Genomic DNA, 56,415 nt, shown 5'->3' with positions numbered 1-56,415 from the left:
GCGGATGCCTTGACGTGCGGTGCAATTCTGCTTGCATGAGCGGGACTTATGAACCCGGACGGCGCGGACCCTCGGCGGTCCTCAGGGCCTCCGATCTCCCGACGACGACGGCAAGAACAGAGGTAGCGGTAATGGTTTTCGATGGTTCGGCAGGAGCCGGATGGTGGATCAGGGGCGTGGTGGCAGGCGCGGCCATGCTTCTCGGCTCGGTCGCAGCCCAGGCGCAGACGCCGGTGCGGTTCACGTTGGATTGGCGCTGGGAGGGGCCGGCGGCTCCCTTCGCGGTCGCGCTCGAAAAGGGGTACTTCAAGGAAGAGGGCCTCGACGTGACCATCGACCCGGCGGCCGGCTCCCGTGAGCCGATCTCCCGGGTGGCCTCGGGCACCTACGATGCCGGCTTCGGCGACATCAATTCCCTGGTGCGGTTCCGGGACGAGAACCCGGATTCCGGCATCAAGGCCGTGATGATGATGTACGACCGGCCGCCCTTCGCAATCATCGGACGCAAGAGCCGCGGCATCACGAAGGACATTTCGAGCCTTCAGGGCCGGACCTTCGGCGCGCCTGCGGCAGACGGCGCCTATGCCCAGTGGCCGATCTTCAAGTCGGTCAACAACATCGACGATTCCAGCATGAAGTTCGAGAATGTGGGCTTCCCGGTGCGCGAGCCGATGCTGGCTCAGGGCGAGGTCGACGCGGTCTTCGGGTTCGCCATGTCGTCCTACATCAACCTGAAGTCCCGCGGCGTGCCGGCGGACGACATCGTCGTCCTGCCCATGAGCGAGTACGGGGTCGATCTCTACGGCAACGCGGTCATCGTCTCCGAGAAGTTCGCCAAGGAGAAGCCCGAGGCGGTCAAGGGCCTGCTGCGCGCGATCATGAAGGGGGTCCAGGATACGATCAAGGACCCGGCCGCCGCGGTCGAGGCCGTCCTCAAGCGCAACGACGTCGCCAAGAAGGACGTGGAGCTGGAGCGCCTCAAGATGGTGCTGGATCAGAACATGATCACGCCCTGGGTGAAGGAGAACGGCTTCGGCGGGATCGACAAGGAGCGGTTCGCCAAGTCCCTCGATCAGATCGGGCTGACCTTCAACTACAAGCAAAAGCCGAAGGCGGAGGACATCTTCACCGACGAGTTCCTTCCTCCCGCCGATCAGAGGAAAGTGAACTGAGCCCGGGCCGGGTCGCGCGAACGATCCGGCCCTTTCTTTCTCCGGCTGACAGATCCTCATGAAGACCTTCGTCGACATTCACGACGTGACCCACGTCTATGCGCGGGCCGAGGACGGCGTTCCGGCCGTCGAGAACCTCAACATCCGGATCCAGGAAGGGGAGTTCGCCGCCATCGTCGGTCCGTCGGGCTGCGGCAAGTCCACCCTCATGAAGCTCGCCACGGGCCTTCAGTTTCCCAGGAAGGGAACCGTGATCGTGGACGGCAAGCAGGTCGGCGCTCCCGTGAAGCTCGCCGGCATGGCCTTCCAGAACCCCACCATGCTGCCCTGGCGCACCACCCTCGACAACATCCTCCTGCCGCTCGAGATCGTGCAGCCGCACCGCTCGCGGCTGCGCAAACACAAGGCGGAGTATGTCGCCAAGGCCGAGGCCCTGCTGGCCCAGGTGGGATTGAAGGGCCAGGGGCACAAATATCCCTGGCAGCTCTCGGGCGGCATGCAGCAGCGCGCCTCCCTGTGCCGCGCGCTGATCCACGAGCCCAAGCTCCTCATGCTCGACGAGCCCTTCGGGGCGCTCGATACCTTCACCCGCGAGGAATTGTGGTGCGTGATCCGCGATCTGCACGCGGCGCAGGGGGTGACGGTCATCCTCGTGACCCACGATCTGCGCGAGGCGGCCTTCCTTGCCGACCGGATCTTCTGCATGAGCGCCCGGCCCGGCCGCATCGTCGCCGAGCGCGAGGTGGAATTTCCCCGGCCCCGCGATCTCGAGATCACCTACACGCCCGAATTTTCGGCCCTCGTTCACGAGCTGCGCGGCCGCATCGCGCAGGCGCGGATGGCGGCCTGAGGTTGCCCATGTCGACCAAACGTCAGCTCGCCCTTGCCCCCTGGATCTTCACCGTCGGCTTCTTCGCCCTGTGGGAGATCGTCTGCCGCGTCCTCGACGTCTCGAGCTTCATCCTGCCGGCGCCCTCGACGATCCTGGAGGCGATCTGGGACTACCGGAACCAGCTCGCCTATCACGCCATGCACACGCTGTGGATGACGATCGCCGGCTTCGGCCTCGCCGTCGTCTTCGGCCTCCTGCTCGGCATGGCGCTCGGCGCCTCGCGGCTCATCAACGCCGGAACCTATCCGCTCCTCGTGGGCTTCAACTCCATCCCCAAGGTCGCGGTGGTGCCCATCCTCGTCTTCTGGTTCGGCGTCGGCTGGGTGCCCCCGGTCATGACGGCCTTCCTGATCTCGTTCTTCCCCATCGTGGTCAACGTGGCGACGGGCATCTCGACGGTGGAGCCCGAGATGGAGGACGTGCTGCGGGCGCTCGGCGCCTCCAAGCGCGACATCATCATGAAGGTGGGCCTGCCCCGGGCGATGCCGTATTTCTTCGGCTCGCTGAAGGTGGCGATCACGCTCGCCTATGTCGGCTCCGTCATCGGCGAGCAGAACGCCTCGAATGTGGGCATCGGCAATCTTCTCACCCGGGCTTCGGCCGCCTTCGAGGTTCCCCTCGTCTGGGCCGCCCTGGTGGTCCTCGCGGTGCTCGGCGTCATCATGTACGTGATCACCGCGCTCATCGAGCAGTCGATGACCGGCTGGGCGCAGCGCTCGCAGATGGCTAACGCCTGAGCGACAGCGGGTTGTCGGACAGGGCCGCGGCGTCGGGCTGGTCGATGCCGGGATTGCCGAGGAAGGCGTTCCAGAGCTTGTCGACCACCTCCCGTTCGAGATCGTCCACGATGAAGACCAGGCGGCTGCGCCGGTCCTCGCTCGGCCAGCGCGGCAGCACCGCCGGCACATGGATCACGTGCTGAACCCCGTGGATCACCACCGGATGCTCCGGGTCCTCGGCGAGGGCCACGAGACCCTTCACCCGCAGGAGCTTGGCTCCCTGAGACGAGCGCAGGAGGTCCAGGAACATGTCGAGGGTGCCCTGGCGGATCGGCCGGTCGCTGGTGAGGCAGAAGGCGCGGATGCGCTCGTCGTGCCGGTTCACGTCGTGGTGGTGATGATGGTGGTCGTGGTGACCATGGCCGTGGTGGTGGTGCCCGTGCTGATGGGCATGGCTTTCCCGCTCGGCCTCCTCGACCGCCTCGGCCTTCAGCCATTCCCGCACGTCGGCGATCCTGCCTTCGAAATCGAAGAGCCCGCCCGCGACGATCGCCTCGGCGGGCGCATCGGCTTCGAGGATCGTGGCGCCCGGATTGAGCTGGCGCACCCGCTCGCGCAGGCGGGCGAGTCCGTCCCGGTCCTCGACGAGGTCCGTCTTCGTCAGGACGATCCGCTCCGCGACCGCCGCCTGTTTCAGGGCCTCCCGATGGGCATCGAGGGTCGCGGCTCCGTTCACGGCGTCGATCACCGTCACCACGCCCTCGACCGCGTAGCGCATGGACAGGTAGGGATGGTAGAGCACCGCATGGAGGATCGGAGCCGGATCGGCGAGGCCGGTGGTCTCGATGATCACGCGCCGGAAGGGTGCGATCCTGCCGTTGTCGCGCTTGCGCAGCAGGTCCTCCAGGGTGGCGATCAGGTCGCCCCGGACGGTGCAGCAGAGGCAGCCCGCCGACAGCAGCACCATGCCCTCGTCCACCGTTTCGACGAGGAGATGGTCGAGCCCGATCTCTCCGAACTCGTTGATGATGACCACCGTGTCCTGGAGGGCCGGATCCTGAAGGAGCCGGTTCAGGAGGGTGGTTTTGCCCGCGCCCAGGAAGCCCGTCAGGATCGTCAGCGGAAGGGGAGCGGGAGGGGTGCGTGGGTCGGTCATGGGGTCAATCCGCGATGGCAACGATGGGCGCGCCCCTGTGGCGGCGCTGCTCCAGCAGGACATTGGCGATGATGGCGGACAGCACCAGGGTGCCGCCCGCCATCTGGAGGACGTCCAGGGTCTCGCCCAGGATGACCGCCGAGGACACGGCCGCCACGACCGGCTCGGTGCAATAGATGATGCCGGCGGCCACCGCCGTGATGCGCCCGAGCGCCAGGAACTGCAGCATGAAGCCGATCAGATAGCCGCCGATGGTCATGCCGACCGCGTAGGGCGCCACCGTCAGGGTGGAGGGCGGGTCGAGCTGGCCGGCCGCGAGGGCGATGAGGGCTGCCGTGGGCAGGACCAGGACGTGGATCCAGAACACCTTCGCCACGACGCCGGTGCGGCGGCAGCGGGCGGCGGCGAAGAACTGGGTGGCCGTGGCGAGACTGGCCGCGAAGGCGAGGGCGAGGCCGCGCCAGTCCAGGTCGCCGAAGGCGGGGCCGACCACCATGACGACGCCGATCGTCGCCACGGCCACCACCGCCAGCAGGGCCGGCGTGAGCTTGGTGCCCTCGACGAAGGGGCTCGCCAGAACGATGAAGATCGGAAAGGTGTAGAACACCACCGCGGCCACCGTGACCGGGATGTAGGCTACCGAGGAAAGATAGCAGACGCCCACGAGGGCCGTGGAAACCCCGAGGAGGGCCAGGGTGCCCCGCTCCTCCCGGGCCGTGGCCAGGGAACGCCGCAGGACGACGGCGGCGATCCCGACGAGCAGCAGCATCAGGAACACGCGGTAGACCACGATGGCCGATCCGCTCGCGCCCGCGAACGAGGCCATCCGGGCATAGACGATGTTGAGGCCGTAGAAGGTCGCCGAGCCGAGGGCGAAAAGCATACCGTGGGCGGGAGAGGCTGGATGGGTCATCGCGGCAACCGGGTTGGGGCCGCACCGTTCGCGCGGTTTGCAGCCGATTGCAAGGGCCCTCCGCCCAAGAAGAAACCGGGCGATCCCTTTCTATGGGAGTTCGCCCGGTTCCGCGTGTCGGTTCTGAGGATCAGTTCTTGGACGATTTGGACTTCGTCGAAGCATCCGCCTTCTGGGGTGCCTTGGCTCCCGCCTTGGTGGCGCTCTTGCCCTCGCCGGTCACCGGCTTCAGGCTGACGCTGGCCCGCGGCTCGTCCTTGCCCTTGGCCTGCGCCTTTTCCTCGCCGGCGTCGTCGCTTTCCGCGGCAGGCTTGGCGGCGGCCTTGGTGGACTTCTTGGCCGGGGCAGCCTTCTTCTTGGTCTTGGCCTTCTGAGCCTCCTCGGCGGCCTTCTCCTTGGCCGCTTCGGCAGCGAGCTCGCTCTCCGAGGGAGGCGTCAGGCCGACCCAAACCCGCTCCGGCTGGACGGCGGAACGCGGGCCGAGGGTCGTGCGCATGGGCTTCGTCGTTCCCGCATAGGCCATCACGTCCGACGAGAAGAGGTTCGGCGTGTTCGTGTTCTCCTCCGCCACGGTCGTCGGGCTGTCCTCTTCCTTCGGCAGGGGGCCGCGCCGGTCGCAGATGACGGGGCGCAGGTCCGGCGGCGTCTGGAGGGACGAGGCGGGCAGGGCCGTCAGCGTCGGATTGGTGAAGTTGACCGAGCTGTTGAAGCCGCGGTCGAACAGGTCGGCGGCCTTCATGGTGCGCTCGTTGGCGGAGGGCGCGCCGAACACCACCGTGATCAGGTGGCGGCCGTTGCGGGTGGCGGTGGCGACCACATTGAAGCCGGAGGAGCAGATGAAGCCGGTCTTCATGCCGTCCGCGCCGGGATAGCGGCCGATGAGGCCGTTGGTGTTGCGCATGATCCGGCGGCCGAACTGGATGGCGCCGATATGGAACAGGTCCTGGTGATCCGGGAATTCGAGCAGGAGCGCGCGGGCGAGGATCGCCATGTCGCGCGCCGTGGTCTGGTTGCGCTCGTCGGGCAGCCCGTGAGGATTGGCGAAATGGCTGCTGCTCATGCCGAGGCGCTGCGCCGTCGCGTTCATCAGCTCGGAGAAGCCGTCGATGGAGCCGCCGAGGTTTTCGGCGATGGTCGCGGCGACATCGTTCGCCGACTTGACCATGATGATCTTGAGCGCATTGTCGAGGCGGATCTGGGTGCCCGGCTTGAAGCCCATCTTGGACGGCGGCTGCGACGCCGCGCTTTCCGAGACCGTCAGAAGCTTGTCCATGCTGGCCTGGCCGCTGCGGATCTGATCGAGCGCCACATAGGTGGTCATCAGCTTGGTGACCGAGGCCGGATACCAGGGATCGGTCGCCCGCTCCGCGTGGAGGACGCGGCCGGACTCAACTTCCACGACGAGAGCCGGAGTACTGGCCCAGGCTGCCCCGCTCACGAGAGCGGCGAAGGCCAGGACGGTCATACGGATGGCTCGGCTTGCGTTCATACGGAACGGCTCCATGAAGTCGATTGTGGCAGAGGGGAGTCCGACGGACCCGCTTGCGCCAGCTAGGCTATTTTTAGTCCTGCGCCCCAGTTATGACCAGGGTCAGAACGGCTTATTGTTCATGAATATCCACCCTTTCTAAGGGATTCCATGGCAAGAGAGTGGCAAGAGCCGCGCGCTTTGAAGATCAATCCATGAATTTATCCCTTCTTTGGATTCCCGTGACCTTGGCCGCTGCCGCGGCCCAGACGGGCCGCAACGCGACGCAGCGCCGCCTGACGGAGCGGATCGGGACCGTGGGCGCGACCCAGGTGCGGTTTCTCTATGGGTTTCCTTTCGCGCTCCTGGCGCTCGCCGGAGCGAGGTTCGCGACGGGCGAATCCGTGCCCGCGCCGGACGCGACCTTCCTGCTCTACGTTCTCGGCGGGGCCGCCACGCAGATCCTGGCAACGGCGTTGATGCTGTCCGCTATGCGCGAGCGCGCCTTCTCGGTGGTGACGGCCTACACGAAGACCGAGCCCGTCCAGGTCGCCCTGTTCGGCCTCGTGCTGCTCGGCGATCCGTTGACGCCCACCATGGCCCTGGCGATCCTCATCGCCACGTCCGGCGTTCTCCTGATGTCGGTGAAGCCGGGCACGGGCCTGGCCTCGGCAGGCCTGCGGCCCGTCATCGCCGGCATCGCGGCGGGAGCCTTCTTCGCCCTTGCCGCCATCGGCTTCCGCGGTGCGATCCTGTCCCTTCCGGAGGGGTCCTTCCTGATGCGGGCGACGACGACCCTGGTCTGGGGGCTCGGGCTGCAGACGGCCATGCTGCTGCTCTGGCTCGGCCTGTTCGACCGCAAGGCGCTTCTTGCGAGCTTCGAGGCCTGGCGCCCGTCCCTCGGCGCGGGCTTCCTGGGGGCGCTTGCCTCCCAGTTCTGGTTCATCGGCTTTGCCCTGACCACGGCCGCCAATGTGCGTACCTTGGCTCTCGTCGAGGTGCTGATGGCGCAGGCCGTGTCCCACCGCTTCATGGCCCAGACCACCACCCGCCGGGAGCTGGCCGGAATGGGGCTCATCCTCGGCGGCGTCGCCATGCTCCTGCTGTCGCAGCGCTGACGTTAAGCGGCTCCGTTCGGGGACCTTCGGAAGGCCCCAGCGGATCGGACCGGCACGATGCCGGTCATCGCTCGCCCGCCTTGATCCATTTGTCGACCGCCGGCGGTCGATAGGACCGGATGGCTTCGATCAGGGCGTCCGGCTCCCGCTCGACGATCAGCATGGCGCGGTGGATCGGCTTGACGAAGCCCCTGTCCACCACGTCGTCGAGGAAGCCTGCCAGCTTGTCGTAGAAGCCGCTCACGTTGAGAAGGGAGCAGGGCTTGCGGTGATAGCCGAGCTGAGCCCAGGTCCAGACCTCGAACAGCTCCTCGAAGGTGCCGAGCCCGCCGGGCAGGGCGACGAAACCGTCGGAGAGTTCCGCCATCAGCGCCTTGCGCTCGTGCATGGAGCCGACGATCCTGAGATCCTTCAGGCCCTTATGGGCGATCTCCTTGTCGACGAGAGCCTGGGGCATCACGCCGATCACGTTCCCGCCCCCGGCCAGGACCGCATCCGCCACCGCCCCCATCAGACCGACCGATGCGCCGCCATAGACCAGGTCGATCTTCTGCTCCGCGAAGGCCGCGCCCAGGGCCTTCGCCGCATCGAGATAGGACGAATCATGGCCCGCGCTGGAGCCGCAGAACACGCAAAGACGCATGGGAGACCTCATTTGAAGGCGCCCTTTGGACCATGAAGGGCCAAGCTCGGGCAAGCCGTTCCGGAGGGCTTCCGGCGAACTTTTCACAGGGCCCGGAAGCCCTCCCTTGCTGCCTTTCCCAAACGGCCCCATCTTCCCTTTCAGATAAAGAGATTCGCGAGGAAACCTCCATGACCGCCTGCATCGTCGGTTGGGCCCACACCCCCTTCGGCAAGCTCGACAACGAGAGCGTCGAGAGCCTTATCGTCCGCGTCGCCAACGAGGCGCTGGACCATGCGGGCCTGGGAGCCGAGGATGTGGACGAGGTGGTCCTCGGCCATTTCAACGGCGGCTTCTCGGCTCAGGACTTCACGGCCTCCCTGGTGTTCCAGGCGAGCGACAGGTTCCGCTTCAAGCCGGCGACGCGGGTCGAGAATGCCTGCGCCACGGGCTCCGCGGCGGTGCATCAGGCCATCAAGACCATCGAGGCCCGGCGCGCCCGCACCGTGCTCGTGGTCGGCGTGGAGCAGATGACGCGCACCCCGGGGCCGGAGATCGGCAACATCCTGCTCAAGGCCTCCTACCTGCCCGAGGACGGAGAGACCAAGGGCGGCTTCGCCGGCGTCTTCGGCCAGATCGCCGGACGCTACTTCCAGCGTTACGGCGACCAGTCCGACGCGCTCGCCATGATCGCCGCGAAGAACCACAAGAACGGCGTCGACAACCCCTATGCGCAGATGCGCAAGGATCTCGGCTTCGACTTCTGCCGGGCCGAGAGCGACAAGAACCCCTTCGTGGCGGGCCCGCTCAAGCGCACGGACTGCTCCCTCGTCTCGGACGGCGCGGCGGCGCTCGTTCTGGCCGACACGGAGACGGCCCTGCGCATGCCCCGGGCGGTCGCCTTCCGGGCCACGGCCCATGCGCAGGACTTCCTGCCCATGTCGAAGCGCGACATCATCCAGTTCGAGGGCTGTGCCGAAGCCTGGCGCCGGGCGCTCGACCAGGCCGGAATCCAGCTCACGGACCTCTCCTTCGTGGAGACCCACGACTGCTTCACCATCGCCGAACTGATCGAATACGAGGCGATGGGGCTGACGGCTCCCGGACAGGGCGCAGTCGCGGTCAAGGAGGGCTGGACGAACCGGGACGGCAAGCTGCCGGTGAACCCTTCCGGCGGCCTCAAGGCCAAGGGTCATCCGATCGGCGCGACCGGCGTCTCCATGCATGCGCTCTCGGCCATGCAGCTCTGCGAGGAGGCCGGCGGGATCCAGGTGAGGAACCCGGTTCTCGGCGGCATCTTCAACATGGGCGGCGCGGCGGTGGCGAACTACGTCAGCGTGCTCGAGCGGATCAAGTAATCCCGCATCCGTCGCCCTATTCCCCCGGCGCTCTCGCCTGGATGGCGAGGGCGTGCAGGCCCCTGTCGAACGCCCCGCTCAGCACCTCGTTGACGAGGCGGTGGCGCTCGACCCGGCTCTTGCCGATGAAGGCCTCCGACACGATATGAATACGGAAGTGAGTTTCGCCCCCCTCGCGCCACCCGGCGTGTCCGTGATGCTGCTCTGACTCGTCCGTGACGGTCAGCTCCGCGGGATGAAGGCGGTTCTGCAATTCCTGCGTGATCCAAGCGGCAAGGGTCATGTTTTGTAGTAAACCTTTTTGAACGGGTCTGCGGCGAAAAGCGCTGAGGCCTTGGCTAGGGGCCTCAGGCCACTCATAATCGCTGTATCATGGATCTCAATTCGCCTCTTTTCGACCGCATCCGCATCAAGCCGTCCTGCGACGAGCCGCGCGAGACCAAGGGACCCGTCTGCGAACATCCGGCCTGCAAGGCGGAGGGGCAGTATCGGGCCCCGAAGGGGCGCGACCACGAGGGGCAGTACTGGCGTTTCTGCCTTCAGCACGTGCGCGAGTACAACGCATCCTACAACTACTTCGCCGGCATGTCCGACACCGCCGTGGCGGCCTACCAGAAGGACGCCATCATTGGCCATCGGCCGACCTGGGCCATGGGCGTGAACGCGTCCGGCAAGAGCGAGGGCGCGGAAGCCAAGGGCGAGGCCCGGGAATGGGCCTATTTCGATCCGCTGGGGATCCTGCGGGGCGAGGACTTCCGCCAGGGGCGCCAGCGCCGGGCGCCGGCCGAGCCCAAGAAGCCCCGCTACACGGGCGCCGTGCGCCGCGCGCTCGACGTGCTCGGCCTCGACGAGACCGCCGAGGGACCGGCCATCAAGGCCCAGTACAAGGCGCTCGTGAAGCAGTTCCATCCGGATGCCAATGGCGGCGACCGCTCCTTCGAGGAGCGTCTGCGCGACATCATCAAGGCGCACGACGTCCTCAAGTCCGCGGGCCTGTGCTGAGAAAGCGCCGAATCCCGTATTACGCAACCCTGTTGAGCACTTGAGAAATTGCGCCATCGCGCCACGGGCGATATGAAGTCCTTGGCAAAGTTAGAAACGAAACGTTCCAAATCCGACCGAGAGGCCCCAATGACGGCAGCAACCGAGACAGTGACCCAAACTCCGGACATGAAAGTGTCCGTGCGACAGGTCTTCGGAATCGACTCGGATCTGGAGGTTCCCGCCTTTTCCCAAGCCGAGGAGCATGTGCCGGATCTCGATCCGGACTACCTCTTCGACCGGGAGACGACGCTCGCCATTCTCGCCGGCTTCGCCCGCAACCGCCGCGTGATGATCACCGGCTATCACGGCACCGGCAAGTCGACCCATATCGAGCAGGTGGCCGCGCGGCTGAACTGGCCGTGCGTGCGCGTCAACCTGGACAGCCACGTGTCGCGTATCGACCTCGTCGGCAAGGACGCCATCGTGCTCAAGGAGGGCAAGCAGGTCACCGCCTTCCAGGACGGCATCCTGCCCTGGGCCCTGCAGAACAACGTGGCGCTCGTGTTCGACGAATACGACGCGGGCCGTCCCGACGTGATGTTCGTGATCCAGCGCATCCTGGAGCAGTCGGGCAAGCTCACGCTCCTCGACCAGAAGCGGGTCATCCGGCCCCATCCGGCCTTCCGGCTCTTCTCGACGGCCAACACGGTGGGCCTGGGCGACACGTCCGGCCTCTATCACGGCACGCAGCAGATCAACCAGGGCCAGATGGACCGCTGGTCCATCGTGACGACCCTGAACTACCTGCCGCACGACAAGGAGGTGGACATCGTCCTCTCCAAGGCCAAGCACTACCAGGACAGCCCGGAGGGCCGCGACATCGTCAACAAGATGGTGCGCGTGGCCGATCTCACCCGCAGCGCCTTCATGAACGGCGACCTCTCGACCGTCATGAGCCCGCGCACGGTGATCACCTGGGCCGAGAACGCCGAGATCTTCGGCGATACGGGATTCGCGTTCCGGGTGACCTTCCTTAACAAGTGCGACGAGCTCGAACGGCCCCTCGTGGCCGAGTTCTATCAGCGCTCCTTCGGCAAGGACCTGCCGGAAAGCGCCGTGAACGTGGCGCTGTCGTAAAGTGTCATCCCGGACGCGCCCGCGGGGCGCGACCCGGGATCGTATGGGAGCTTCGCTGGTTTAGGCGATCCCGGCTCGTCGCTACGCTCCGGCCGGGATGACGGGTAAAGGAATGAGATGTCCATCTCGAACCGCAAGCCAGGTGAGAAGAAGGAAGCGCCGGCGGAGCCGCTGAAGCGCTCCATCGCCGGCGCCATGAAGGCGATTGCCCGCAAGCCGGATCTCGAGGTGACCTTCGCGTCCGACCGTCCGGCTCTCATGGGCGACAAGGCCCGCCTGCCGGAACCGCCGCGGCGGCTGACCACCCAGGACGTGGCGGTCCTGCGCGGCAATGCGGATGCCATGGCCCTGCGCCTCGCCTGCCACGATGCGGTCCTTCACCGCCGGCTCGCCCCGGAGGGCCAGGCCGCCCGTGCGGTCTTCGACGCGGTCGAGCAGGCCCGGGTCGAGTCCATCGGCTCGCGCCGCATGAAGGGCGTCGCCTCCAACATCACGGCGATGCTCGAGGACCGCTACCATCGCGGCGGAAAGTACGAGGACATCACCGACCGCGCCGATGCCCCGCTGGAGGATGCGGTCGCGCTCATGGTGCGCGAGCGCCTGACCGGCGAAAGGCCCCCGCCGGCGGCGGCGAAGATCGTCGAGCTCTGGCGCGATTTCGTCGAGGATCGCGCCGGCCGCGACCTGGACGGGCTGCTCAAGAACATCGAAAGCCAGCGCGATTTCGCCCGCTCCATCCGCGAGCTCCTCTCCTCCCTGGACATGGCCGACGATTCGGCCCTCAACCCGGAGGACGACGAGAGCGAGGAGGAGAACGAGTCCGATCAGGACCAGCAGCAGGGCGAGGGTGAATCGGAGCAGGAAGCCCAGGGCGACCGCGCCGAGGTCGAGGTGAGCGAGGACGCCACCGACGAAATGGAGGACGGCGCCACCGAGGATTCGGACGGCCCCACCGGGGAGATGCCGGAGGAGGCCGAGGAGGCCGATTCCGAGAATGCCGCCGAAGCCTGGCGGCCCCCGTCCCGCCACAACGAAGCCCGCGGACCGGATTACAAACCCTTCACCACCCGGTTCGACGAGGTCATCCATGCGGAGGATCTCTGCGATTCCGACGAGCTGACGCGCCTGCGCGCCTATCTCGACAAGCAGCTCGCCCATCTCCAGGGCGTGGTCGGCCGGCTGGCGAACCGCCTGCAGCGCCGCCTCATGGCCCAGCAGAACCGCGCCTGGGAGTTCGATCTGGAGGAGGGGTCCCTCGATCCGGCACGTCTGCCGCGCGTGGTCATGGACCCGTTCCAGCCCTTGAGCTTCAAGCAGGAGCAGGACACCAACTTCCGCGACACGGTGGTGACGCTGCTTCTCGACAATTCCGGCTCCATGCGCGGCCGTCCGATCACGGTGGCGGCCACCTGCGCCGACATCCTGGCCCGGACGCTGGAGCGCTGCGGCGTCAAGGTGGAGATCCTCGGCTTCACCACCCGGGCCTGGAAGGGCGGTCAGGCGCGCGAGTCCTGGCTGCAGGGCGGCAAGCCCGCCAATCCCGGCCGCCTCAACGACCTGCGCCACATCATCTACAAGTCGGCCGACGCGCCCTGGCGGCGCGCGCGCAAGAACCTCGGCCTGATGATGCGCGAGGGTCTGCTCAAGGAGAACATCGACGGCGAGGCGCTCGACTGGGCGCACAAGCGCCTGCTCGGCCGGCCCGAGCAGCGGCGCATCCTGATGGTGATCTCCGACGGCGCGCCGGTCGACGATTCGACCCTCTCGGTCAATCCGGGCAACTACCTCGAGCGGCACCTGCGCTTCATCATCGAGGAAATCGAGACCCGTTCTCCGGTGGAGCTCATCGCCATCGGCATCGGACACGACGTGACGCGCTATTACCGCCGCGCCGTGACCATCGTCGATGCGGAGGAGCTCGGCGGCGTCATGACCGAGAAGCTCGCGGAGCTCTTCGAGGAGAACCCGCCGCAGGCGACGCGCGCTCCCCGGCGCAGAGCCTTCGCTTGAGGCTGAGCCGGCGCTCGCTCCTGATCGGCGGCGGCGCCCTCACCGCGACCACGATCGCCGCCGGCTTCGGCGCCGCGCTGGTGCCGCGGCCGGCGCCGCTCACAGAGGCCACCGCGATTACGGTCACGGCGACGCCGATCGACCGTCTTTCCGTCTCCAGCCTTGACCGGTCCCGCTTCGGCGCTCTGGAATTCCGGTCGGGCCTGGATCTCCAATCCCCCAATCCCGCCTTCGGCGGGTTCTCGGCTCTCTGGCGCTCGCCCGACGGGCGCCGCCTCGTGGCCGTGGCCGACCATGCCCATTGGCTGCGGGCACAGGTCGAAACCTCGGAAGGGCGGCTCTCCGGCCTGTCCGACGCCGTGCTCGCCCCCCTGCGGCTCGAAGGAGGCAAGCCCCTGGCGGAGTCGCGCTTCTACGACACGGAAAGCCTCGCCGTTTCCGGCAGGACGGCCCTCATTGGCGTGGAGCGCTCCCACGACGTCATCCGCTTCGACTGGGATGGAAAGGGCGGCCTGGAGCGGGGGCGGCCCGTTCCCGTGCCCGAGGAGCTCAAGGACCTTCCCGGAAACCGGGGGCTCGAGGCCATCGGCATCGCCCCGCCGCGCTCGCCCCTTTCCGGCGCCATCGTGGCCGTTGCGGAGCGGGCGGCGAGGGGGGACGAGGCCCCCACGAGGGGCTTCATCCTCACGGGACCTCGGCAGGGGGCGTTCGAGGTGGTTCGCTCCAACGGCTACGAGATCGCCGATCTCGCCTTCCTGCCCGATGGCGACATGCTGCTCCTCGACCGGCGCTTTTCCCTCCTCGGGGCCTTCTCCATCCGGCTGCGCCGGGTCGCCCGGGACGCGATCAGGCCTGGAGCCCTGGTGGACGGTCCCGTCATCTTCGAGAGCGACGCCTCGCTGCAGATCGACAACATGGAAGGTCTCTCGGTGCACCGCGAGGGCGGAGAGACGATCCTGACCCTGATCTCCGACGACAATTTCAGCCCGTTTCAGCGGACGATCCTGCTCGAATTCGCTCTCGTGGGCTGAGGGACGGAGGACGCCGGGCCCACAAAGAAAGAGGCGCTCCCTGGAGCGCCTCTCGAGAATGCAGGTCTTCGTCTTCGGGCCGTCATGCCGCCCGACGGGGCCGGTGCTGCATGAGCGCCAGGATCGCGCCGTAGGGTGCGATGGACAGGGCCGCGAGCCCGAGCTTCACCCCGTAATCGGCCACGGCCAGGCTGACCCAGGGCAGGGCGATGCATTGATCGGCGATGCCGAAGGTGCCCAGGGCGTCGCTGATCGTCAGGCCGAGGCCCGGCACGACGCCGCAATAGAAGGCGAAGGAGAAGAAGATCGCCGTGTCGAGGGCGGACGAGATCACGGACGACACGAAGGGCGGAAGCCACCAGGCCTTGTCCCGCAGGCCCGCGAAGATGCGGATGTCGAGGAGCTGGGCCGCCAGGAAGGCCATGCCCGAGGCCATGGCGATGCGCGGGGTGGCGAGGACGACCGACAGGATCACGGCCAGCACGAAGCCGGCATAGACGACCCGGCGCGCGCCCTGCTGTCCGAAGCGCCGGTTGGACAGGTCGGTGACCAGGAAGGAGAAGGGATAGGTGAAGGCGCCCCAGGTCAGGTAGTCGCCCAGCCCCATATGGGTGAACGGATACTGGACCAGGATATTGGACGAGAGCACGACAACGGTCATGGCCGCGAGCGCGATCATGAAGTCGCGGCGGTTGATCTTCGTCTTCACGGTCATCTCCAGAGCCTCCGGTTCGGCCAGAAACGGCCAAGCCTCGCAGCCAACGCAAAACGGGCGGCTGTGAGGCCGCCCGCAGCGCAGAGCTTTTGCGGTTCGAGATTAACTCGCAGCAGCGAGCTTCTTCTCGATCTCGCGCTTGATCGTGAGGGCGTTCGACGACAGCTCGTCCGCCTTGGCCTTGGCCAGGAAGGCGTCGAGGCCGCCGCGGTGCTCGACCGAGCGCAGCGCATTGGCGGACACGCGCAGGCGCACGGAGCGCTGCAGGGTGTCGGACTGGAGCGTGACGTTGCAGAGGTTCGGCAGGAACTTCCGCTTCGTCTTGCGGTTCGAGTGGCTCACCAGGTGGCCACTCAGCACGGCCTTGCCGGTCAGTTCGCAACGGCGCGACATGGGTTCAATCCTATTGTATCGAGGGGTCGCGGCCTCAAATCTCGCGGGTTTGCTTCAGCGCAGATCCCGCGTGGCCGGACACCAAAAGTCCTTGGAAGGTGCGAGCCTATAGGCCGAAACAGGGCCCCGCGTCAAGAATAGCAGGGTGCCGCATCTCGATTTTTTGCAACATCGTGGTCACGATATGGACTGATTCCCATATGATGTGACATGACACTCCTCCAGGAAAGCCCCATGCGCCTCATCGCCTCCGCATTCATGACCCTGGCCCTTGTCGGCATCGGCACCCCCGGCGAGGCGCAGACCCTCAAGGTGGAGTACGACGTCTCCCTCATCGGCCTGCCGCTCGGGAAGGCCGACCTGTCCTCGTCCTTCGACGGCTCGAAATACAAGATGCAGGCGGCCGTGAAGCTCTCCGGCCTGGCCCGGATGCTCACGGGCGGCAAGGGCGTGGCCACGGCCTCCGGCACCATCGCGGGCTCGCAGCCTCAGCCCGCGAGCTTCGCCGTGACCTCCCGCTCCTCCAGCGACCAGCGGACGGTCCGGATGGGCCTGACCGGTGGCAATGTGGCGGCGGTCGACATTGACCCGCCCATCGACGAGAAGCCCGACCGGGTTCCGGTCAAGGACGGCGACAAGAAGGGGGTGGTCGATCCGGTCAGCGCCCTTCTCATGCCGGCGGTCGCATCGGGGAACCTGATGTCGTCCGCCAACTGCAACCGCACCCTTCCGGTCTTCGACGGCGCCGCCCGGTTCGACGTGGTCCTCAGCTACGCCGAGACCAAGGATGTCGAGCTTCCCGGCTATTCGGGGCCCGTCCTGGTCTGCAACGCCCGTTACGTGCCGATTTCCGGCCACCGCTCCCTGCGCCCCTCCACCAAGTTCATGCAGGACAACCGGGACATGTCGGTCTGGCTTGCTCCCGTCGAGGGGCAGCGCCTGCTCTTCCCGGTGCGGGTCGCCGTGCGCACCATGATCGGCATGAGCGTGGTCGAAGCCTCAAGCTGGTCGGTGGATGGGGGCGCGAAGGTCGTGCCGACCTCCCTGCGGCCCTGAGGACGAAAAGCCTTAAAGTTCAGCGGAAATTCGTTCCGGCTGTGGTGATTCCCGTTTGAAACACCATATAAGGGTCGAGCCTGCAGCTCGGCCCGTGCCGGGTTGCTATCGTCGAGAGGGGCAGCCCGAGCCGATGCCGACCCGCGGTTCCGAAATCCCTCGTTCTCGTTTCCGGGACGAACCCGCACTCTGAAATCAGGCATGGCCCGCCGTTCCCTTCCCCCGCAAATACGCTCGCGCGGCGTAACAGCCGTGCTCGGCCCGACGAATACCGGCAAGACCCACCTCGCCATCGAGCGGATGCTCGGCCACGAGAGCGGCATGATCGGCCTGCCGCTGCGCCTGCTTGCCCGCGAGGTGTATCAGCGCGTGGTGGAGAAGGCCGGCGCCCACAACGTGGCCCTCGTGACCGGCGAGGAGAAGATCAAGCCGGACCGGCCGCGCTACTGGATTTCCACCGTCGAGGCCATGCCGCGGGACCTCGACCTCGCCTTCGTGGCCGTGGACGAGATCCAGCTCGCCAGCGACCTCGACCGGGGCCACGTCTTCACGGACCGTCTCCTGAACCAGCGCGGACGCGAGGAGACCCTGCTCATCGGGTCCAACACCATGCGGCCCCTGATCGAGACGCTCATCCCCGGCGTCCACGTGATCACCCGGCCGAGGCTCTCGAAGCTCACCTTCGCGGGCGAGAAGAAGGTGTCGCGCCTGCCCCGCCGCAGCGCCATCGTGGCCTTCTCGGCCGAGGAGGTCTATGCCATCGCGGAGCTGATCCGGCGCCAGAGCGGAGGCGCGGCGGTCGTCCTGGGGGCGCTCTCGCCCCGCACCCGCAATGCGCAGGTCGAGCTCTACCAGAACGGCGACGTGGATTATCTGATCGCCACGGACGCCGTCGGCATGGGGCTCAATCTCGACGTGGACCACGTGGCCTTCGCGTCCGACAAGAAATACGACGGCTTCCGCTTCCGGAAGCTCTACAACCCGGAGCTGGCCCAGATCGCCGGCCGCGCCGGCCGCCACATGCGCGACGGCACCTTCGGCACCACCGGCCGCTGCCCGCCTTTCGATGCGGAAACCGTCGAGGCCCTGGAGAATCACACCTTCGATCCGCTGCGCATCCTGCAATGGCGCAATCCCGACCTCGATTTCTCCACCCTGGGGCGCCTGCGCGATTCCCTGGGGGAGCAGCCGCGCGAGTTCGGCCTCGTGCGGGCGCCCATGGGCGAGGACGTGGCGGCGCTCGAAGTGCTGGCGCGGGACGACGACATCCAGGCCTTCGCGCGCTCCAAGGTCGCAGTCGAGCGGCTCTGGCAGGTGTGCCAGGTGCCCGATTACAGAAAAGTGTCCCCGCAGACCCATGCGGATCTCGTGGGACAGATCTATCGTTTCCTGATGAAGGACGGCGCCGTTCCGGCGGACTGGTTTTCCCGGCATTTGTCGGCCATGGACCGTACGGACGGCGATATCGACACCCTCTCCAATCGGATAGCACAGGTCCGGACTTGGTCCTTCGTCGCTAACCGTCCCGACTGGTTGAAGGATCCTGAGCATTGGCAGGGTGTTGCGCGTCAGGTAGAGGACAAGCTATCGGACGCGCTCCATGAACGTCTCGCCCAGCGCTTTGTCGACAGGCGAACCAGCGTTCTCATGCGGCGCTTGAGAGAGAACACGATGCTCGAAGCGGAAATTACGACCTCCGGCGATGTCACGGTCGAGGGTCAGCACATCGGTCACCTGCACGGCTTCCATTTCGTGCCTGACCCCCAGGCCGACACGGCGGAGGCCAAGACCCTGCGGAACGCGGCAAGCAAGGCGCTGGCCGGAGAAATCGAGGCGCGGGCCGACCGGTTCGCCGAGACGCCCGACACCACGCTCGTGCTCTCGAACGACGGCACCATCCGCTGGATGGGCGATCCGGTCGCGAAGCTGGAGCCCGGCGACAAGCTCTTCGAGCCCCGCCTGCGCATCCTCTCCGACGAGCAGCTGACGGGGCCGGCCCGCGACAAGGTCGAGAATCGCCTGCGCGCCTGGCTCAAGGCTTATATCGTGCGCCTTCTCGGCCCGCTGATGCAGCTGGAGGAGAGCACGGAGCTCGCGGGTCTGGCCCGGGGCATCGCCTTCCAGATCGGCGAGGCGCTGGGCGTGCTGGAGCGCTCCAAGGTCCTCAACGAGGTGCGCAGCCTCGATCAGGAGGCCCGCGCGGCCCTGCGCAAGGCGGGCATCCGCTTCGGCGCCTATCACCTTTACCTGCCGGCGCTGCTGAAGCCCGCGCCCCGCACCCTGGCGGCGCAGCTCTGGGCGCTGCAGAACGGCGGCCTCGAGCAGAAGGGCATCGACGAGATCGCCCATCTGGCCCAGTCCGGCCGGACCTCGATCCCCGTCGATCACGACATCGCGCCGGGCCTCTACCGCGCCGCCGGCTTCCGGGTCTGCGGCGGACGGGCGGTGCGCGTCGACATCCTGGAGCGCCTGGCGGATCTGATCCGTCCGGCCATGACCTACCGTCCCGGGGTGACCCCCGGCGAGCCCCCTCCGGGCGCGGCGGACGGCGACGGCTTCGTGGCGACGGTGTCCATGACCTCCCTCGTGGGCTGCGCCGGCGAGGATTTCGCCACGATCCTGAAATCGCTGGGCTATGTGGCCGAACGCCGTCCAGGTCCCGCCATCACCACCCCGCTCGCGCAGGCGCCCGAGGCGCCGGCTGCGGCTCCCGAGGGCGGGCCGGAAGCACCTGCGGCCGAGGGCGAGACTGCCGCGGCGGCCGGCGAGACCCCGGCCGAGGAGGCGCCCGTCCTCACGCAGGAGGTCGGCGCCGTCGCCGCGGAGGCTCCGGAAGGCGCGACGAGCGTCAACGAGGCCGTGGAGGCTGCTCAGGAGGTTGCTTCCGAGGGCGCTTCCGAAGCCGCTGCTCCGGCCGAGGGCCAGGAAGGCGCCCCTTCCGGTGAGGCCGCCGCGCCGGCAGAGCCCGAGATGATCGAGGTGTGGCGTCAGGGCCGCCGTCAGCACGAGGGCGGACAGGCCCGCCACGGTCGCGGCCGGCCCAACCGGGGCGAGCGCCAAGACCGCCGTCCCCGCCAGGGCGAGGCTCAGGGCGAGCAGCCTTCGGGCGAGCGTCCGCATCGGCACGGTCCGCGCCCGGATCGCCGTCCCGAGCACCGGGAAGGGCAGGGCGAGGGCGGCAGGCCGCAGAACCGGCCCCCGCGCGCCGGCGGCCGTCCGGACGAGCGCCGTGGTCCCCGGCCCGACAAGCGCCACGAGGGCCGCCGCGACGGCGGACAGGATCGCCGCGAGAAGCAGCCCGACCCGAACTCGCCCTTCGCCAAGCTGATGGCCCTCAAGGCCCAGCTCGAGGACAAGAAATAGGCGATGACGGTCCATGCGTGAGGACCGGCAGCGCCTCGACAAGTGGCTCTGGTTCGCACGTTTCGCGAAGTCCCGGACGCTCGCGGCCAAGCTCGTCGCGAGCGGTTTCGTCCGGGTGAACGGCCAGCGCATCGACAGCCCGGCCAAGGCCGTGGCCGTCGGTGACGTGGTCACCCTGGCTCTGGCCCGGTCCACCCTCGTGGTCCGGGTCGAGGATCTCGGGGCGCGGCGCGGCCCTGCAACGGAAGCAAGGCTGCTCTACCTGAACCTGGAGCCTGGCGACGGAACGCTTGTCAGCGGCGACGACAGCCGCTAGAGCGACGCTGAGCTCCTCTCTTTTCTCGAACTGACCCTCCAAAGGACTGTTCATGACCTACGTCGTCACGGAAAATTGCATCAAGTGCAAATACATGGACTGCGTCGAGGTGTGTCCGGTCGACTGTTTCTACGAGGGCGAGAACATGCTCGTCATCCACCCCGACGAGTGCATCGATTGCGGCGTCTGCGAGCCGGAATGCCCGGCCGAGGCCATCAAGCCGGATGCGGAACCCGGCCTGGAGCAGTGGCTCAAGCTCAATGCCGACATGGCCAAGAGCTGGCCCAACATCACCCAGAAGAAGGATGCGCCCCCGGACGCCAAGGAGTTCGACGGCGTGGCGGGCAAGTACGAGAAGTTCTTCACGCCCAATCCGGGTGAGGGCGATTAAGTCGGTTCGGGTGCGAGCTTGAGCATAATCGCACCTTCTTAACAGTGTTTCTGAAATATTTTTGCTTTTTCGGGCGGACTGTGATAGGGTCCAGTCAATGCCGTCGCATGCGCCCATTCCGTGCGCCGACCCCGCAGGTAGGCTGATCACACGATGAATCAATGATGCATGACCAATGACCTAAGGTAAGCGACGCCTTATGTCATGGGTCGTGGGCGTTTTCTAGCTACTGGCTTAATCAGGGAGTCGAGCGGAACAGTCAAGTTCCGCAACCATTCATTCTCGTTCCTCCGGGGCCCTGCCCGATGGAATACAAGCGCCCTCGCCATGAGGCGAGGACCATGCAAGGAGGCCTCTCTCGCATGACGACCGCCAAGAAGTCCGCCCAGCGCCTGGGTTTTAAAGCCGGCGAAGCAATTGTGTATCCCGCTCACGGCGTCGGCCGCATCACGGCCGTGGAAGAGCAAGAGATCGCGGGCTTTAAACTGGAACTGTTCGTGGTGTCCTTCGACAAGGACAAGATGGTCCTGCGCGTCCCCACCGCGAAAGCCTCCAGCGTCGGCATGCGCAAGCTCGCCGAGCCGGCTCTCGTGCAGAAGGCGCTTGACGTTCTGACCGGTCGTGCCCGCGTGAAGCGCACCATGTGGTCGCGCCGCGCCCAGGAATACGAAGCGAAGATCAATTCCGGCGACCTGATCGCCGTGACCGAGGTCGTGCGCGATCTGTACCGCTCCGAGGCCCAGCCCGAGCAGTCCTACAGCGAGCGTCAGCTCTATGAATCCGCCCTCGACCGCGTCGTCCGCGAGATCGCGGCGGTCAACAAGATCACCGACACCGAGGCCCTGAAGCTCATCGAGCAGAGCCTGGCCAAGTCGCCGCGCCGCGCCAAGGGCGCCGAGGCGGAAGGCGATGCGGATGTCGACGGCGACGACCTGCAGGAAGAGGCCGCCTGATCCAGGCGCCGCCTTCAGGCCCGAAACCCATGGAAAAGCCCGGCTGTCGCGCCGGGCTTTTTTGTTGCGCGGCCCTTGTTTTCAGGGGCCGGGAATCTATTTCCGCAAACTCAGCAGTTCCGGACTGAACTTTTTCCGGCCTCGCTCGTTGTGTCTCTGCCAAGGGAGGACACAATGGGAGAAATCTCTGGGGTTCGTCGCCGGTTCGTCCGCGCCGCCATGAATGCTCCTTTTCTCGAGAGAGAAGAAGAGCATCTTCTTGCCGTGCGCTGGAAGGAACACCGGGACGAGACTGCGCTTCACCAATTGACTGCGGCGCACATGCGCCTCGTGATCGCGCTCGCGGCGCGCTTCCGTCACTATGGGCTGCCGATGGCCGATCTCGTGCAGGAGGGCCATGTGGGCCTTCTCGAGGCCGCCGCCCGTTTCGAGCCCGAACGCGAAGTTCGCTTCTCGACCTATGCGACCTGGTGGATCCGTGCCTCCGTGCAGGACTACATCCTTCGCAACTGGTCAATTGTCCGTGGCGGAACAAGTTCCGCTCAGAAGGCTCTTTTCTTCAACCTGCGCCGCCTGCGCGCCCGCCTGACCCGGGGCGGCGAGGAGCGCATCGCTTCCGACGTTCACGAGAAGATCGCCGAGGCGATCGGCGTCTCCCGCGCGGACGTCGCCCTCATGGATGCCCGCCTCTCGGCTCCGGACACGTCCCTCAACGCTCCCGTTCTCGATGCCGATTCCTCGAATTCGGCCGAGCGGGTCGAGTTCCTGGTGGACAACAGCCCCTTGCCGGACGAGAGCGTGACCGACGTGATCGACACCGAGCGCCGCGTGCGCTGGCTGCAGCAGGCGCTCGAGGTTCTCAACGAACGCGAACTGCGCATCCTGCGCGCCCGCCGTCTCGACGAGGAGCAGGTGACCCTGGAATTCCTCGGCGACCGGCTCGGCATCTCGAAGGAGCGCGTGCGCCAGATCGAGAACCGGGCTCTGGAGAAGCTCAAGCGCGCCCTGATGGAGAAGTACCCGCAGGCCTCCGGCGCCTTCGTCTGAGGCCGGTTCGGCTCCTCCCGAGGAACGACGCCCTGAAATCCTGAAGCCCTGGACGGTCCGGCACGCGGCCCTCCAGGGCTTTCGTTTTCGTCTATTCCACCACGACCTTGTAGCGCTCCCCGACTCTCAAGGGGGCGTTCCGCTCCAATCCGTTCAGCAGCAGGAACCGTTCCAGCGCCCGGTCGACCGGCATGCGCTCGGCGAGCCGCTGCGCCGTGTCGCCTTCCTGCGCCGTCACGACCTGCAGCTTCAGCGGCCGGATCTGGCGCGCTTCGTCGGGCTTGACCTGACGCACGGTGTTGAGGGTCCTCTGGAACATGCTTTCCAGATCTCCCGCTCCGTCGCGCACGGCCATGATCAGGCGATAGGTCGTGTTGCCGATCCGGATCGCCGAGAGGCGGAAGGACCATTCCTTGCCGTTGGAGGTGGCCGTGGCGACGGGAAGGCCGTTGATGGTCGTGGTCTCCAGGCTGCCGGGCTCGATGGTGTCGCTCCAGGTCGAGCGCAGCACCTCCTCCAGGCTCTGGCCGCTCGGCGTGTCGGCCGCGTCGAAGAGCAGGCGCCTGCCGCCGTCCGGAGACGCGCCGAGGACGGCCTCGGACGTATTCTCCAGGGTGAAGCCGTCCGGAGCCTCGAAGGCCACCCCGAGGCGGGCATGGCTGAAGCGGCGGCCCTTGACCACGCCGTCCGCCGGATCGTCGCCGTAGGGAATTCCGTCGATCGCCGCGAGATAGTCCAGACGATCGGTTTCTCCGACGCCGGGAGCGCCGGCGCGCCGGGCCGCCTGGAGCGCGAGGTTGATCCGCTCTCCCGTGCTGGGATGGGACGTCATCCGCTCCGCCCCCGGACCGTCGCTGCGCGACGCGGTCGCGGACCGGTCGAGCGCCGTCAGGAAGCGCGGCGCGCCGTAGGGATCGAACCCGGCCCGCGCCAGAACCTTCACGCCGGCCTGGTCGGCCTCGAGCTCCTGGGAGCGCGAGAAGCTCGCCAGGGACGAACGAGCCTGGCTCTGCACCACGGCCGCCTGCTCGGCGTCGTTCAGCACGTCCTCGGTTACCCGCTTGATCAGGGTCGAGCGGGCCTGCATCTCGTTGCGCTGGGAGGCATGGCGCAGGGTGACGTGGGCGATCTCGTGGGAGAGCACGGCAGCCACCTCGGAGCTGTCGTTCGCCAGGGCCAGGAGGCCCCGGGTGACGTAGAGGCGTCCGTTGGGCAGTGCGAAGGCATTCACCACCGGCGAGTTCAGGATGGTCACCCGGTACGATTCGTCCGGCCGGTCGGTCGCCATGACCAGACGGTTGGTGATGTCCGTGAGAAGGCGCTGGGCCTGCGGCGCCCTGACCTCGCCGCCGAACGCGGCGACCAGGCGTTCATGGTCCCGGTCGCGCGGGCTCTCGGAGCCGATGATGCGGGGCGCATCGGCCGGCAGCGAGGCATCCCCGAGACCGAGGGCCGCGCAGCCCGAAAGCAGGGCCGCGAGCACAGCGCCGCTGGCGATTCGAAGTCCGGTGGGGTGACGTGTTTCGCTCATGCTCGCTCAGCGTGGCAGGCCCTCGCCTGCGAGGCGTTCGATCATCTCAGGAATTACAAGGGTAAGAGCCGCTCCTTGCCAAGGCTCCAAAATGCCTCGGGCCCGGATCCGCCGCCCCCTCAGCGCCGCCGCGTCGAGGCCGCGTCCGCGCATCAGGATCCATGTCCTTCTCGGTATGACAATCGTGAAATCCTCTGCCCAATGCTCCCCGAAATTCAAATAGATTCGTTGTGACCGTTCACCGATGCTGCGGATGCGCCCTTCCACCAGAACGAAGCTGCCGATTCGGGTCCGCAGACGGTCCATGTGCTCTGCATGAATTGGCTTATAGCGGTCATCTTTCCAGAGACCAAGGCTCAGACGGCGCGCCTTTTCCTCAGCGGCAAGGAGATCGCTTCGGCAGAGGGGCGCCCCTGCGCTCGGATCGGCCATGGCAAGCCCCGCCGCGACGAGGCCCTCGCCGAGATCGAGCGGAGTCGAAGGCTCCGCCAGGCGTGCGGCAACGGTCAGGCGCGACCAGCGGTCCCGGTCGGAGCGGCCTTCGATGACGACGGGCTTTCCGGCCTGCACCCGCAGCCAGGCCACGGCCGCCTTGCGCCAGGCCTCGTCCTCGGCGAGGCGAAGACCCGACAGCTTCGCCGGACCGCCCGATTCCAGCACGAGATCGCCCTGCGGCGTGACCTCCCGGATCCGGTCCGTCCGGACCTCGCAGGTTCGCCGCTCCTGTCCGGGCGCGACGCCGCTCGGCTGCCCGACGGCCGGAAGGGGTGCGAGGGCCAGCGCCGCGAAAAATGCACCCCACCCGCGCAATCCAGCCTCCCCGAACGCGGCCAGCATAGCCTGTTCCGTTCAAACGGCCACGCCGGGATTGCACGTCGCGGCGCCTTCACCCATTTACCTGTGGGCGAAATGTGCTACTCCTCGGCTCAAGCGGTCCCGTAGCTCAGCAGGACAGAGCAGCGGTTTCCTAAACCGAAGGTCGGAAGTTCGAGTCTTCCCGGGATCGCCAACCCTCTCGCGTCACGAAGATCCACCGGTCTCAGCAGCAGCCTGCGGGCTCCGTCACCTTCTCCCGCACGCGGACGGTGGCCGTGCCGCAGCCGCAGCCTTCTCCCGTCCTCGCCTTGGCATCCGCATCGGCAGCGCAGCAGGCATCCGCGTCCACGGGGGCCGGGCCGCCGCAGCATGCGGATGACGGCTGGCCGTCGGAAGCCGCAGGGGGCGCCGAGCATACCCCGGTCTCGGGAAGAACGAGGTGGATGTCGTCGGCCGAGGCGAGATCGCCCGCGATGGCCGCCGCGACGGAGCGGACCTGCTCGTAGCCGGTGAGCATCAGGAAGGTCGGCGCGCGCCCGTAGCTCTTGATGCCGACCGTGTAGAAGCCGGGCTCGGGATGGGCGAGCTCGCGGTGTCCGTGCGGCGGCACCGATCCGCAGGAATGCAGGTTGGGGTCGATCAGGGGTCCGAGCGCCTTTGCGCTCTCCAGCCAGGGGTCGAGATCGAGCCTGAGCTCCCGGGTCAGCGCGAGGTCCGGCCGCTGGCCCGTCGCGGCGACGATGCGGTCCACGGGACCGAGCTCGCGGATGCCGTCCCGCGTGTCGCCGCTGACGACGAGCCGCCCGTCCCTCGACCTGACCGCTGTCGTACCGAAGCCCGACACGAGGGCGATGCGCCCGCTCTCCACCAGCGTCCTGAGATTGGCCCCGAGCTCGCCCCGGGCGGGCAGCTGATCGGCGCGCCCGCCGCCATAGACCCGCATCAGGTTGGCGCCGCGCGTCGCCCACAGGATCGTCGTCCGAGGCTCCCGCTCCGCGAGGCGCGCGAGATCGAGGAGCACGTTGGCGGCCGAATGTCCGGCGCCGACCACGAGCACGGCCTTGCCGGCATAGGTCCCGCGGTCGCGGCCGTTCACGTCGGGGATGCCGTAGGCGATATGGTCGGCATGTTCCGCCTCCCCCTCGGCCGGGATGCCGCCCGCCCCGAGGGGATTCGGGCTCGTCCAGGTCCCGGAGGCATCGACGATCGCCCGCGCCAGATCGCGCCGGGTCGTGCCGTCGCCGGTGGAGACGGCGAGCACGAAGGGCTTCGCCTGGCGCCCTGCGCTCGACACCTTGTCGGCGCCCAGCCGGGTGATCGCCTCGACCCGCGCCCGCGTCTCGATGACGGCGGCCATCTCGGGCGTTTCGGCGAGAGGGTTCAGATAGGCTTCGAAGAGCTCCGAACCGGTCGGCATCGCATCGCCGGGAGGCGCGCGCCATCCATGCGTTTCGAGAAGCGCCCGGGCGGCCTCGTCGGTATTGTATTTCCACGGCGAGAACAGGCGCACATGGCCCCAGTCACGGACATGAGCGGCCACCGTCGCGCCGGCCTCATAGACCTTCACGGGAATGCCGCGCCGGATCAGGTGCGCGGCGGCAGCGAGGCCGACCGGACCGGCGCCGATGACGGCAACGGGAAGGGTGTCGATCAGGTCCATGGCATTCCTCCTCATTCTAAACTTCCAAAATTTTGGAAATTAGGGTCAAAAAATCGCCTCACGCGGCCTGTTCTCCGGAAGCGGCGGCACAGCCGGCTTCGGCGCAGCATTCCTCGGCGAGAAAGCCCAGGAGAGCGTCCATGGCCGTGTAGTTGGCGCGGCAGATCAGCGTCGTCGCCTGCCGCTCCTGCGTCACCAGCTCGGTCAGGATCAGCCGGTGCAGATGGTGCGAGAGCGTCGAGGCCGGGATGCCGAGCTTCTCCTGCACCCGGCTCACCGGCAGGCCGTTCGGACCGGCTCGCACGAGCGTCCGGTAGACCTGGAGCCGGGTCGGGTTCCCGAGAGCTTCGAGCTGCTTGGCGGCTTGTTCGAGTTTCATGGAAATATGCTAGCTCCGCCGTAATGCCGCGTCAACCCATATTTCCAGTACCGTCGAAATAACGAAAACAGGCCGAACGCCGCCGCGACGCCTGCCCGCGCTTCACCCGGCCTGGCGTTCCTGTCCGGTGCCGGCGAACGCGCCCGCCACCAGAGGAGGCCCGGCAAGCAGGATCAGCAGCAGGGCCAGCGGCACGGAAAACAGGAAGCCCAACCCGCTATAGCCGAGGGCCCCGACCACGCCGCCCACGAAGAACGAGCCGAGGAGCAGCGTGAGCAGGCGCAGCTTGCCGCGGTCGGCGCTCACCTTCGGCAGGGTGCCGTCGCGGTTCCAATAGGCGAGCTTGCCAAGCTCGATGCCGATATCCGTGACGATGCCGGTCACATGGGTCGTCCTCATGCGCGCGCCGGAAATCTTCGTCACGGTGGCGTTCTGCAGCCCCATGAGAAAACAGAGCAGGGGCACGGCCGCCAGGGCGAGGCCCGGCGAGGGATAGGCGAGCCAGCCCAGCACCCCGAAGCCCAGGAGGAGGGCGGCTTCCAGCATCAGCGGCAGGGCGAAGGGGCTGTCCAGGTGGTGGCGGCGCCCCCAGTTGATGAGAACGGCCGAGAAGCCCGCGCCTGCCACGAAGGGCAGGAGGGCGGCGCAGCCGAGCAGCGCCAGATCGAGGGCGCCGAGGGCCAGATTGTCGGCCATGGCGGAGAGGATGCCGGACATATGCGAGGTGTACTGGCCGACCGCGAGAAACCCGCCGGCATTGACCGCGCCCGCCACGAAGGTCAGGACCATCCCGAGCTGGGTGTCCGCCGCACCGGTTCGCTCGGGGGCGAAGATGCTTCTGGTCGAGCCCACATAGCGGGCCGCGAGGCCATGACCCATTCCCGATGTCTGCGGCGATTCCATCGCCGCAGACCTTAGCCCGATCGTGCCTCCTTCGTCGATCTCCCGCCGTGGTCGCAGCAGGTCTTTGGAGGGAGCCTACAGGCGCTTCGGCGAGAGGGATGCGCGGCGCTCCGATGGCGGAATGCGGACCGTGTCGGTGATCTGCGCCTTACCCACGGACCCGGCGAGGGAATTGCCGCCGACGAAGACCTCGATGTCGCCCGCCTCGACCACATAGGTGCCGTCGTCCAGGTGGAAGCCGAGCTCCTCGACCGGAACGCGCAGCCTGACCTCCTTCGCCTCGCCTGCCTTCAGGGCGATCTTTTCGAAGGCCTTCAGCTCCCGCAGCGGACGGCTGCGGCTGGCCACCGGATCGCGCGTGTAGAGCTGCACCACCTCCTGGCCGTCGCGCGAGCCCGTATTGGTGACGGTGACCGAGACCTCCAGGGTGTCGCCCGACGACAGGCGCGGCGTGACGATGGCGGCGTCCCTGTAGGCGAAGCTCGTGTAGCTGAGACCCCAGCCGAAGGGGTAGAGCGGCGTGACCGCCTCGTCGATGTAGCCGAGAGTGAAACGGTTGTTGGCGAGGGTCGGCCGGCCGGTCGGGAGGCGGTTGTAGTAGATCGGCATCTGCCCGGCGGTCCGCGGCCAGGTGAGGGGGAGCTTCGCGCTGGGATTGGCGTCGCCGAACAGGACGTCCGCAACGGCCGTTCCGCCCTCGGTTCCGGGATACCACGCCATCAGGATCGACGGAATCCGGTCGGCGAGGGCGCCCAGCTCGAGCGGGCGGCCGCCCAGCAGGACCAGGGCGATGGGCTTGCCGGTGGCGGCGAGCGCCTCCAGCACCTCGACCTGCTTGCCGTTGAGGGTCGTGCGGGTGCGGGAGGCGGCCTCTCCCGACAGCTCCTGCGGCTCGCCGAAGACGGCGACCACGAGGTCCGCCGCCTGTGCCGCCGCCACGGCGGCGGGAAGCTGCTCCGTGGTCCGGCAGAACTGGTCGCAGGCGGGCGCATGCGTAACCGCGATTCCCGCTCCTTGAGCCCGCCGGCGGATGCCGTTCAGGATGGTGACGGTGTCCTCGTCATGGCCGCGGGCGGCATGGGGCCCCAGGTGGTCGCGCGGGGAATCGGCGAGGGGGCCGACCACCGCGATGGAGCGGATGCCGGGGGCGACCGGCAGCACGTTGTCCCGGTTCTGGAGCAGGACCAGGGTTTCACGCGTGACCTCGCGGGCGGCCGCGCGGGATTCCGGCGAGGGGAAGACCGAATCGACACGGGAGGGATCCACGTCCGGGCGGTCGAAGAGGCCCAGCCGCATCTTGGTGCGCAGCACGCGCCGGGCAGCCTCGGTCACGACCGCTTCCGGCACGCGGCCCGAGCGCACCTCGTCGGGAAGGTGCTTGATGTAGAGCTGGCCCATCATGTCCATGTCGACGCCGGCCAGGATCGCCTTTCTGGCCGCCTCCGCGCCGTCCGCCGCGATGCCGTGGCCGATGAGCTCATGGATGCCCGCCCAGTCGGAGGTCACGAAGCCGTCGAAGCCCCACTGGTCGCGCAGCACCTCCGTCAGGAGCCAGGGATTGGCGGTGGAGGGCATGCCGTTCAAGGCGTTGAAGGCGGCCATGAAGCTGGCCGAGCCCGCCTTCACGGCGGCGCGGAACGGGGGGAGATAGATGTCGTACATCTCCGCGGGCGGAATGTAGGTGGTGTCGTAGTCGCGTCCACCTTGCGGTGCGCCGTAACCCGCGAAGTGCTTCGTCGAGGTGGCGAGACCGCCCTTGCGGAAGCCCTCCACCCGCGCGGCGGTGAGCACCGATCCGAGATGCGGGTCCTCTCCGAACCCCTCGACGATCCGGCCCCAGCGGCTGTCCCGCGACAGGTCGGCCATGGGCGCGAAGGTCCATTGCACGCCCACATGGGAGGCCTCCTTCGCGGCCCATTCGGAGGCAAGCCGCGACAGGCGCGGACTGAAGGCCGCCGCCTCGCCGAGGGGCAGGGGGAATTGGGTGCGGAAGCCGTGGAGGACGTCGAGGCCGAAGATCGGCGGGATCTTGAGCCGGGACTGGCGTGCGAGCGCCTGGGCCCGGGCAACGTCCTCGGCGTTGTTGAAGTTGAGCAGGGCTCCGGTGCGCCCCGTCGCGATGTCCTCCCAGCGCAGGGGCGGACCATGGGAGATCAGGTTGAGCTGGCCGATCTTTTCCTCGAGGGTCATCTGCCCGAGCAGGTTCTCGACCCGGCGCTCGATCTCGTCCTGCGCGCCCGCTCCCATGGCAGCGCCGAAGAACAGACCGCAGGCAAGGGCAGCCCGCGCTAGGGCCGAGAGACAAAAGAACCGCACCGTCATCTCCATAAGAGGCACGAAAACTTTATCGCGAGAGGATCTCGCTCCATTTTCGTTCGTGCTACAAGGACGAGCGTGGGAAGTGGCGTCTCGACGGCCCCAGGTCAATTCAATTGTTCGAAGGATGAGATGCATCGCCTGCCCTTCACCGTAACGTTCGCGCTGGCGGCCTCCGCCCTCCTCCTGCTCCTGTCGGCTGCGGGCCTGGCCGGCGCCGCCTTCAGCCGGCAGACCGATCTGATCCTGCTCTCGGCAGCCGTCTTCACCATCGTCGCGGCCGCCTCCGCCGTGCTGGTGGGGCAGCAGGTGGCTAAACTGCTGCGGGAGACGAAGAAGCCCTACCGTGTTCTGGCGGTGGAGACGCCGCGATCCAGGCCGAAGCAGGATGCTTCCGCGTCGCCTGCCCCGGCCGTATCGGATCCGTCCGACGACGAGCCGGATCTCCGCCGCCTGCAGAAGCTGGAGGCCTTCGAGCACCTGCGCGACGGCATCGTCCACGACCTCAACAACAAGCTGATGGTGATCAGCGCGAACATCGATTCCGTGGCGCGGCACCTGAAGGATCAGCCCGCCCTGCAGCGCAAGCTCCTGTCGGCGCTTGTCGCCTCCGACCAGGCGGCGGGCCTCATCGCCCGGGCGGCCACCTTCGCCCGTCAGCCGCAGGCGCAGGTCAGGCACATCGATCTTGCGGACCGGATCGGGTCCGTCGCCGCGCTCATGAGCCGCTCCCTCCTCCGGGACACGGTCGAACTGCGCCTGAGCGTCGAGGACGGGCTCTGGCCCGTCGAGGTGGACCAGGACGATCTGGAAACGGCCATCGTCAGCCTCAGCGCCTATGCGCGCGATGCCCTGACGCAGGGCGGGGCCATCACCCTCGAGGCACGCAACGTCCAGGTCGAGCGGGGATCACTGACGGATCTCACCCTCGGGGGCGACTTCGTCCAGCTCGTCATCGGCGGCACCGGAGGCGAAGAGGCGATTTCGGGGGGCGAGAGCGGACAGGAACGGGCTTTCACCCTGCGCGACATCGACCTGTCCGCCTGGCTCCGGCTGAGCCGGAGCCTGCACTTCCTCAAGCCGCTCGGCGGCGCCGCGGAGGTTCGCAACACCGACACCGGAACGGCCATCATCCTGTATCTGCCCCGGGCGAAGGCCGTGACCTCCCTCGGGTCCCGGCTGCCCCACGAGGAGGCGGCAGAGAGCGGAGCCGTGCGCCGCGATACCGAGATCCTCGTGGTCGACGACGAGGTCGAGGTGGCGCTGGCCCTGCAATCCATGCTGGAGGAATCCGGCTATGTGACCCGGGTCGCCACCAATGCCGGCCAGGTGATGAAGGGCCTCCAGGTCCGCACGCCGGACCTCGTGCTCACCGATGTCTCCATGCCGGGAACCATGAACGGCATCGTGCTCGCCCGGGAGATCCGTCAGGCCTTTCCGGCGCTGCCGATCCTTCTGATCACCGGCAACCCCGCCGTCGAGGGGGAGGGCGATTATCCGCTTCTTCAGAAGCCCATCGTCAGCCGCGACCTTCATGCGGCGATCCAGCGGCATCTGAAGCCGCCGGAGGAGAACAAGGTCGTGCCGCTGTTCCCCCGGGCGTCTCGGCAGGGCTCCTAGCGAGCTGTGTGAGAGATCGTCTTCGTCGGCTTCAGGCCAGGGCGGCTTCCAGGGGCGCCCGCGCGTTCTTGGACGCTTCGGTCAGGGCGGCGAACAGGCGTTGCTGCGGTTTCTTCCAGACGAGCAGTTCCGGGTGCCACTGCACGCCGAGGAGGAAGGGGGCGCTCTCGCTCTCGACCGCCTGCACGATGCCGCTTTCGTCCTGGGCGGCGACTCTCAGCCCGTCTCCGAGCTTGTCCACGGATTGATGGTGCAGGGCGTTCACCTGGCAGGGGTTGCAGCGCAGGATCCGGTCGAGCTTGGAATCGTGGACGATCGCCACCTGCTTGCGCGGCAGGACGGTGCGCATCTTGGGCGCCTGGACATAGACCTCGTAGATATCCGTATGGAGCGTGCCTCCGAGCGCCACGTTGATCATCTGCGAGCCGCGGCAGATCCCGAGAACCGGCAGCTGCAGGGGCAGGGCGGCTCTCAGGAGGCCGAGCTCCAGCGCGTCCCGGTCGGGATCGATGCGCACGTCCGGCAACACCTGGCCGCCGTAGATCTCGGCGCCGATATCGTCGCCGCCGCCGATGACCAGCCCCTGCAGGGGCTCCTTGGGCAGGGCGTCGCCGGGGGTCAGCCGCACGCTGCGGGCGCCGACCCGCCACAGGGCGAGGCGGTGCATGAGATAGCTGCGCCATCCGCCCCGCCTCGACGTGGTGACACCGATGAGAGGCGGCTTCATGACAGGACGACCTGCTCGACGACGTTGGCCCAGCTCTTGTCCTCGCCCTCGAAGGACAGGTAGGCGGCGCCGACCGAATCCAGCCTGTCCCGGTCGGCCGCCAGCCGCTCCACGGCCACCCAGCGGTTCCAGTCGGGCGCGATGCTCCATCCCGGATCGCTCACGCGGGCGTCGGGCAGCCGGTAGTGAAAGGTCGGCCGGCCGTTGATCTTCTCGTTGGGCAGCACCGCCCGCACCCGTGCGGCGTCGAGATGATGCAGGAGGGGCAGGAGGTCGAGGTCCCGGTTCCGGGTCGGATTGGCTTCGAGGTAGTCGTCGATGAAACGCGGGATGTCGGGCCAGTAATCGGGAGCGGCGATCCGGCGGATGTACTCGACGGGGAAGGGATCCGCGAAGCCGAGGAGGTCGCGGGTCGGGTCCGGCGCGACCTCGCGCCGAAGCCACGGGTTGAGCAGCGCGAAGCTCTTCATGAAGGCGGCGACCGTCGCCGCGTCCTGCCGCGGAATTTCCGGGTTGAAGTGCAGGCCGAAGGCATAGAAGGGACCGTCCTGCGTCCCCTTCGCGCCGGTCTCCCGCAGGATGTCGAGAACCCGGTCCAGCTCCCGCAGGCGGTCGATCGGAACCGGCGCCGAGACGAGCTCGCACGGGACGAGATAGCTGGCCGCGAAGCCGAACCAGGCGGCGATGCGGGGCAGGACCCGGCCCTGCACCTTCTTCCGCTTGGCGGGATGCAGGATGCGGCTGTCGAGCTCGACCGTCATGTCGCCGATGGAGGAGCCCCTGAGCGCGAAGGCGTGGGGGTCCTCCTCCAGGACCTCGCCGCCGAGGGCGCCCTGAAGCGCGCGGACCGTCCTTTCCGCGGACGGGCCGACGAACTCCACCTCCACCCCGACGGTTCGCACATGCCCTTGCTCGTTGTGCAGGATCGGGGGCATCGCGAAGTCGATTGAGGTGGGAAGCGCGGATTGCGCCATCGTAATCTCCGAAACAGCAGTGCTCAGATGAACGGAACCGCTGTGGTCAGGTTCCGCTTCCCTCCGTTTCGCCCGCATCCGCGGCGGGAGGTGTGGTCTTTCGGACGCGCTTGAGGCAAAAGCCTGCCATCATGATTGCGCGAATCGCACCGAAGGAGCGGGCAGCCTGGGCAGCCGAGCTGCGCGCCACCCTGGCCCTGGGCTGGCCCCTGATCCTGACCAACGTGGCCCAGAACGCCCTGATGACGTCCGACGTCATCCTCATGGGCCGGCTCGGCTCGGGGGCGCTGGCGGCGGGGGCGCTCGGCACGAATCTCTACTTCGCCTTCCTCATCTTCGGGATCGGCCTCGTCAGCGCGACCTCGCCGCTGATCGCGGAGGAGCTCGGCCGCAGGCGCCATTCCGTGCGCGAGGTGCGCCGCACCGTGCGCCAGGGCTTCTGGGCCGCCGCCGCCGTGGCGGTGCCGATCTGGATCGTCTCCTGGAACGGCGGGGCGATCCTGCTCGCCATGGGGCAGGAGCCCGTCCTGGCCCGGGAGGCGGGCGAATACATGCGGGCCCTGCAATGGAGCCTGCTGCCGTTCCTGTTCTACCTGGTCCTGCGCTCCTTCCTGTCCGCCCTGGAGCGCCCGGGCTGGGCCCTCGTCATCGGCCTCCTCGCGGTGCCGGTGAATCTCGCGGCGGCCTATTGCCTGATGTTCGGCACCTTCGGCCTGCCGGCTCTCGGCCTCGTCGGCGCCGGCTACGGCACGGTGATCTCGAGCGCCTTCATGTTCGTGGCCCTCGCCGTGGTGATCAGCTACGACCGCCAGCTCAGGCGCTATTTCCTCTTCGGCCGCTTCTGGCGGACGGACTGGCCGCGCTTCCGCACCCTGTGGCGCATCGGCGTTCCCATCGGGCTCACCCTTGCCTTCGAGGTGACCATCTTCAACGCGGCCGCGCTCCTGATGGGGCGGATCGGCGCGAACGAACTCGCCGCCCACGCCATCGTCCTGCAGATCGCATCCTTCTGCTTCATGGTGCCCTTCGGCTTCGGCCAGGCCGTGACGGTGCGCGTCGGACGCGCCTTCGGCGCACAGGACGCGCAGGGCGTCACCCGGGCGGGCTGGACGGCCTTCGCCCTCGGCGTCGGCTTCATGGGCTTCACGGCGATGCTCATGCTCTTCGCGCCGCGTCTCCTGATCGGCCCCTTCCTCGATCTGGACGATCCGGCGAACGCGCCGGTGATCGGATACGCGCTGACCTTCCTGGTATTCGCCGCCATCTTCCAATTGGCGGACGGCGCGCAGGCGGTGGGGTCGGGCATGTTGCGCGGCCTGCAGGATACGCGCGTGCCCATGATCTATGCCGCCTTCGGCTATTGGGGCATCGGCCTTCCGCTCGGCGCGGCGCTGGCCTTCGGAACGGAGCTGCGCGGTATCGGCATCTGGATCGGCCTAGCCACCGGCCTGACGGTGGTCGCCGCGCTGATGCTCTGGCGCTGGCTTCGCCGGGACCGGCTCGGCCTGGTCACGGCGCCGGACGTGGTCCCGGTGCCGGCCTGAACCTCCGTCAGCGCGGGCGTTCGGCCCTCGCGAGGAAGCGCAGCAGCTTCGTGGCCTGGACGAGCCGCTCCTCCGGCGAGTCGGCGGAACGGGTCCAGACGAGACGGTCGTTGCGCCATTCCAGCGCGCCGTTCGACTTGGCGATGGCGCGATCGATCGTGTTCCGGTCCGCCTTGTCGCCGAAGGTCAGGGCAATCGCCTGGGGTCCGGCATCGATCCGCGCCACCGCACGGTCGCGGCACTGCTCCCGCAGACGGGCCAGTGCGACGAGCCGCTCGACCGCCGCCGGCGGCGGGCCGAACCGGTTCCGGATCTCGTCCTCGAGAGCGTCGACCTCGTCCTCGTCCTCCAGCCGCGCCAGGCGTGCATAGAGGTTGATGCGAACCTCGACCTCGGGGACGTAATCTTCGGGGACATGGCCCGGGGCGTCGATGTTCAGTTCCGGCGGAGCCTCGTCCGCGCCGTTTTCGCCGCGGGCTCCGGCCAGGGCCTTGGACAGGAGATGCTGATAGAGCGACACGCCGATCAGCTTCATGTGCCCTGCCTGATCCTCCCCGAAGAGGTCGCCGGCCCCGCGCTGGTCGAGATCGCGGGCGCTGATCGCGAAGCCCGCGCCCAGACGGTCGAGGCTTTCGAGCGTCTCCAACCGCTTGCGCGTGGAGCGTGCGAGGGGACGGGCCGGATCGGTCAGAAGATAGGCGATGCCCCGCACGCGGCTGCGGCCGACCCGGCCCCTAAGCTGGTGAAGCTGGGCCAGCCCGAACCGGTCCGGGTGCCAGATCAGCATCGTGTTCGCGCAGGGCACGTCGAGCCCGCTTTCGATGATGTTGGTCGCCAGCAGGACGTCCCCCCCTCCGTCTGCGAAGCGGACCATGGCGTCGTCGATCTCCGCAGGCGGCATCCCGCCGTGAATGACGACGGTTTCGAGCTCCGGAACGATCTCCGCCAGCCGTCGCGAGAGAGGTTCGATGTCCTCGATGCGCGGGCACACGAAGAAGCTCTGTCCGCCCCGGCGCTGCTCCCGGAGCAGAGCCTCCCGCACCGTCGTCTCGTCGAACGGAATGAGGAAGGTGCGGATCGGCTGGCGCTGCGAGGGCGGCGTCGCGATGACGCTGAGGTCCTGCAACCCGACGAGGGCCGCCTGCAGGGTGCGCGGGATCGGCGTGGCGGTGAGGGTGAGGAGATGGATGTCCTGCGCGAGGTTCCGAAGCTTCGTCTTCTGGGCGGCGCCGAAACGCTGCTCCTCGTCGATCACCACGAGCCCGAGATCGGCGAAGCGGACGCCTCTGCCCGAAAGCGCATGGGTGCCGACCACGATGCGGATCGTCCCGTCGGCGATCCCTACCTTCACGGCTTTCGCGTCCCCAGGGCTGACGAGGCGCGACAGGTGGCCGACCTTGATGCCGAGGCCCTCGAAGCGCCGCTCGAAGGTCTTCACGTGCTGGCGCACCAGCACCGTGGTGGGAGCGACGACGGCGACCTGCTTGCCGGCCAGCGCCGCGGCGGCGGCGGCGCGCAGGGCGACCTCGGTCTTGCCGAAGCCGACATCGCCGCAGACGAGCCGGTTCATGGGGCATCCCGAGGCGAGATCCGTCAGGATGGCGGCAATCGCGGTGGTCTGGTCCGGCGTTTCCGAGAACGGGAAACGGGCCGCGAAGCGTTCGTAGGAGGCTCGCGGCGGCACGAGTTTCGGCGCCTCCGCCTCGTTGCGCGCCTGGACCGCCGCGATGAGCCGGGCCGCGCTCTCGGCGATTTCCGCCTCCACCTTCGCCCGCCTCTTGGCCCAGGCATCCCCGTCGATCCGGTCGAGAGTGACGGCCTCGGCCGAGGCGCCGTAGCGCCAGACCCGGTCCATCTCGTCGACCGGCACCATCAGGGTCGCCTCGTCGGCGTAGGACAGGCGCAGGAGGTCGGCCGCCGTGCCGTCGGCCAGGACGCTTTCGAGGCCGGTGAGGACGCCGAGCCCGTGATCCCGGTGAACGACCACGTCGCCGAGGCGGAATTCGAGCTCGGTGCCGGCGATGTCGGTGGGGCGGATGACCTGTTCGATAGCGGCACGGGCGCGGCTGCCGATCACGTCGGCCGCGGCGATCGCGACGGTTCCGCTCTCCCTGTCCCGGAAGCCTTGGTCGAGGGGGAGCGCCAGCGCCAGAACGCGTCCGGGCGCCGCCTCCACGGCCGACCAGTCCTTCACGGTCTCGACCGGCGTATCGGCGTCGTCCGCGAGCGCCCTCAGAAGCGGGCGCAGATCCGCTTCGCCCGCGCCCGCCAGAACGACCCTGCGGTCCTGATCGAGCTCGTCCAGCACGAAATCGGCGAAGCGGCGGAACGGTCGCGCGTGGGTGGCGAAGACCGGGGGCGGCGCGAGGTCCGGATCGTCGGGATTTTCGGACAGCCGCGTCACGGAAGCGGCGTCGAGATACGCCGCCCATTCCTGTTCGGTCAGGTACAGGCGGTCGGGGGCGAGGGATCTCCCGCCTTCCGCCCGTTCGGGCCGCAGCTTCGTGCGGCTCTCATGGGCGTCCCGGATCTGTTCCCATGCGGCGGCGATGCGTGCCTCGGCTCCCGCGTCGAGGAACACCGACGCATCTGGAAGAAGCGTCGGCAGATCGTCGAGGCGCTCGAAGAACTCCGCAAGCCGGTGCTCCGAGCCAGGGGCGGGAAAGTCTGCTTCTCCCGCTCCCGTCGCGAAGTGCTCGGAGGCAGGAAGCAGCCGCAGCTCCGGCATCTCGCCCTCGGCGAGCTGGCTCGCGGCATCGAACGGGCGCAGGGCGACGATGCGGCCCTCGTCGTGCTCCACCCGGACCGGGGTTTCCGTGCCGGCCGGGTAGATATCGAGAACCTGTCCGCGCAGGGCCGCTTCCCCAGGCTCGTCCACGCGCTCGTCGAGGATGTAGCCGAGGCGCCGGAGCCCTTCCTCGATGCGCTCGTGCGACAGGTCATCGCCCGGTCTCAGGACGAGCTCTGCCCGGGCAAGCTCGGTTCGGGGAGGGACGCGCTGGAGCACGCCAAGCGGCGTGGTGACGAGAATGGGCGCGGTCTTCCGATCCTCCGCGAGCGCCTTGAGGATGGCGAGGCGGCGGCCCATCACGCGCCGGGATGGCGGGGCGCGGTCGTAGGGAAGGCAGTCCCAGCGCGGAAAGAACATCGTGGGCAGATCGGGCGCGAGGACGGCGAGAACTCTGACGAGATCCGCGGCCCTGCGTTCGCTTGCGGCGACGATCAGCATTCCCGATGGGCTGGTCCGGGCCTGCCGCAGGATCGCGAGGGCGCTCTCGCCCAGTCGTCCTGCGGTTTCGATCGTCCGGAAGGTCGGCGCCGACGAGCGGCTCGCTTGTTTCAGGGTCCGGGGCGCCATGGTCTCTCCGCGTTGCACGGGACAACTCGCGGAGGCTCCTCCTGTTCAACCTCGATAGTGCCGCAGGCGCCGGATCAGGATGCGTTCGCGAGCCACGGCACGATCTGCGAGAGATCGACCGGGGCGAAGCGCGTTCCTTCCTCCGTCACGCGCACCTCCTCCACGATGACGCGCCGCCAGCGGGTGAGCTGAGCCAGGGCTTCCTGCACCAGCTCCTCGGGTGCCGAAGCACCTGCGGTGAGACCGATCACCGCCACCCCGTCGATGAAGGACAGCGTCAGGTCGCGCGGATCCTGAAGGAGGAGGGCAGGCCGGCCCTCGCTCTCCGCAACCTCGCACAGGCGGTTGCTGTTCGACGAGTTGCGCGCGCCGCAGACGATGACGCGCTCCGCCCGCTTGGCGATGACCCGCACGGCCATCTGCCGGTTCTGCGTCGCGTAGCAGATCGTCTTGGTGTCGGGCCCCTGGATGGCGGGGAAGCGGGTCTTGAGGGCCGCGATGATCTCGCGCGTATCGTCCACGGACAGAGTGGTCTGGGTGATGTAGGCGACACGCTCCGCGTCGGCGACCTGCACCGTCAACGCTTCCGCCACCGTGGCCACCACGTGGACCGTGCCGTCGATGCGGCCGAGCGTGCCCTCGACCTCCACATGCTGGCGATGGCCGATGACGATCACCTCGCGCCCGGCCCGCGCATGACGCTGCCCTTCCAGATGGACGCGACGGACGAGCGGACATGTGGCGTCGAGCACCGAGAGATTCCGCCGTGCCGCCTCGCGCTCCACCGCCTCCGGGACCCCGTGGGCGCTGAAGATCGCGACGGCGCCGTCGGGGATGTCGGACAGGTCGTCGACGAAGACGGCGCCCTTTTTCCTGAGATCGTCCACCACGCGTCCGTTATGGACGATCTCGTGCCGGACATAGACGGGCTTGCCCGTTCGGGCGAGCGCATCCTCGACACTCTGGATCGCCCGTTCGACGCCGGCGCAGAACCCGCGCGGCGTCGGCAGCAGGACGGTCAGGGGCGCGTGATCGCCGGTCATGCGGCGTCCTCCACCTTGAGCGAATGGGGAAGCGACGCCGGCAGGCGCGTTCTCCGGGCATGGCCGAGCGCGGCCACCGCCTGCTCGCCGGCCGTGACGGCGCTCTCGATGGTGGCCGGCAGGGAGCCGATCCAGTCGCCCGCCAGGGCGACGTTCGAAAGCGGGAGCAGGGGCGGCTGGGGAAGGGGGCTCGCCGCCTGCCGGATCGTGGCGCGCTTCTCCTTCACGACCCGCGCCTCCGGCTGGCGGTCCGCATCCGCCTCGAGACCGAACACGCGCAGGGTCGGGGCGATCTCCCGCCAGATGAGGGCCGCGACCTCCTGGCCGTCCCGGTCGATCACGGAGGCCGCCGCCGAGACCGTGACGCTCACATGGTCGTCCCGCACCAGCACCCATTGGGCCAGCGTGCCGGTGAAGCCGATGAAGCGCGGCCGGTCGAGGCCGCACAGGCGGTAGTGAATGTTGAGGATCGGCTCGAACCGGTCGGGAACGGGGAGCTCGGGCATGAGCCGTGCGATCTCCCATGGCGGCAGCGCCAGGATCACCTGGTCTTCCGGCCCCAGGGCGACGGTCCGGTCGCTCAGGGCCAGACCGATGGCGCGGTTGTTGTTGGTCAGGACCGCCCGCAGGCGCTGCCCCGTGAGGAGAGGCACGCCACGCTTCGTCAGGGTGCGAAGGGCGGGCTCGACGAGGTCTTCGTTCAGTCCATGGCGCGCGACGAGGAGCCTGCCCGACCCCGGACGAAGCAGGCGCCGGATGGCGCAGCCGAGACGCTGGGAGGAGGCATCCGCCGCCGGTGTGTTGAGCACAGCGACCGTGAGGGGCTCGATCAGGTTCTCGAGGATCGGCCGTTCCCCGATCAGGTCGGCCACGGGCCTGTCCGCCGACGAGAAGGCGAGGCGAAGGAGGCATCCGAGGTCGAAAAGCCCGAGGCCCTCGGGCCGACGCGCCGGGTTCAGCCACGACCAGGGAGAAAGGCCGATGCGCCGCGTCCGCCCGCTTCTCGCGCTGTGGATCGGAAGGCCCCCGGGCTCGGGCTCGATCCAGCGATGCCTGGCCTTGACGGCGTCCAGGAAGGCGAGGGCGCGCCGGTTGGCCGCGAAGAGAACATGGGTGCCGTTGTCGTGGCAGAATCCGGCCCCGGGCTGGATCGTCCTGCAGCGCCCGCCCGCCTGGGGCGCGGCCTCGTACAGAAAGGCTTCTCCGCCTTCCGCCGTCACCGCGAGGGCCGCGCTCAGGCCCGCCAGTCCCGCGCCGACGATATGCGTGCGCCTCGCCATCATGCGGCCCTCATGGCTCGGGTGAAGAGCTGCAGTCTGTCCGTGGCCGTCAGCTGAAGCTTGCCGGTCCGCGTGCCCCAGCCGCGGACCTCGAGACGGTCCAGGATGCGCCGATAGCTTTCCATCATCAGGATCGCCGGCTTGAGGCTGGAGCGGTCGAGCCGTGTGAGGGCCTCGTCCGCTGCCGCGAAGGCCGCTCGCGCATCGGCGGCAAGAGTCTCGCAGACGCGGGCGAAACGCGGATCCGCCACGAGCACGGCAGCCGGCGCATCGGTCATGCCCAGCTGGGCGAGGCGCGAGAGGGGAATGTAGACGCGCTCGCGCGCCGCATCCTCGTCCACGTCGCGCAGGATGTTCACGAGCTGCAGCGTACGCCCGAGCTGTACGGCGAAGTCGTGCGCCCGCGGCGCGCCGAAGATGCGAATCGACAGGGCCCCGACCGAACCGGCGACGCGGCGCGCGTACTGGTCCAGGGCGCGGTCGTCGGCAAGGCGGACCCGGTCGGCGCAATCGGTCTCCATGCCGTCGATGAGCGCATGGCATTCCTCCACCGGCAGCTTGTAGAGGCTCGACGCCCGCGCCAGCTCCCGTCCGATCGGCGTCTGCGGCGCGCGGTGGAGACGGTCGATCTCCCGGCGCCACTCGGCCAGGAAGCGGCGCTTCTCCGAAGCCGGCGCGATGCCGTCCGCAATGTCGTCGACGGCGCGGCAGAAGGCGTAGACCGCATGGATGGCGCGGCGGCGCTCCGGCGACAGGCTCTGCATGCCGAGCCGGAAGGAGGAGCCCGAACGCATCACGGCTGCCGCCGTCACGCGGGGATCCGAATTGGCGAGGCGAGCGCCCGTCCCACCGAACCCGCCGAGGAAGGCCCGGGCGGCGTCGATGCGGCCGATCCGGACCCGGGTGAGAACGGGGTCGTGCTGGCGCAGCCGCCGGCTCAGGCGCTCCGCGAGAATGATCGTCGCGATGCTCTGGGCGCGCAGGCGCCGGTTCTGCAGCCGCTCGGGCAGGGCGCGCGCGCGGTCGATCAGATCGTCGACCCGGTCGAGCATGGCGTCGAGAACGTCCCTGCGCCGGGATGCGCGCGAGGGTTCGAAGAAGGCGGTCTCGCCGCCCGCCCGGTCGAGCCACGCGAGCGGGACATAGATGCGGTTGAGGGTCTCCCGGTCGGCACGGCAATCCTGAAGGTGGTTGAGGATCTGCAGCGCGGTGCAGAGGGCGTCTGCGGGTCCTTGAGCCGCCTCGCATTCCCGGTGCAGCCGCAGGAGGAAGCGCCCGACGGGCTCGGCCGACAAGGTGCAGTAGGATGTGAGCTCCGACCAGTCGAGATAGCGCGCCTTGACCACGTCCTGGCGGAAGGCGCGAAGAAGGCTGCGCGCCTCCGCGATGCCGGTGCCGTAGCGCCCGTCCACCGCGTGCAGGCGCGCCGCTTCGGGACAGGCGGCATCGCCCGAGACCAGGGCCTGTTCGAGAGTCTCGAGCCGGATCAGCTTCTCGGGCGCGGACAAGTCTGGAGCATCGGCGATGTCGTCGGCCATGCGCGCGAAACGGTAGAAGGCCAGCACCGCGCCGCGATGCTCGCGCGAGAGCAAGAGGGAGGCGACCGGGAAGTTCTCGTCCTGCGGGCGCTTCGTGGCTTGCAAGGGAGCCATCTCCATATGCGTTACCCTACGGGATAGAGCCTGCCCTTCCACCCGGCGCGGCGTGCCGATCCGATCCGCAGGAGCACGCTCCATTGGATCGCCAGACCCACCAGGATGGTGAAAGGATGCAGGGGAATGGACAATGGGTTCTCGCGCGTCGCCACGGTCACGATGGCGCGAGTGCCCAAGGACAGGAAGGCCGCCAGCGCGATGGGAACTGAAGGGGCGACGGCGAGAAGCACGAACGGCAGGACATGGCCGCCGAAGAGAAGAACGGTCCAGACCGGCAGGGCCACGGGTGTCGCCATTCCCTCATGGGCATTCTTGGCGAAGCCCGCCCAGGCCTCGCGGAAGCTCTTATACATCCGGCAGGAGGCGAGGCGGTCGCCGGGCAGGAGATCGGTCATGTAGCCCTTCCGGCGGAAGAGGCGGGCGAGCTGGATGCCGTCATGGATGAGGGAGCGGATCGCTTCGTGCCCGCCCGCGGCGCGGTAAGCCTGCGCCTCGACGAGAACGAGCTGGCCGCAGGCCGCGCCGAGGCCGGGATCCCGCGAGAGGCGCATGAATCCCATGGGAAGATAGCCGAGCATCAGGAAGTTGATCGTCGGCACGATCAGCCATTCGCCGAGCGACTTCATGACTTGGCGCGGCACGGCGCTCACCAGCTTCGCATCGGTGGCCTGGGCGTGACCGGCAAGGATCGCGGCCGCGTTGGGCGCAAGGCGCACATCCGCATCCGCGAACAGGAAATGCGTGCCGCGCGCGGCCAGCGCAGCGTGATGGCAGGCATGGACCTTTCCGGTCCAGCCGTCCTCCAGGGGAGGAGCCGTGAGGAGCCGCACGCGCCCGTCGCGCGCCGCATAGGCGCGCACGATCTCGGCGGTGGCATCGGTGGAGCCGTCGTCGATCACGAGGACTTCGACCGGCACTCCGACGCTCGCCAGGGCGCAATCCAAGGCCGGCGCAATGTTCGTCGCCTCGTTGCGCGCCGGAACGATGATCGAGACCAGGGTATCCGCCTGCGGACGATGCCTCGGGGTGCCCTGCAGAACGGCGAGGTTCATGAACGCCAGTACGGCGGGGAAAGCGGCCAGCACCAGCAGGACGAGCCCGAGCGCAATCATCATGGACGGTGCCCCTCGTGCGATGGATCGAATCTGCGTCCGGTCAGGGCCGCCGCCACGCGACGCCAGCCGTCATAGATGCCGCCGATGCCGGAACGGCCTTCGAGGACGATCCGGAATCTGTCCGGATCGCGGCTTTCGACATCGGCGCTCAGACGGTCGAGCGTTTCCGCAAGCGTGCTCTCGAGACGTTCCAGGCGGGCGGTGCGGGGCTGACCGACGAGATCGCGTCCCTGCATCGGCGGCCCGAAAGCGATGAAGGCCTCGGCGCCGCGTTCCGCCCAGAAGGCGTATTCGATGGCGAGCGGCACGATGGTGCAGTCAGGGGCGAGTTCGACGAGGCGCGCCACGCCGGGCCTGAGGCCGAGCGGGCGCTCCCGCACGTCGCTGAAGCGGCCCTGCGCAGTGATCCAGAGCGCGCGTCGATGGGAAGAGAGGATGTCCTTGCTCGCCTTGAGAAAGGCCGCCGCGCCTCGCGGCGTGTCGAGGTCCACGCCGAAGGCTCCGATGCGGCTGAAGACGCCGTATTGCTGCAGCATGGCGGCATCGATGGGCGCGTAGCTCTCGTAGTCGGGGAGGAAACGGTCCGCGGCCAGGATGTAAACCGCCGCGTCCCACCAGGCCGGGTGGTTGGAATAGACGACGACCGGGCCCTGCTGCGGCATCGCAGGACTGCCCCACGAGGCGATCCGCAGCGCGTTCATGTGCTGCGTGAAATAGCGGCGGAAATAGGAGAGCATGAAGCGATGGACGACGGCGGAGCGGCGCGCCACCGGAGAGGCCTCCGCGGGCCGGTTCCGGCTTCGTCTTCCGGCTGCTGGGTCCGCTTCCTGTCTCAAGACACTTTCCGTACGTTCTCGCCTTTCACATCCGCATCGAGCGCGTCGGCGGCGATCCAGCCGGACATCATCACCATGGGCATGCCGGGGCCCGGATGGGCGGCGCCGCCCGCGAGGTAGAGCCCGCTCACCTGCCGGCTTCTGTTGCCGGGCTTGAACGCGCCCATGAACTTGCCGTGGCTCGCCAGGCCGTAGATCGCACCGTTCAGCACCTTGTAGCGGTCGTGGATGTCCTGCGGCGTCAGGTGGCGCTCGACGACGATGCGGCTCTCGATGTCCTCCATGCCGGCGGCGCGTTTCAGCTTGTCGAGAATGACCTGCCGGTAGGCGGGGAACATCTGCGACCAGTCGTGATGGGGGCGCAGGTACGGGGTGTGAACGAGCACGTAGAGCGCCTCGCCACCCTCGGGCGCGACGCTCGGGTCCGTGCCCGAGGGGGCCGCGATGTAGCACGTTGGATCGGGCGCGGGCTCGCCCTTGCGATAGATGAAGTCGAATTCCTCCTCCGGATCGCGGGAGAAGACGAAATCGTGATGGAGCAGATGGTCGTAGCGCCGGTCGAGGCCGAGATAGAGCACGACGCCGGAGCAGGCGGGCTCGAAGTCCTTCTTGGCGTAGTGGACGCCGACCTCGCCGCCCACGAGCTCCTGATAGGTGCGGATCGAGTCCATGTTGGAGATGACCCTGTCATAGGCCACCGCGTCCCCGTTCGCGGTCACGAGGCCCGTCACCGCGCCGTTCTCGATCTGGAGGGATTGCACATCCGTGTCGGGCCGGAAGGTCGCACCCAGTTCGGCGGCGAGCTTCGTCAGGGCCTCGGCCACGGCGCGGGTGCCGCCCATGGGATACCAGACGCCCTCGGCCGCCTGCATATGGGCGATGGCGCACAGAACCGCGGGCGATCCGTAGGGAGACGAGCCCACATATTGCGTGAAATGGTCGAGCATCTGCGCGAGACGGTCGTCCTTCACCTTGGAGCGGATCGTGCCGGCGACGGAGGACCCCATGCGCAGGGACAGGACGTCCCGCAGGGTCGCGGGATTCATGTTGGCGCGGATGTTGATCGTGTCGAACAGGTCCTCCACCGGCTTCCAGAAGAAGAAGCGGTTGGAGATGTGATGGAGGTTCTCGGACAGCTCCTGGAACCTCCGGTAGCCGTCGCCCGCCTTCTTGCCGGGCGCGAAACGGTCCATGGCCTCGGCCATGGCGTCGACGTTCTCCAGCAGGTCGATGCGCGAGCCGTCGTCGAAGAAGCAGCGCCATTGCGGGTCCAGGCGCACGAGGTCGAGATAATCGGAGAGATTGCGTCCGGCCTCGGCGAAGATGCGCTCCAGGACGCGCGGAACGGTGAGGATGGTCGGACCCATATCGAAGCGGAAACCGCCTTCGTGCAGCACCGCCGCCTTGCCGCCAAGCCAGGGATTCTTGTCATAGAGGGTGACCCGGTGTCCGCGCGCGGCCGCCACGCAGGCTGCCGCCAATCCCCCCAAACCGCCGCCGATGACGGCTACCGAAGTCCCCTGACTGCTCACGAATGTCCTCCAAGGAAGGCGTTGGTCCGGCCGTGCCCGCTCGTTCGATCGGTCCCGGAGAATGGGGGCATGCTCCTGACTTCTGGTTCTAGGAAGGGCATGGCCCACTTCAAGGCGAGGCACGGGTCATTGATGGGCGCCGCGGGAGCGCCGCAGGAAAAGCCCGCTCCCATGGGGGCCGGATCGACCCGGGAATGCGACGGAGGAGCGGAAGCGTGGTCCTGCATGGCGCCTCTAGCGAACGGGAACGACCACGGTTGTCGCGGGCTCCCGCACGACGATGCGGGCCGCCTCGAAATCGGGGCGCCCGCGCCGGCCTGCGTCGTTCGAGAAGCCGTAGGGCTCGCCGGCAGGCCGATGAAGCTGCGGTCCAGCTTCGCATTGCCGTTGCGGTCATGGAAAACCGCGATGGCATAGGAGCCGGGCTTCACGTTCCTCACCCGCAGCTCGACCCGCCCCGCCGAGGCGGGGCTGCTGGCCCTGTAGGGACAGGTCGCCTCCTCGAAACTCCTGTCGCAGATGCCGGCATAGATCCTGTTGCCGTCCGGCGTGACGCCCTCCGCACGGATCACGAGGGTCGCCGCCTGCGCGGCGGTGCCGGCCAACACGAGAAGTCCTGCAAGGCCGAGGGACCGCATGGCCGCATCCTCACAGGGTGGCTTCGCCGACAGGGGCGAGCAGGGGCTCCTGGCCGGTGTCGCCGGCGCGGCGGCGCTCCCGGTCCTCCAGCAGCAGTCGCGTGGTGATCCGGGCGCCCTCGTAGATCACCGGCAGGCCGCTGCCCGGGTGGGTGCCGCCTCCGACCAGATAGACATTGCGCCCGAAGCGGTTGTTCGGGCGGAAGTAGAGCATCTGCGTCAGGTTGTGCGCCAGATTGAAGGTGGCGCCCTCGAACACGGCGAACTCGTCCTGCCAGTGGGTCGGGGTCACCATGCGCTCGAAGCGGATGCGGCTTTCGATGTCGCCGAGCCCGAGGCGTTTCAGTCGCTCCAGCACGATCCGCCGGTAACGCGGCGCCTCGCGAGCCCAATCGATGCTGCAGCGCAGGTTGGGCACGGGCACCAGCACGTAGAGGCTGGTGTGCCCCTCGGGGGCGAGCGACGGATCGGTCGCGCCGCCATGCTGCACATAGACCGAGGGCTCCTCGGACAGGGTGCCCTCGGTGATCTCGCGGATGTTGCGCTCGTAGTCGCGCGAAAGCAGGATCGTGTGGTGGGCCAGATCGCCGACGCCGCCCTCGATGCCGAGATAGAGCATGAAGGTCGAGCACGAGAGCTTCGCACGGTCGAGCTTCCTGTCGCGCCAGCGCGGGCGCATCGCTTCCGGCACGAGGCGGCGCATGGCGTGCCCGAAATCGCCGTTCACCACGATGGAGCCCGCCGGGACACGCTCGCCTCCCGCCTCGATCCCGACCGCCTCCCCGTTCTCGTAGAGGATGCGGTCGACCGGCGTGTTCAGGCGAATGTCGACGCCCATCTTGCGGGCGACCGCCGCCATGCCCTCCGACACCGCGCCGCACCCGCCGATAGGGTGATAGACCCCGTGCTCGTATTCCAGGAACGACAGGATCGTGAACAGGCTCGGGCACTGGAACGGCGACATGCCCAGGTATTTGGTCTGGAACGAGAAGGCGAGCCGGACGCGCGGGTCCGAAAAGTAGCGCCGGAGGTCCTTGTCCACGCTGGAGAAGGGACGGAGCTTCGGCAGAGCGGCGATCATCGCCGGGGAAACGAGGTCGGCGGGGCTCGAAAAGGCCTGCTCCAGCACCGGGCGGAAGGCTTCCAGCTTGCCCCGGTTATCCTCCAGGAACCGGCGGACGTTCCTTGCATCCTGCGGGGCGAGGCGGGCGATTTCCTGTTCGAGGCGGGTCAGATCGGCCGTGGCGCGGATCTCGCCGCCGCCCTCGAAGACCAGGTGGTACTGAGGATCGAGGCGCTGCATCGCGACATGATCCTCGAGCCGCTCGCCGCAGGCCTCGAAGATGTCCTTGAGGATGCGCGGATAGAGGAAGAAGGTCGGGCCGATATCGAATTTGTACCCGCCGGGCGCCGTGATCGTGCGGGTGCGGCCTCCTACGGCGGCCTCCCGCTCGAAGATCGTGACCGGGATGCCTTCCTTGGCGAGGAGCATGGCGGCCGCAAGACCACCTGGCCCTGCGCCGACGACGGCGACGCGCGACGATGCGGATGGATTGGACATGAAGCGACGGCCCTCATGCGGCGCGTGGCTCCTGGGCCCGGCCGTCTGACCACAATTAGATCAGCTTCTTCGGACGACCAGATCCTCCTGCTGCAGGAGCAGGCGGGAAAAAATCCCTCGGCATGGAACAAAACGCCCGCGAGGCTATTGAGAATCAAGCTTGGCAGCTAATAAGGCTATATGTAAGATTATCCGGTTGGCAAAAAAGTATAGAATACAAAGGGAAAAACGCCGCGCCATATTCTTGCCTTGTTATGCGTCAGCTTGACTGACAAGCACAATACAAGGGGAGACTATCCTTGAAGAAGATCCTCACCCGTGCATCCTGCGTGATGCCTATTCTTTTCATGGCGGCCTGCAACACAACGGACCCCATGGCAACCGGGTCGATCTCACAGGACAAATTCGAGACAGGAAGGCAACTCCAGCGCGGCGTCGCCTCGTGGTACGGCCCAGGCTTTCACGGCCGACGCACGGCGAGCGGCGAGCGCTTCAATTCCGCCGCCATGACGGCAGCGCACCGGTCGCTGCCTTTCGGGACCAGGCTCCGCGTCGTCAACGAGAAGAACGGCCGCTCCGTGGTCGTCAGGATCAACGACCGGGGACCCTTCGCGGGGCGGCGCATCATCGACCTCGCGAAAGGCCCCGCCCAGGCGCTCGGCCTGACGGCGGCGGGCACCGGATACGTCTCCCTGCACAGGCTCGACTAGGGTTAGGCGGTTCTTAATCCCTTGCGGCGATCCTTGGCCTGATTCGGGACCAGGGGTTGCGTATTATGGAATCGAGATCGTCTGAAGCGACGAATGTCGTTCGCTTTCCGGGAGCGCGTTCGTCGGCTTCGCCGCGCCGCGATCAGAGAAGTCTCATGGATGCGGTCTACACCGCCGGATCCCTGCCCATCGCGGCGGACGACCGTGCCACCAAGGTCATGGCGACCCGGCTGACGATCTTCGGATTCGTAGTCATCGACGAGGTCCAGGCCGACGGCACCACCCGGCGACTCCGTCCGTCGGAGGCCATCCACGCCTCGACGGAGCGCCCCTGGCGCATTTCCAAGCTCACCAGCCGCTACATGGTGGACGACAGCCTCCCGGCGTCCGACCGGGACCTCTTCGCCGCCCAGCAGGCCTGAGACCCTCGCCTTCGCCGCAATCGGCCCTAGAACATCCTTCGCCTGCCGGTTCGTGTTCGGCAGGCGAAGCTCAGGGTCCCGGCGATGCATCTGGTTCAACTCCTCCTGCCCCTCGCGGACAACGACGGCCGCCGCTTCGACGGCGCCGCCTATGGGCGCGTGCGCGCCGAGCTGGCGGAGCGGTTCGGCGGCATCACGAGCTTCACCCGGGCGCCGGCGGAAGGCGTCTGGAAGGAGGGCGGCCACACGTCCCACGACGATATCGTCGTTTTCGAGGTCATGGCGCGCGAGCTCGATCATTCCTGGTGGGAGGACTACAGGGCCGAGCTCGAGCGGCGGTTCGACCAGGAAACCATCGTCGTACGGGCCCTCAAGGTCGAGATGCTCTAGCGAGGAACCGGGACGGCATCGCTTCGCTTGTCATCGCAAGAACGGAGAAGCCTGATGTCGAAACCTCTCGTCGTGTCCATTCCCCACAATCTCGGCAAAGCGGAAGCCATGCGACGCCTGCAGGGAGGCCTGACGCGCCTCAAGTCGCAGTTCGGGGACAAGGTCGCCTCCGTGGAGGAAACGTGGAGCGGGGACCGCATGGACTTTCGCGTCGGCGCCATGGGGCAGTCGATCAATGGTCATCTTCAGGTTTTCGAAGAACAGGTGAAGGTTGAAGTCCAATTGCCGTGGCTTTTGGCTATGGTTGCTGAAAAAGCGAAGAACTTCATCCAGAAACAAGGCACGTTGATGCTGGAAAAGAAGTGATCGACTCTGTTCTTGTGAACAGATGCTCACAAGACCGCGCGCAGATGGAACCAAATTGCATCCTCTGCGTTAGATAGTCGATTGCGACCGCGACCCTTCGCCGGTCCGATTCACAAAACTAGCCACATTCATCGCCGCGGACCGTATTTTCTGTCCGATCGTGACAACACATCTGTACCTGAGGATCGCGCTATGCATGAGCGTTTGATAACGCAGTCGCATGCCCTTCGTTCGCCTTTTAAGGCCGAGTCAAAAAAGCCTCTCCTCGTTTGCTTCTCTCACCTTCGCTGGGATTTCGTCTGGCAACGCCCGCAACATCTCCTCAGCCGTGCAGCAAATCACTACGACGTCCTCATCATCGAGGAGCCAGTCTTCAAGCCCGGGATCACCTCCCACATGGACATCAGCGACCGGCCGCAGGGCGTGACCGTCGCCGTGCCGATGCTGCCTGAAGGGCTGTCCCCCGAGGATGTGATCGCCGAACAGCACGATCTGATCGAAGCCCTGATCGGGCGCGAATCCAGCGCTCTGCGCGTGTTCTGGTACTATACGCCCATGGCGATCGCATTCACGAGCGACCTCGAATGCGACCTGTGCATCTACGACAACATGGACGAGCTTTCGCTGTTCCGCGGCGCTTCGCAGGAACTCCTCGATCTGGAGAACGACCTGTTCACCCGCGCCGATCTCGTGTTCACCGGCGGCATGAGCCTGTACGAGGCCAAGCGCAACCGGCACCGCAGCGTCCACGCCTTTCCGTCCTCCATCGACTTCAATCATTTCTCCAAGGCGCGCGGCGTCAAGCAGGATCCAAGCGATCAGGCGCATATTCCCTATCCGCGCCTCGGCTTCTTCGGCGTCATCGACGAGCGCATGGACATCGATCTCGTGGATCAGGTCGCCGCCCTGCGCCCCGATTGGCAGTTCGTGATGATCGGCCCGGTGGTGAAGATCGATCCCGCCACTCTGCCCAAACGGCCCAATATTCACTGGCTCGGCGGCAAGTCCTACAACGAGCTGCCGCAGTACCTGTCCGGCTGGAGCATCGGCTTCATGCCGTTCGCCCTCAACGAGGCGACGAAGTTCATCAGCCCGACGAAGACGCCTGAATTCCTGGCCGCCGGCGTGCCCGTCGTCTCGACCGCGATCACGGACGTGGTGCGGCCTTACGGCGAGAAGGGTCTCGTCGAGATCGCCAGGAGCGCTCAGGAGGCCGTGGAGAAGGTCGAGACGATCCTGAACCGGCCGAAGGAGGCGTGGCTCGCCAAGGTCGACCGCCATCTCGCGTCCGGCTCCTGGGACAAGACCTGGGCTTCCATGCACAAGCTGATGCTGGACGTGACCGGCGATGCGATCACGGATCGCCCCGCTTCCTCGCTTCCGATTTATGCCACCACGCCTGCGGAGTAAGCGAATGTACGATTGGCTGATTGTCGGTGCCGGCTTCGCGGGCAGCGTTCTTGCCGAACGCCTTGCGAACGAGCGCAACGAGCGCGTTCTCCTGATCGACAGGCGCCCCCATATCGGCGGCAATGCCTACGATTGCTACGACGATGACGGGCTTCTGATCCATCGTTATGGTCCGCACATCTTCCACACCAATTCGAAGCAGATCTTCGATTACCTGTCCCGCTTCACCGAATGGCGCTTCTACGAGCACCGGGTGCTGGCGGAGGTGGACGGAATGCTCGTGCCGATTCCGATCAACCTCGACACGGTCAACAAGCTCTACAACCTCAACCTGACCTCTGAGCAGTTGCAGGACTGGTTCGCCCAGCGGGCCGAGAAGGTGGACGAGATCAGGACGTCCGAGGACGTGGTGGTCTCCACGGTCGGCCGCGAATTGTACGAGAAGTTCTTCCGCGGCTATACCCGCAAGCAGTGGGGCCTCGATCCGTCGGAGCTCGACAAGTCGGTGACGTCCCGCGTTCCGACCCGCACCAACAGGGACGATCGCTATTTCGGCGACGAGTTCCAGTTCATGCCGAAGCACGGCTACACGCGCATGTTCGAGAAGATGGTGAGTCATCCGAACATCAACGTGATGACGCAGACGGACTACGAGGACGTGAAGAACGTCGTTCCGCATCGCCGCGTCATCTATACGGGCCCGATCGACGAGTACTTCGATTTCCGGTTCGGGAAGCTGCCTTATCGCTCGCTGCGCTTCGAGCACGTGACGCTCGACAAGGCATGGCACCAGCCCGTGGGCGTGGTGAACTATCCGCAGACGAACGATTACACCCGGATCACGGAGTACAAGCACCTGACGGGCCAGGAGCACACGAAGACCGCCCTGACCTACGAATACCCTTCCGCCGAAGGCGACCCCTACTACCCGATTCCGAAGCCGGAAAACCAGGAGCTCTTCAAGAAATACGAGCGCCTCGCCCTGGCAACGCCGGACGTGTGGTTCGTCGGCCGTCTCGCGACCTATCGCTACTACAACATGGACCAGATCGTCGGGCAGGCCCTCGCCACGTTCCGGCGCATCAACGAGGCTCTTCCAGTCAGCGCCGATACGGCTGATGTCAAAGTCATGACCGCTTCGGCGGCGCTGGCGTCATAGTCGAAACGTCATCGAACAAATCCGCGCTAAGTATGTTGTAAGTCGCACTTTGTAATAGCTCGGAGATGGATGATGAGAGAACCGTTGGAGCTTTGGGGCGGAATCGAATGTACTATCGCAAGAATAGGCGATGACTTCCGCGACCAAAGCCTCGAGACGGGACATCGCGACCGGATCGAGGATCTCGACCGGATCGCAGCCCTCGGTATACGGACAGTTCGGTATCCGGTGCTCTGGGAGGCCATCTCACCCTCCTCTCCGGACGAGGCGGATTTCTCCTGGCACGACACGCGCATCGCCCGGCTGCAGGAACTCGGCATCCGGGCGATTGCCGGCCTTTGCCACCACGGCAGCGGGCCGAGCTATACCGACATGCTCGATCCGGCCTGGCCGGAGCTGCTGGCCCGTCACGCGGCCAACGTGGCGGAGCGCTATCCGCACCTCGATCTCTACACGCCCGTCAACGAACCCCTGACCACGGCCCGGTTCTCGGGGCTCTACGGCCATTGGTATCCGCACGGCACGAGCGACGAGACGTTTCTCAAGATCCTGGTGAACGAATGCAAGGCGACGCTTCTGTCCATGCGCGCCATCCGCAAGTTCCGGCCCGATGCCCAGCTCGTCCAGACGGACGACATGGGCAAGACCTTCTCCACCCCCACGCTCGCCTACCAGGCCGAGCACGAGAACCAGCGCCGCTTCCTCAGTTTCGACCTGCTCTGCGGCATGGTCGACCGCGACCATCCCTGGTGGCCGGTCCTCCTTAGGAACGGCGTGGATCAGGCTGATCTCGAGCTTCTGCTGGAGGGCGATGCCGCGCCGGACATCATCGGCATCAACCATTACCTCACCAGCGAGCGGTATCTGGACGAGCGCATGGCCCGCTATCCCGAGCACCATTGGGGCGGCAACGGCAGGCACCGATATGCGGATGCCGAGGCTGTCCGCATGCCCTTGCCGCCCGAGGATCTCGGCCCTGCCGCCCGGCTGCGCGAGGTCTGGGAACGCTACCGGCGGCCCATGGCCGTCACCGAGGCCCATCACGGCAGCACTCGCGACGACCAGCTCCGCTGGCTCGTGGAGGTGTGGAAAGGTGTCGAGACCCTGCGCGACGAGGGGGCCGACATCCGCGCCGTGACGGTCTGGTCGCTCTTCGGCGCCGTCGACTGGAACAGCCTGCTGACCAGGCGCAACGGCTTCTACGAGCCGGGACCTTTCGACGTGCGGGCTCCCGAGCCCCGGCGCACGGCTCTGGCTCATGCGGCCGAGGCGCTCGCCAAGACGGGCTCGTTCGATCACCCGGTTCTCGACCGTGCCGGCTGGTGGAAGCGCGACATCCGCTTCTATCGTCCGCCGGCACGGAAATCGAATGCCTGCCGCCTCGTCGGCGCGCCGCGCCAGCTCCTGATCACGGGCGCCACCGGAACCCTCGGGCGCGCCTTCTCCCGCCTCTGCGATTTCCGCGGCCTCGACCACACCCTGCTCTCCCGCAACGACATGAACATCGCGGATCCGGCAAGCGTGAAGGCCGCTCTCGCCTGCCACAGGCCCTGGGCGGTCATCAATACGGCCGGCTACGTGCGGGTCGCACAGGCCGAGGACGAGCCCGAACGCTGCTTTCGCGAGAATGCGGTCGGCGCCCATGTCCTGGCGCAGGCCTGCGCCGATCTCGGCATTCCCCTCGTGACCTTCTCCTCCGACCTCGTCTTCGACGGTTCGCTGGACCGCGCCTATGTGGAAAGCGACGAGGTCAATCCCACGACCGTCTATGGGGCCAGCAAGGCCGAGGCGGAGCGCCTCGTCCTGTCGGCCCACGACAAGGCCCTGGTCATTCGCACGAGCGCCTTCTTCGGCCCCTGGGACCGCTACAACTTCGTCTGGTCGATCCTGAACACCCTGAGCCGCGGCGAGGCGGTGGAGGCCAGCGCAGACAGCGTCTCTCCCACTTACGTGCCGGATCTCGTGAATACGTCCCTCGACCTGCTGATCGACGGCGGCACCGGCCTCTGGCACATGGCCAATCTCGGGGAAACCTCCTGGCGCGACCTGGCCGCCATGGCGGCCGAGCGGGCGGGGTTCGATCCGGCCCTCGTGGCGGCGGCGGAAGACAGGCCCACCTTCAGCACGGCCCTCTCCACCGAACGCGGCATCCTCATGCCGAGCCTGGAGAGCGCCCTCGATCGGTTCTTCGCCGAGAACGAGGTCGATTGGTCGGCAGATGCCATGAAGCTCGCGGCCGAGTAATCCCGCACCCGAACCCGCTTCGGCAGGAAAAGCGATGGCCGGTCTCCGCCGGCCATTTTTCTTGCGCGTAAAAAAAGCGGCGCAGGGTTCTCCCTGCGCCGCTCGCGTTTGGAAACAACGAAGGGAGCCTCAGGCCGCCGCTTCGGCTGCCCGCACGGCCTCTTCGAGACGGGGCGACCGCGATTCCACGGCGAGCTCCGTCAGGGCATCCAGCAGCGTCGTCGCGGTGGGATCGGCCATCGGCTCGTCCCGAAGCAGGCGCAGCGTGGAGGCGACGAGGCGTCCGCGTCCGTAGGAGCGTTCCACGCCCAGGGCCACCGGCTTGTGGATCCAGCCGACCACGAGGCCTGCGAAGACACGGGCCTGGAAGTCGAGCAGGTTGCAGCCCGAAATCACGTGGTCGGGCAGCACCCGGTCCATGGTCTCGTCGAGGAGCGGTCCGGAGGGGAAGCGGGCGAAATGGCCCGAGCGCCTCAGCCAGCCGAAGGAGGAGGCCCAGTCGCCCGACCAGAGGGTGCCGGCGCGGGCCTGCACCTTCACGGCCTGCCAGTGCGGGAAGAACGGATAAAGGCTCATGTCCTCCTCAGGCAGGAGCAGGAGCTTCGCGCCCTGGCGCACGTGGTCCACGATCGCCTTGTTGTGGGTGCGCGAGACGATCATCGTCGATTCCTCGAGCGCACGGGCCGGGGTGTAGCCCAGGGCCCGGAACCGCTCGCGGATGTCCTCGTCCGGCGCCCAGACCAGCTCGCGCGAGTAGACCGGCCGGCCGCGCTTCGGGTGGATCGCCAGGTCGAAGTGGTTGTGCGAGATCAGGCGCCCGTCGGACGAGCGGATGTCGAAGCTGATGCGGCGGAGATCCGGCTCGCTCATCTCCGGCAGCGGCACCTCCACCCGGCCGAGATCGAGCACGTGGGGAGCCTCGATGCGCGGAAGGGGCAGGCGCTGCGTCTCGCCGCAGATGCTGATCTCGAGCTGGCAATCCTCCAGGACCGGACCGGCGCCGTGGGCGATGGAAAGGTGAAGGCCCGCCTTCTCGCCGGACCAGTAGGAGGCACGCTCCCATTTGGGCACGATCACCGTGTCCGAGTTGACGATGTGGAAGAGCTCGTGGAACACGCGGGTGTTGCGGCGCATGTCGAGAAGCCCGTTCGACTCCCAGTGGCAGTCGTGCAGCTCGGTGATGACGTAGCCCGCCAGGTTCGGCTTCCGGCGCATCGCCTCGATCTCGTATTTCAGCGCGCGGAACTGCTGCCACTGCGCGGCGATGACGAAGCGGCGGAGGTCGCCGAAGACGCGGTCCAGACTCCAGTCGGAGAAGCGGTTCTCGACCCCGTGGGCGTACATCACGCCCTCGCCCCAGTCGTGGCCGGTCTCGAACCACCACGGCTCCTCGCCCTTCGCGTCGCGCAGGT

48 protein-coding genes, 1 tRNA gene and 1 pseudogene (1 of these 50 only partly in view) are annotated in these 56,415 nt (G+C 67.4%); 25 read left to right on the top strand and 25 right to left on the bottom strand.

What is annotated here, in order from left to right; all coding sequences use genetic code 11:
* The first annotated feature begins 131 nt into the window (after positions 1 to 131).
* The 3 genes from LGR44_RS04615 to LGR44_RS04605 are packed head-to-tail and all read left to right on the top strand — an operon-like array spanning position 132 to position 2,801.
* On the top strand, positions 132 to 1,172 hold the full coding sequence (locus LGR44_RS04615; RefSeq protein WP_226737733.1) for an ABC transporter substrate-binding protein: 1,041 nt from the start codon (positions 132 to 134) through the stop codon (positions 1,170 to 1,172).
* A gap of 58 nt (positions 1,173 to 1,230) precedes the next feature.
* Positions 1,231 to 2,022 (top strand): ABC transporter ATP-binding protein, encoded by a 792-nt coding sequence (locus tag LGR44_RS04610; RefSeq protein ID WP_226737731.1) that lies wholly within the window; start codon positions 1,231 to 1,233, stop codon positions 2,020 to 2,022.
* Positions 2,023 to 2,030: 8 nt separating this feature from the next.
* A complete protein-coding gene (locus LGR44_RS04605) occupies positions 2,031 to 2,801 on the top strand; it encodes an ABC transporter permease (RefSeq protein WP_226737729.1) in 771 nt (256 codons plus the stop codon).
* On the opposite strand, the gene LGR44_RS04600 is transcribed toward LGR44_RS04605, so the two are convergent.
* The 3 genes from LGR44_RS04600 to LGR44_RS04590 all read right to left on the bottom strand — a co-directional run bounded on the left by LGR44_RS04600 (position 2,791) and on the right by LGR44_RS04590 (position 6,341).
* Positions 2,791 to 3,939 carry a CobW family GTP-binding protein gene (locus LGR44_RS04600; RefSeq protein ID WP_226737727.1) on the bottom strand — a complete coding sequence of 383 codons (1,149 nt, stop codon included), beginning with the start codon at positions 3,937 to 3,939 and terminating at the stop codon, positions 2,791 to 2,793. The two genes, LGR44_RS04605 and LGR44_RS04600, sit on opposite strands and share 11 nt — an antisense overlap.
* A gap of 4 nt (positions 3,940 to 3,943) precedes the next feature.
* Positions 3,944 to 4,852, bottom strand: coding sequence for a DMT family transporter (locus tag LGR44_RS04595; RefSeq protein ID WP_226737725.1), 909 nt, complete (start codon positions 4,850 to 4,852; stop codon positions 3,944 to 3,946).
* 130 nt (positions 4,853 to 4,982) lie between these two features.
* On the bottom strand, positions 4,983 to 6,341 hold the full coding sequence (locus LGR44_RS04590) for a D-alanyl-D-alanine carboxypeptidase family protein (RefSeq protein WP_226737723.1): 1,359 nt from the start codon (positions 6,339 to 6,341) through the stop codon (positions 4,983 to 4,985).
* A gap of 194 nt (positions 6,342 to 6,535) precedes the next feature.
* On the opposite strand from LGR44_RS04590, the gene LGR44_RS04585 reads away from it, so the two are divergent.
* The gene (locus LGR44_RS04585; RefSeq protein WP_226737721.1) at positions 6,536 to 7,438 is read left to right on the top strand and encodes an EamA family transporter; all 903 of its coding nucleotides are present in this window, start codon (positions 6,536 to 6,538) and stop codon (positions 7,436 to 7,438) included.
* Between the two features lie 64 nt (positions 7,439 to 7,502).
* Here the strand turns inward: LGR44_RS04585 and LGR44_RS04580 are convergent, their stop codons facing one another.
* Positions 7,503 to 8,081: an LOG family protein gene (locus tag LGR44_RS04580; protein WP_226737719.1), complete on the bottom strand. Its 579-nt coding sequence runs from the start codon at positions 8,079 to 8,081 to the stop codon at positions 7,503 to 7,505.
* 170 nt (positions 8,082 to 8,251) lie between these two features.
* Here LGR44_RS04580 and LGR44_RS04575 point away from each other — a divergent pair, with 170 nt between their 5' ends.
* Complete coding sequence (locus LGR44_RS04575) at positions 8,252 to 9,418, top strand: acetyl-CoA acetyltransferase (RefSeq protein ID WP_226737717.1); 1,167 nt, start codon at positions 8,252 to 8,254, stop codon at positions 9,416 to 9,418.
* Positions 9,419 to 9,434: 16 nt separating this feature from the next.
* Here LGR44_RS04575 and LGR44_RS04570 read toward each other — a convergent pair whose 3' ends face one another.
* Positions 9,435 to 9,701, bottom strand: a complete 267-nt coding sequence (locus tag LGR44_RS04570; protein WP_226737715.1) for a BolA family protein — start codon at positions 9,699 to 9,701, stop codon at positions 9,435 to 9,437.
* Between the two features lie 89 nt (positions 9,702 to 9,790).
* Between LGR44_RS04570 and LGR44_RS04565 the strand changes: the two genes are divergently transcribed.
* The 4 genes from LGR44_RS04565 to LGR44_RS04550 all read left to right on the top strand — a co-directional run bounded on the left by LGR44_RS04565 (position 9,791) and on the right by LGR44_RS04550 (position 14,580).
* Positions 9,791 to 10,420, top strand: a complete 630-nt coding sequence (locus LGR44_RS04565) for a J domain-containing protein (RefSeq protein WP_226737713.1) — start codon at positions 9,791 to 9,793, stop codon at positions 10,418 to 10,420.
* Positions 10,421 to 10,549: 129 nt separating this feature from the next.
* Complete coding sequence (gene cobS, locus LGR44_RS04560) at positions 10,550 to 11,539, top strand: cobaltochelatase subunit CobS (protein ID WP_226737711.1); 990 nt, start codon at positions 10,550 to 10,552, stop codon at positions 11,537 to 11,539.
* Positions 11,540 to 11,656: 117 nt separating this feature from the next.
* A complete protein-coding gene (gene cobT, locus LGR44_RS04555) occupies positions 11,657 to 13,549 on the top strand; it encodes a cobaltochelatase subunit CobT (protein WP_226737709.1) in 1,893 nt (630 codons plus the stop codon).
* Complete coding sequence (locus LGR44_RS04550) at positions 13,546 to 14,580, top strand: esterase-like activity of phytase family protein (protein ID WP_226737707.1); 1,035 nt, start codon at positions 13,546 to 13,548, stop codon at positions 14,578 to 14,580. The genes cobT and LGR44_RS04550 overlap by 4 nt, the downstream gene beginning before the upstream one ends.
* A gap of 82 nt (positions 14,581 to 14,662) precedes the next feature.
* Here the strand turns inward: LGR44_RS04550 and LGR44_RS04545 are convergent, their stop codons facing one another.
* Together LGR44_RS04545 and rpmB are read right to left on the bottom strand one after the other, a co-directional pair.
* Positions 14,663 to 15,295 (bottom strand): queuosine precursor transporter, encoded by a 633-nt coding sequence (locus LGR44_RS04545; RefSeq protein WP_226737705.1) that lies wholly within the window; start codon positions 15,293 to 15,295, stop codon positions 14,663 to 14,665.
* 102 nt (positions 15,296 to 15,397) lie between these two features.
* On the bottom strand, positions 15,398 to 15,688 hold the full coding sequence (gene rpmB, locus LGR44_RS04540) for a 50S ribosomal protein L28 (RefSeq protein WP_226737703.1): 291 nt from the start codon (positions 15,686 to 15,688) through the stop codon (positions 15,398 to 15,400).
* A 210-nt stretch (positions 15,689 to 15,898) separates the two neighbouring features.
* On the opposite strand from rpmB, the gene LGR44_RS04535 reads away from it, so the two are divergent.
* The 6 genes from LGR44_RS04535 (at position 15,899) to LGR44_RS04510 (ending at position 22,814) form a co-directional block, all read left to right on the top strand.
* Positions 15,899 to 16,744 (top strand): DUF3108 domain-containing protein, encoded by an 846-nt coding sequence (locus LGR44_RS04535; RefSeq protein ID WP_226737701.1) that lies wholly within the window; start codon positions 15,899 to 15,901, stop codon positions 16,742 to 16,744.
* Positions 16,745 to 16,945: 201 nt separating this feature from the next.
* Positions 16,946 to 20,107 carry a helicase-related protein gene (locus LGR44_RS04530; protein ID WP_226737699.1) on the top strand — a complete coding sequence of 1,054 codons (3,162 nt, stop codon included), beginning with the start codon at positions 16,946 to 16,948 and terminating at the stop codon, positions 20,105 to 20,107.
* Positions 20,108 to 20,120: 13 nt separating this feature from the next.
* Positions 20,121 to 20,423 carry an RNA-binding S4 domain-containing protein gene (locus LGR44_RS04525; RefSeq protein ID WP_226737698.1) on the top strand — a complete coding sequence of 101 codons (303 nt, stop codon included), beginning with the start codon at positions 20,121 to 20,123 and terminating at the stop codon, positions 20,421 to 20,423.
* A 52-nt stretch (positions 20,424 to 20,475) separates the two neighbouring features.
* Positions 20,476 to 20,814, top strand: coding sequence for a ferredoxin FdxA (fdxA, locus tag LGR44_RS04520; RefSeq protein WP_226737695.1), 339 nt, complete (start codon positions 20,476 to 20,478; stop codon positions 20,812 to 20,814).
* Positions 20,815 to 21,176: 362 nt separating this feature from the next.
* Positions 21,177 to 21,767, top strand: coding sequence for a CarD family transcriptional regulator (locus LGR44_RS04515; protein ID WP_226737694.1), 591 nt, complete (start codon positions 21,177 to 21,179; stop codon positions 21,765 to 21,767).
* Positions 21,768 to 21,941: 174 nt separating this feature from the next.
* Complete coding sequence (locus LGR44_RS04510) at positions 21,942 to 22,814, top strand: RNA polymerase factor sigma-32 (RefSeq protein ID WP_226737692.1); 873 nt, start codon at positions 21,942 to 21,944, stop codon at positions 22,812 to 22,814.
* Between the two features lie 91 nt (positions 22,815 to 22,905).
* Here LGR44_RS04510 and LGR44_RS04505 read toward each other — a convergent pair whose 3' ends face one another.
* On the bottom strand, positions 22,906 to 24,345 hold the full coding sequence (locus LGR44_RS04505) for a M48 family metalloprotease (RefSeq protein ID WP_226737690.1): 1,440 nt from the start codon (positions 24,343 to 24,345) through the stop codon (positions 22,906 to 22,908).
* Positions 24,346 to 24,351: 6 nt separating this feature from the next.
* Complete coding sequence (locus LGR44_RS04500; RefSeq protein WP_226737688.1) at positions 24,352 to 25,182, bottom strand: thermonuclease family protein; 831 nt, start codon at positions 25,180 to 25,182, stop codon at positions 24,352 to 24,354.
* A 95-nt stretch (positions 25,183 to 25,277) separates the two neighbouring features.
* On the opposite strand from LGR44_RS04500, the gene LGR44_RS04495 reads away from it, so the two are divergent.
* Positions 25,278 to 25,354 (top strand) — tRNA-Arg (locus LGR44_RS04495).
* 30 nt (positions 25,355 to 25,384) lie between these two features.
* Here LGR44_RS04495 and LGR44_RS04490 read toward each other — a convergent pair.
* From LGR44_RS04490 to bglX, 4 genes and pseudogenes are all read right to left on the bottom strand, one after another.
* Entirely contained in the window at positions 25,385 to 26,821 is a 1,437-nt protein-coding gene (locus LGR44_RS04490; protein WP_226737686.1) for an NAD(P)-binding domain-containing protein, read from the bottom strand.
* A 58-nt stretch (positions 26,822 to 26,879) separates the two neighbouring features.
* Positions 26,880 to 27,200 carry an ArsR/SmtB family transcription factor gene (locus LGR44_RS04485; protein WP_226737684.1) on the bottom strand — a complete coding sequence of 107 codons (321 nt, stop codon included), beginning with the start codon at positions 27,198 to 27,200 and terminating at the stop codon, positions 26,880 to 26,882.
* Positions 27,201 to 27,347: 147 nt separating this feature from the next.
* Positions 27,348 to 28,079: pseudogene (locus LGR44_RS04480) on the bottom strand (YoaK family protein); the annotation flags it as partial.
* 99 nt (positions 28,080 to 28,178) lie between these two features.
* Positions 28,179 to 30,419 carry a beta-glucosidase BglX gene (bglX, locus tag LGR44_RS04475; protein ID WP_226737682.1) on the bottom strand — a complete coding sequence of 747 codons (2,241 nt, stop codon included), beginning with the start codon at positions 30,417 to 30,419 and terminating at the stop codon, positions 28,179 to 28,181.
* Between the two features lie 132 nt (positions 30,420 to 30,551).
* Here bglX and LGR44_RS04470 point away from each other — a divergent pair, with 132 nt between their 5' ends.
* Positions 30,552 to 32,039: a response regulator gene (locus tag LGR44_RS04470; protein ID WP_226737680.1), complete on the top strand. Its 1,488-nt coding sequence runs from the start codon at positions 30,552 to 30,554 to the stop codon at positions 32,037 to 32,039.
* A 31-nt stretch (positions 32,040 to 32,070) separates the two neighbouring features.
* On the opposite strand, the gene LGR44_RS04465 is transcribed toward LGR44_RS04470, so the two are convergent.
* On the bottom strand, positions 32,071 to 32,766 hold the full coding sequence (locus LGR44_RS04465) for a gamma-glutamyl-gamma-aminobutyrate hydrolase family protein (RefSeq protein ID WP_226737678.1): 696 nt from the start codon (positions 32,764 to 32,766) through the stop codon (positions 32,071 to 32,073).
* Entirely contained in the window at positions 32,763 to 33,740 is a 978-nt protein-coding gene (locus LGR44_RS04460) for an amidoligase family protein (RefSeq protein ID WP_226737676.1), read from the bottom strand. Before LGR44_RS04460 ends, LGR44_RS04465 begins: the two co-directional genes overlap by 4 nt.
* A 131-nt stretch (positions 33,741 to 33,871) precedes the next feature.
* On the opposite strand from LGR44_RS04460, the gene LGR44_RS04455 reads away from it, so the two are divergent.
* A complete protein-coding gene (locus LGR44_RS04455) occupies positions 33,872 to 35,284 on the top strand; it encodes an MATE family efflux transporter (RefSeq protein ID WP_226737674.1) in 1,413 nt (470 codons plus the stop codon).
* Between the two features lie 7 nt (positions 35,285 to 35,291).
* Here LGR44_RS04455 and LGR44_RS04450 read toward each other — a convergent pair whose 3' ends face one another.
* The 9 genes from LGR44_RS04450 to crtI all read right to left on the bottom strand — a co-directional run bounded on the left by LGR44_RS04450 (position 35,292) and on the right by crtI (position 48,302).
* Positions 35,292 to 38,642, bottom strand: coding sequence for a DEAD/DEAH box helicase (locus LGR44_RS04450; RefSeq protein ID WP_226737672.1), 3,351 nt, complete (start codon positions 38,640 to 38,642; stop codon positions 35,292 to 35,294).
* A 74-nt stretch (positions 38,643 to 38,716) separates the two neighbouring features.
* Entirely contained in the window at positions 38,717 to 39,685 is a 969-nt protein-coding gene (gene ispH, locus LGR44_RS04445) for a 4-hydroxy-3-methylbut-2-enyl diphosphate reductase (RefSeq protein WP_226737670.1), read from the bottom strand.
* Positions 39,682 to 40,968 (bottom strand): hydroxysqualene dehydroxylase, encoded by a 1,287-nt coding sequence (locus LGR44_RS04440; RefSeq protein WP_226737667.1) that lies wholly within the window; start codon positions 40,966 to 40,968, stop codon positions 39,682 to 39,684. Before LGR44_RS04440 ends, ispH begins: the two co-directional genes overlap by 4 nt.
* Positions 40,965 to 42,608, bottom strand: a complete 1,644-nt coding sequence (locus tag LGR44_RS04435) for a squalene/phytoene synthase family protein (protein ID WP_226737665.1) — start codon at positions 42,606 to 42,608, stop codon at positions 40,965 to 40,967. The genes LGR44_RS04440 and LGR44_RS04435 overlap by 4 nt, the downstream gene beginning before the upstream one ends.
* Before the next feature lie 20 nt (positions 42,609 to 42,628).
* Complete coding sequence (locus LGR44_RS04430) at positions 42,629 to 43,732, bottom strand: glycosyltransferase (protein ID WP_226737943.1); 1,104 nt, start codon at positions 43,730 to 43,732, stop codon at positions 42,629 to 42,631.
* A complete protein-coding gene (locus LGR44_RS04425) occupies positions 43,732 to 44,472 on the bottom strand; it encodes a lysophospholipid acyltransferase family protein (RefSeq protein WP_226737941.1) in 741 nt (246 codons plus the stop codon). The genes LGR44_RS04430 and LGR44_RS04425 overlap by 1 nt, the downstream gene beginning before the upstream one ends.
* 95 nt (positions 44,473 to 44,567) lie before the next feature.
* On the bottom strand, positions 44,568 to 46,103 hold the full coding sequence (locus LGR44_RS04420) for a phytoene desaturase family protein (RefSeq protein ID WP_226737663.1): 1,536 nt from the start codon (positions 46,101 to 46,103) through the stop codon (positions 44,568 to 44,570).
* Positions 46,100 to 46,741, bottom strand: coding sequence for a DUF2141 domain-containing protein (locus tag LGR44_RS04415; protein ID WP_226737661.1), 642 nt, complete (start codon positions 46,739 to 46,741; stop codon positions 46,100 to 46,102). The genes LGR44_RS04420 and LGR44_RS04415 overlap by 4 nt, the downstream gene beginning before the upstream one ends.
* 10 nt (positions 46,742 to 46,751) lie before the next feature.
* A complete protein-coding gene (crtI, locus tag LGR44_RS04410) occupies positions 46,752 to 48,302 on the bottom strand; it encodes a phytoene desaturase family protein (RefSeq protein ID WP_226737659.1) in 1,551 nt (516 codons plus the stop codon).
* Positions 48,303 to 48,676: 374 nt separating this feature from the next.
* On the opposite strand from crtI, the gene LGR44_RS04405 reads away from it, so the two are divergent.
* The 7 genes from LGR44_RS04405 (at position 48,677) to LGR44_RS04375 (ending at position 55,003) form a co-directional block, all read left to right on the top strand.
* Positions 48,677 to 49,012 (top strand): septal ring lytic transglycosylase RlpA family protein, encoded by a 336-nt coding sequence (locus LGR44_RS04405; RefSeq protein ID WP_226737939.1) that lies wholly within the window; start codon positions 48,677 to 48,679, stop codon positions 49,010 to 49,012.
* A gap of 155 nt (positions 49,013 to 49,167) precedes the next feature.
* Complete coding sequence (locus LGR44_RS04400; protein ID WP_226737657.1) at positions 49,168 to 49,434, top strand: hypothetical protein; 267 nt, start codon at positions 49,168 to 49,170, stop codon at positions 49,432 to 49,434.
* 84 nt (positions 49,435 to 49,518) lie between these two features.
* The gene (locus LGR44_RS04395) at positions 49,519 to 49,824 is read left to right on the top strand and encodes a hypothetical protein (RefSeq protein WP_226737655.1); all 306 of its coding nucleotides are present in this window, start codon (positions 49,519 to 49,521) and stop codon (positions 49,822 to 49,824) included.
* A 54-nt stretch (positions 49,825 to 49,878) separates the two neighbouring features.
* A complete protein-coding gene (locus LGR44_RS04390) occupies positions 49,879 to 50,190 on the top strand; it encodes a polyhydroxyalkanoic acid system family protein (protein WP_226737653.1) in 312 nt (103 codons plus the stop codon).
* A gap of 396 nt (positions 50,191 to 50,586) precedes the next feature.
* The gene (locus LGR44_RS04385; protein WP_226737650.1) at positions 50,587 to 51,600 is read left to right on the top strand and encodes a glycosyltransferase; all 1,014 of its coding nucleotides are present in this window, start codon (positions 50,587 to 50,589) and stop codon (positions 51,598 to 51,600) included.
* A 4-nt stretch (positions 51,601 to 51,604) separates the two neighbouring features.
* Positions 51,605 to 52,759, top strand: a complete 1,155-nt coding sequence (gene glf, locus LGR44_RS04380; RefSeq protein ID WP_226737648.1) for a UDP-galactopyranose mutase — start codon at positions 51,605 to 51,607, stop codon at positions 52,757 to 52,759.
* A gap of 72 nt (positions 52,760 to 52,831) precedes the next feature.
* Complete coding sequence (locus LGR44_RS04375) at positions 52,832 to 55,003, top strand: family 1 glycosylhydrolase (RefSeq protein WP_226737646.1); 2,172 nt, start codon at positions 52,832 to 52,834, stop codon at positions 55,001 to 55,003.
* 129 nt (positions 55,004 to 55,132) lie between these two features.
* Here LGR44_RS04375 and LGR44_RS04370 read toward each other — a convergent pair whose 3' ends face one another.
* Positions 55,133 to 56,415: the 3' portion of a glycoside hydrolase family 2 protein gene (locus LGR44_RS04370; protein WP_226737644.1), read on the bottom strand. Its footprint extends 1,468 nt past the window's final position; 1,283 of the gene's 2,751 nt are visible here — the last part of the coding sequence; its start codon lies off the right edge, out of view; it ends in the stop codon at positions 55,133 to 55,135.

The sequence above is a fragment of the Microvirga lenta genome (assembly GCF_020532555.1).
In the GTDB taxonomy this organism is placed as follows: Bacteria; Pseudomonadota; Alphaproteobacteria; order Rhizobiales; family Beijerinckiaceae; genus Microvirga; species Microvirga lenta.
Note: the sequence above shows the minus strand (reverse complement) of the source record. Positions and strands in the feature narration are given on the sequence as shown.

Excerpts from the sequence above, each read along its gene's own strand:
- LGR44_RS04615 (WP_226737733.1), top strand. The coding sequence starts at position 132 with ATGGTTTTCGATGGTTCGGCAGGAGCCGGATGGTGGATCAGGGGCGTG.
- LGR44_RS04610 (WP_226737731.1), top strand. The coding sequence starts at position 1,231 with ATGAAGACCTTCGTCGACATTCACGACGTGACCCACGTCTATGCGCGG.
- LGR44_RS04605 (WP_226737729.1), top strand. The coding sequence starts at position 2,031 with ATGTCGACCAAACGTCAGCTCGCCCTTGCCCCCTGGATCTTCACCGTC.
- LGR44_RS04600 (WP_226737727.1), bottom strand. The coding sequence starts at position 3,939 with ATGACCGACCCACGCACCCCTCCCGCTCCCCTTCCGCTGACGATCCTG.
- LGR44_RS04595 (WP_226737725.1), bottom strand. The coding sequence starts at position 4,852 with ATGACCCATCCAGCCTCTCCCGCCCACGGTATGCTTTTCGCCCTCGGC.
- LGR44_RS04590 (WP_226737723.1), bottom strand. The coding sequence starts at position 6,341 with ATGAACGCAAGCCGAGCCATCCGTATGACCGTCCTGGCCTTCGCCGCT.
- LGR44_RS04585 (WP_226737721.1), top strand. The coding sequence starts at position 6,536 with ATGAATTTATCCCTTCTTTGGATTCCCGTGACCTTGGCCGCTGCCGCG.
- LGR44_RS04580 (WP_226737719.1), bottom strand. The coding sequence starts at position 8,081 with ATGCGTCTTTGCGTGTTCTGCGGCTCCAGCGCGGGCCATGATTCGTCC.
- LGR44_RS04575 (WP_226737717.1), top strand. The coding sequence starts at position 8,252 with ATGACCGCCTGCATCGTCGGTTGGGCCCACACCCCCTTCGGCAAGCTC.
- LGR44_RS04570 (WP_226737715.1), bottom strand. The coding sequence starts at position 9,701 with ATGACCCTTGCCGCTTGGATCACGCAGGAATTGCAGAACCGCCTTCAT.
- LGR44_RS04565 (WP_226737713.1), top strand. The coding sequence starts at position 9,791 with ATGGATCTCAATTCGCCTCTTTTCGACCGCATCCGCATCAAGCCGTCC.
- cobS (WP_226737711.1), top strand. The coding sequence starts at position 10,550 with ATGACGGCAGCAACCGAGACAGTGACCCAAACTCCGGACATGAAAGTG.
- cobT (WP_226737709.1), top strand. The coding sequence starts at position 11,657 with ATGTCCATCTCGAACCGCAAGCCAGGTGAGAAGAAGGAAGCGCCGGCG.
- LGR44_RS04545 (WP_226737705.1), bottom strand. The coding sequence starts at position 15,295 with ATGACCGTGAAGACGAAGATCAACCGCCGCGACTTCATGATCGCGCTC.
- rpmB (WP_226737703.1), bottom strand. The coding sequence starts at position 15,688 with ATGTCGCGCCGTTGCGAACTGACCGGCAAGGCCGTGCTGAGTGGCCAC.
- LGR44_RS04535 (WP_226737701.1), top strand. The coding sequence starts at position 15,899 with ATGACACTCCTCCAGGAAAGCCCCATGCGCCTCATCGCCTCCGCATTC.
- LGR44_RS04530 (WP_226737699.1), top strand. The coding sequence starts at position 16,946 with ATGGCCCGCCGTTCCCTTCCCCCGCAAATACGCTCGCGCGGCGTAACA.
- LGR44_RS04525 (WP_226737698.1), top strand. The coding sequence starts at position 20,121 with ATGCGTGAGGACCGGCAGCGCCTCGACAAGTGGCTCTGGTTCGCACGT.
- fdxA (WP_226737695.1), top strand. The coding sequence starts at position 20,476 with ATGACCTACGTCGTCACGGAAAATTGCATCAAGTGCAAATACATGGAC.
- LGR44_RS04515 (WP_226737694.1), top strand. The coding sequence starts at position 21,177 with ATGACGACCGCCAAGAAGTCCGCCCAGCGCCTGGGTTTTAAAGCCGGC.
- LGR44_RS04510 (WP_226737692.1), top strand. The coding sequence starts at position 21,942 with ATGGGAGAAATCTCTGGGGTTCGTCGCCGGTTCGTCCGCGCCGCCATG.
- LGR44_RS04505 (WP_226737690.1), bottom strand. The coding sequence starts at position 24,345 with ATGAGCGAAACACGTCACCCCACCGGACTTCGAATCGCCAGCGGCGCT.
- LGR44_RS04500 (WP_226737688.1), bottom strand. The coding sequence starts at position 25,182 with ATGCTGGCCGCGTTCGGGGAGGCTGGATTGCGCGGGTGGGGTGCATTT.
- LGR44_RS04490 (WP_226737686.1), bottom strand. The coding sequence starts at position 26,821 with ATGGACCTGATCGACACCCTTCCCGTTGCCGTCATCGGCGCCGGTCCG.
- LGR44_RS04485 (WP_226737684.1), bottom strand. The coding sequence starts at position 27,200 with ATGAAACTCGAACAAGCCGCCAAGCAGCTCGAAGCTCTCGGGAACCCG.
- LGR44_RS04470 (WP_226737680.1), top strand. The coding sequence starts at position 30,552 with ATGCATCGCCTGCCCTTCACCGTAACGTTCGCGCTGGCGGCCTCCGCC.
- LGR44_RS04465 (WP_226737678.1), bottom strand. The coding sequence starts at position 32,766 with ATGAAGCCGCCTCTCATCGGTGTCACCACGTCGAGGCGGGGCGGATGG.
- LGR44_RS04460 (WP_226737676.1), bottom strand. The coding sequence starts at position 33,740 with ATGGCGCAATCCGCGCTTCCCACCTCAATCGACTTCGCGATGCCCCCG.
- LGR44_RS04455 (WP_226737674.1), top strand. The coding sequence starts at position 33,872 with ATGATTGCGCGAATCGCACCGAAGGAGCGGGCAGCCTGGGCAGCCGAG.
- LGR44_RS04450 (WP_226737672.1), bottom strand. The coding sequence starts at position 38,642 with ATGGCGCCCCGGACCCTGAAACAAGCGAGCCGCTCGTCGGCGCCGACC.
- ispH (WP_226737670.1), bottom strand. The coding sequence starts at position 39,685 with ATGACCGGCGATCACGCGCCCCTGACCGTCCTGCTGCCGACGCCGCGC.
- LGR44_RS04440 (WP_226737667.1), bottom strand. The coding sequence starts at position 40,968 with ATGATGGCGAGGCGCACGCATATCGTCGGCGCGGGACTGGCGGGCCTG.
- LGR44_RS04430 (WP_226737943.1), bottom strand. The coding sequence starts at position 43,732 with ATGATTGCGCTCGGGCTCGTCCTGCTGGTGCTGGCCGCTTTCCCCGCC.
- LGR44_RS04425 (WP_226737941.1), bottom strand. The coding sequence starts at position 44,472 with ATGCTCTCCTATTTCCGCCGCTATTTCACGCAGCACATGAACGCGCTG.
- LGR44_RS04415 (WP_226737661.1), bottom strand. The coding sequence starts at position 46,741 with ATGCGGTCCCTCGGCCTTGCAGGACTTCTCGTGTTGGCCGGCACCGCC.
- crtI (WP_226737659.1), bottom strand. The coding sequence starts at position 48,302 with ATGTCCAATCCATCCGCATCGTCGCGCGTCGCCGTCGTCGGCGCAGGG.
- LGR44_RS04405 (WP_226737939.1), top strand. The coding sequence starts at position 48,677 with ATGGCAACCGGGTCGATCTCACAGGACAAATTCGAGACAGGAAGGCAA.
- LGR44_RS04400 (WP_226737657.1), top strand. The coding sequence starts at position 49,168 with ATGGATGCGGTCTACACCGCCGGATCCCTGCCCATCGCGGCGGACGAC.
- LGR44_RS04395 (WP_226737655.1), top strand. The coding sequence starts at position 49,519 with ATGCATCTGGTTCAACTCCTCCTGCCCCTCGCGGACAACGACGGCCGC.
- LGR44_RS04390 (WP_226737653.1), top strand. The coding sequence starts at position 49,879 with ATGTCGAAACCTCTCGTCGTGTCCATTCCCCACAATCTCGGCAAAGCG.
- LGR44_RS04385 (WP_226737650.1), top strand. The coding sequence starts at position 50,587 with ATGGACATCAGCGACCGGCCGCAGGGCGTGACCGTCGCCGTGCCGATG.
- glf (WP_226737648.1), top strand. The coding sequence starts at position 51,605 with ATGTACGATTGGCTGATTGTCGGTGCCGGCTTCGCGGGCAGCGTTCTT.
- LGR44_RS04375 (WP_226737646.1), top strand. The coding sequence starts at position 52,832 with ATGAGAGAACCGTTGGAGCTTTGGGGCGGAATCGAATGTACTATCGCA.